Raw genomic sequence first — 57671 nt, 5'->3', positions numbered from 1 at the left:
CGATCGGCGCGTTGATGGCCTCCTCTTTCGGCAGTTGCGGCACCGACACCGGCGGCAGCGCGGCGAGCTTCTGCGGCGGCGGATCGGCCGGCCGCGCGGCGGCATCCTTCGCCATGCCGCTGAGAAAGACGTCGTCGACCATCTGGTCGAAATAGACCGGCACCTGCCTGTGCTTCACGGTATCGGCCATCTCGCTGACGGCGCGGCGGGTGCGCTGCGCCACCTGCACGAGGTTCTCGCCGGGCTCAAGCAGCTCCTTGGCGAAGGTGCGCGTGAACACCGAATTGGGATTGGTGTCGTCATTGGACAGACGATCGAGCGCGGTCTGGCGGGGACCTGCCGAGAACACCGAAAACACGCCTTCGGGCAGCTGCGTCATCGGCGCGAGCCCGCCGGCACCGGCGACCGCGCGGGTGCCCTTGCGCTCGAACGGATTGTTGCGGCAGGCGTCGAACACCAGGATCGAAGTTCGCGCCTTCTTGTTCTGCAGACGCTCGATAATGCGATCGGCGAGGATCGAGGCGTCGCGCACCAGCTCTTCCTGCCCTTCCGTCGCCGCCGGTACGTCGGTCGGCAGCAGATAGTTCTGGCCCGCGATCTCGAAGCCGTGGCCGGCGTAGAAGAAGAACGCGGTATCGCCGGGCTCGATCGCCTTGTCGAAGGCGAGCAGCGTCTCGGAGAATTGCTGCCGGTTCTGGTTCTCTGCGACCATCACCGAGAAGCCGAGCTGCTTCAGCGTGTCGCCCATGGTGCGGGCGTCGTTGACGGCCTTGAGCAGCTTTGGAACGTTCCTGTAGTCGTTGTTGCCGACGACGAGCGCAACGCGCTTCTCGGCATGGGCGGGAAGCGCAAAGCCGCCGAGGCTTGCTGCCAGGCCAAGGGCCGCCAGAGTTCTGAAAAGCCGACGCGTCATCGCAAGTTTCCCGTTGCAGAACGGCGGAGAGGCCGCTTCCTTCGAACGGCAGTTCGTTGGACCCCCTGCCGCTGTGTGATAGTCGGCCCAGACGTAACGACGGTTCAAGGGACCTGGGCCTCCGGATCCACGATCTGGCTATGGCAGATTCCCGCGGAATCTGCTCTTTCTAGGACAATTGCGCTGCACGCGGGGGCTGCCGTGTATCGCTGGTGTACTGATGAGGTCGAGCCGCATGAGCGGTTCGACTATTGGCGCGAGGTGCGCTCCAAGGGATTGTTCGGCGTCACTGCCGAGCTCGCGCGCGAACGGCGCGCGGACTTCTTCGGCGAATTCTCGCTACGCCAGTTGGGCGGCGCCGGCCTCGTCGAGCTGAAGGCCTCCCCCTACGCGGTCGAACGCAGCAGCTCCGACATCGCCTACGCGCCCGGGGACGCGATCTGCGTCTATCAGCAGCTCGGCAACGGCAGCTGGTTCGGCGGCCTGCGCGGAAGCGACTTTGCGATCGCCAACGGCAGCTTCGCGACCAGCCATACCGACCTGCCCTACCGCACCGCGCCGCTGGGCGCCGAGGGCTTCCACCTGCGGATCCTGAAGATCCCGCTCAGCACCATCCCGGCGCAGGACAGGCGCATGCGCGAGCTTGCGCCCCGGACGTTCGACGATCCCGCCTTGGCTCCGCTGCTCGGAGCCTGCTTTGCCGAACTCGGCGAAGCCTCCACGGATCAAGACGCCGACGATACGACCTCCCTGGTTCAGGCCTTGGCCCATCTGGCGCTGATCGAGCGCGGCATCGTCAGACCCGGCAGCCGGCGTGGACAGGCCGCGCTGCGGACCGCCCGCCTCTCGCAGGCCCGCCGCCTGATCACGCGCCACCTGCAAGATCCCAATCTCGCGCCGATCATGGTGGCTGACCTGCTCGGCGTGTCCGTGCGCCACCTGCACATGCTGTTCGAGACCGCGGCAAAGAGCTTCTCGCAGACCGTAACGGACGAACGGCTGAAACAGAGCCGCCGCCTGATGCGCGAGGCGCCCGAGCGGCTGATCGCCGATATCGCGGCTGCCTGCGGCTTCGAGAGCCTGGCGACCTATTACCGGGTCTTCAACGCCGCCTATGGCATGGCCCCCGGCGATTTCCGGGCCCAGGGCTCGCAGGCGTGCTAGCCGCCGTTTTGACGCCTTGGGCCGGAGTGCGGGACTGGGCGGAAAACCTCAGTCGCGCCCGTGATTTGGGCAAAAACCTCAGGTTTTTTAGGGCCTTCCCGCGCCCGCTCCATTGACTTTGGCCGATTCCCGCCTATGTTCCGGGGCGACGCGGCTCAGATCGAAGAGCGATTCCTGAGCCTTGCGCTTTGTTCGCGTGTGTCAGCACCCCCAGCTTCTTTGAGAGCGCGCCGTTTCGGGGTGGAACGCGACCAGCCTTAATTACCCTCGATTCCGAACGGCGGTTTCGACCAGAGGCTCAATGTCCTTTTCACATCTCGGACTGTCCGAAAAAGTCCTCGCCGCAGTGGCGGCCACCGGTTACACCACCCCCACCCCCATCCAGGAACAGGCGATCCCCCACGTCCTCGCACGCAAGGATGTGCTCGGCATCGCCCAGACCGGCACCGGCAAGACCGCGGCCTTCGTGCTGCCGATGCTCACCATCCTCGAAAAAGGGCGCGCCCGCGCACGCATGCCGCGCACGCTGATCCTCGAGCCGACCCGCGAGCTCGCGGCCCAGGTCAAGGAGAACTTCGACCGCTACGGCGCCGGCCAGAAACTCAACGTCGCCCTCCTGATCGGCGGCGTCTCCTTCGGCGACCAGGATGCCAAGCTGACGCGCGGCGTCGACGTGCTGATCGCAACCCCCGGCCGCCTGCTCGACCACACCGAGCGCGGCGGCCTCTTGCTCACCGGCGTCGAGCTGCTCGTCATCGACGAAGCCGACCGCATGCTGGACATGGGCTTCATTCCCGACATCGAGCGCGTCTGCAAGCTCGTCCCGTTCACACGCCAGACCCTGTTCTTCACCGCGACCATGCCGCCGGAGATCCGGCGCATCACCGAAGCCTTCCTGCACAATCCGCAGAAGGTGGAGGTCTCCAAGCCCGCCACCACCGCCGTCACCGTCACGCAGGTCCAGGTGCCTGCCGGGCGCGAGGCGCACGAGAAGCGCGAGCTGCTGCGCCGCCTGCTGCGCGAGGCCAAGGATCTCAAGAACGCGATCATCTTCTGCAATCGCAAACGCGAGGTCGCGGTCGTTCATAAATCGCTCCAGAAGCACGGCTTCAGCGTCGGCGCCCTGCACGGCGACATGGACCAGTCCGCCCGCACGGCCGCACTCGAGCAATTCCGCAAGGGCGAGCTACCGCTGCTCGTCGCCTCCGACGTCGCCGCGCGTGGCCTCGACATTCCCGAGGTCAGCCACGTCTTCAATTTCGACGTCCCCCATCACGCCGACGATTACGTCCACCGCATCGGCCGCACCGGCCGCGCCGGCCGCACCGGCACCGCGATCTCAATCGTGACGCCGCTCGACCAGAAGTCGATGGTGGCCATCGAAAAGCTGATCGGCCAGAGCATTCCGCGCGCCGAAGGCGATTACGAAATCCAGGCTGAATCCTCCGACGGGACCGAGCGTCCGCGCGAGGCGCGTGGCCGCGAACGTTCACGCGGCGGACGCGGCAAGCCGCAGCGCGGCCGTGAGCGAAGCCACGAGCCGCGCGAGGCGCGTGGCGAGGCAAGGCATACTTCGGAGCCAAGGCATGCTTCGGAAGCAAGGCATGGTTCGGAAGCAAGGCCCTCCTCGGAAACAAGACAGTTGTCCGAAGCAAGGCCTCGGTCCGACGACAAGCGCAGGGCAGAGCCGCGTCACGACGCGCGCCAGCAGGCCAATAATTCGCATGTGCCGTCGATCGGCCGCCCCGAGCCGCGCCGCCAACGCGAGATCGACGCCGAGCCGGGCGATCACTCGCATCTTCCGGCATTCCTGCTGCGGCCGGTCCGCTCTCCCGCCGGCGCCTGAAGCGCGAGGGCGCGCTCCAGGTTTCGGTTGCGGAAACAGGAAGTACACGTTTTTAGACGTTTCGTGAACGTATATTTACGGGGCGTTCACGATCGTCCGTTAGCCTACGAACATAATTTAAGCATTGCTGCGGTCGTCGGCGCTCCGACCGCTGTGGGGTATGTTCCGTGGTCAAGGTGCTCGACGAACACGAACGCACGATGGCGTTCGCCGAAGTGGCGCTCGGTCAGATCCGATCGCTTCGGCAGACGGCGATTCCCCGCAATTACGAGATCTGGTACGTCTACGCCACCGGCTACAACGCACCGCTGAATAAGATCATCAACGAGACGCTGGCGCGCAGCGGCAAGCTGACCGAAGCCGATCTCGAGCAGATCTACGAGACCTATCTCTCCCACATCAAGACCACCGACCGCATCGACAAGGTCGGCGCGCGAGTTATCGGCGAGATCGACGACGTCATGAGTGTCCTGAGCGACGCGCTCGGCATGACCGGCTCCTACGATACCACCCTGTCGAGCGCGACCGCGAAACTGGCGTCGGCCAAGAGCCGCGACCAGATCAAGGCAATCGTCGAAACGCTGCTGCGCTCGACCAGCGAGATGCGCGAGACCAACAAGGCGCTGGAAGACCGCCTGACGCTGTCGAAGAACGAAATCAGCAATCTCCAGCACAGCCTGGAGGCGATCCGTGCCGAGAGCCTGACCGATCCGCTCACGGGCCTCGGCAATCGCAAATATTTCGACCGCATGATCGACATGGCCGTGCAGAGCGCGCTCGCATCGGGCGAGTCGCTGTCGCTGCTGCTGTTCGATATCGATCACTTCAAGTCGTTCAACGATTCCTACGGCCATCTCACCGGCGACCAGGTGCTGCGGCTCGTCGGCCTTTCGCTGAAGCAGACCATCAAGGGCCAGGACATCACCGCGCGCTACGGCGGCGAGGAATTCGCGGTCGTGCTGCCCAACACCGCGCTGCGCCAGGCGCTCACGGTGGCCGACCACATCCGCCGCGCGGTGATGGCGAAGGAATTGAAGAAGAAGTCCACCGGCGAGATCCTCGGCCGCGTCACCATCTCCGTCGGCGTCTCCATGCTCAAGCCCGGCGACGACACCGACGCGCTGATCGAGCGCGCCGATGCCTGCCTCTACGCCGCCAAGCGCAACGGCCGCAACCGCGTGATCTGCGAAGCCGATCCGGAATACGCCGTCGAATCGCACAGCCGCGTGGCGTAATCACCGCCGCTCCTTGCAAACCTCGTTTCAAACTGAAACCTCCGGGCCGGGCTCAATGTCTCGGGCCTGCGTTTCTCGGCGAGGTCAGGTTTGGCTGATGAATTCCGCGATGAGACGATTGACGGCCTCGGGCGCATCCTCGAGGCAGTAGTGGCCGGCTCCCGGGAGACGATGGACGCTCGCAGTCGGGAAAACCGATGTGAAGAGCGGCAAGAAATGCGAAGCGTGGAGCGTACGATCCGCCTCGCCCCAGATCGCGAGCGCCGGCCTGTCCCGGATCATGCGGTCTGCGGCGGCATCGGGCATCTCGAACCGGTGCGCGCCGATCGCAAAACCCTTCGCCCAGCCGATCGCCCCGAGGCATTCGGCCGGATTGGCAAACGGCGCGCCATAGGCCGCAAGCCAGTCATCGGAGATGATTGCGTTGTTCTCGAAACCGTTCAGCTTCAGCGTGCTCAAGATGTTGAAGTTGAGCTGGCCGAGCACCGCTTCGAGATTTCCATCTGCCTCCGCTTGCCCGATCCAGCGAAACCACCGTGAAGCAGCTGCATTTGCGCTCACGCGCTCCAGCAGGTCGACCTGACCGAACGGTGTCGGGCCATTGGTCGAGATGAGCCGGCGGATGCGGTGCGGATGCCGGCTGCGATCCCCATGCCGACCGGACCGCCGAAATCATGCATTACGAGCGTGATGTCCGTCAGGTCGAGCGCGAGTACGAATTTTTCCAGGTTGTCGATGTGGTCCTGCAGCCAATAGCTGCGCGTGGCCGGCGTCTCGCTCCTTCCAAATCCCACGTGATCCGGGACGACGACGCGGTGTGTCGCGCTCAACACCGGGATCAGGTTCCGGAACAGATAGCCCCAGGTCGGCTCGCCATGCAGGCACAGGACGACCTCGCCATCGCGAGGTCCCTCGTCGACGAAGTGCATCTTGAAATGCGACGCGTCGTTGAAATGCGGTGCAAAGGCAAAGCTGCCACCGAACGTGGCCTCGGGTCTGATCATGGGTATTCCTTTCTGCACGGTTTCAATTTGAAACCGATATCGGCATACCGCTTGAGGTTTCAGTTTGCAACCGATATATGGAAGTTCGCTGCACTCGAACGACACGGCGGAGATGGACATCAGGAATGGGCAAGAGAATTAGCCACAAGGATTCGTTGTGCGGCGTGGCACGTCCGCTGGACGCGATCGGCGACTGGTGGTCGCTTTTGATCGTGCGCGACGCCTTCGATGGCTTGCGCCGGTTCGGTGAGTTTCAGAAGAGTCTCGGCCTCGCCAAGAACATCCTCTCGGCCCGGCTGCGCAATCTCGTGGCACACGGCATCGTGGACATTGTGCCCGCAGCAGAGGGCGGCCCATATCAGGAGTACGAGCTGACGGAGAAAGGACGCGGACTGTTTCTGGTTCTTGCAGCGCTCAGGCAGTGGGGCGAGGACTTCTTCTTCGCGCCCGACGAGGCCCACGTGCTGCTGGCCGACAAGAAGTCGGGGCTTCCCGTGCGCAGGCTCGAGCTACGAGCTCGGGACGGACGCGTTCTCGGTCCGGCCGACACCATCGTGCGGCGCCCGCCGAGCATGGCGAGGGTCGAGCTGGCGCGCCCACAAGTTCGGACAGCTTCGAACCGCCGAGATTTCAAGCCGCGCACCAGGAAGTAGCGATCGCCACCGCGTGATCTGCGAGGCGAATGCGGAATTCCCCGATCGGGATGCGCAAGCGGGTGGCGCGAGGCGACGCGACGCGCCGAAACACCGCCGCGCTTGACATTCCAACTTGCCGACCGACATCTTCCTCGCTGCCGCGACACCGACCGCGAGCATCGAGGACTGACCGCCGTGCCCAACCCTCACGATTTCCACACGCCGCAACCATCCTACACCAGGGACGAGCTGCTGAGATCGAGCGAAGGCGGCTATTTCGGCCCGGGCAATGCGCAATTGCCGGCACCGCCGATGCTGATGATGGATCGCATCACGGAGATCAGCACGAACGGTGGCGCGTTCGGCAAAGGCCATATCGTCGGCGAGCTCGATCTCGCGCCTCACCACTGGTTCTTCGATTGCCACTATCGCGGCGACGCGATGATGCCGCCAACTCTGGGCCTCGACGCCATGTGGCAGATGATCGGCTATTGGCTCGGCTGGTCCGGCTCACCGGGCAAGGGCCGCGCCATCGGCGTCGGCGAAGTGGAATGCACCGGCACCGTCACGCCCGACACAAAGAGCGTTCGCTACGAGGTCGCGATGCGCATGGTCCGGCGAGGCAAGCTGGTGCTCGGAATTGCCGACGGGCGCGTGCTCGCCGACGGCGTCTGTGTGTTCACAGCCAAGGACATGCGTGTCGGCCTGACCAAGGCCGTCGATTGATCTCTCGCAGGGTGGGCAAAGGCGCGCAAGCGCCGTGCCCACGATCTCTGCATAACTATTTCGAACGTTGGGCGCGCTTCCGCCTTCGCTCTGCGAGCTACGGCGGGCGAGTCGCTTTGCCCACCCTACGCACCGTCTTCTTGACTGCCTTCTTGGCCGCCCTCTTCTTGGCAGCAGGCTTCTTTGGCTCGGTCTTCTTCGTGACCGCCTTCTTCCCCTTCGGCCGCTTCTTCACCTTGGCGCGCTGGGCGGCGGCGAGGGCCGCCCTGGCCCATTGCGCCAATTCCTCGGAATCGTCGAACAGACGTGCCGGCAGCTCCCAGTAGGAATTCACCAGCACGGTCTTGGCGCGGGTCGAATATTGGAACGGCTTTGAGCCCTCGGCCTCGAAGTCCGGGATGGTCACTTCGTCGGCGCGGAAGAACAGGCCGGCGCGCAAGGCGAGCGCAAAGTTGACGCCGTCGACGGAGATGCCGTGGCCGGAGAACATCTTGCGGATGGTAACGGGGCCGAAATCGGCGAACAGGTCAGTCAGGAATTCGCGGTCCATGCTCACGCTCTCTCGTGCCCCGGACGCAGCGCGCCGTGAAACGGTGCGCTGCTGAGCCGGGGCCCAGGCCCTCTGCGACAGGAAGTATAGCGTGGGTCCCGGCTCTGCGCAGCAGCGCAAGAGCGCTGCAGCGCGTCCGGGACACGAGAGCGATGCGTTGGGCTGATTACCCGTCGATCTTCGCCGGCCGCAGCTCGACCGACTCGCCGCAGCCGCAGGCGGATATCTGGTTGGGGTTATTGAAGACGAACTGGGCCTGCATCTTGTCGGCCTTGTAGTCCATCTCGGTGCCAAGCAGGAACAGCACGGCCTTGGGGTCGACCAGGATCTTGACGCCCTTGTCCTCGACGACCTCGTCGGTCGGCCGGACATCGTGGGCGTATTCGACCGTGTAGGACTGGCCGGCGCAGCCGCCGTTCTTCACGCCGACGCGCAAACCGACGATCTCGGAATCGGCGCGCTGGGTCAGCTCGGTGATGCGCTGGGCGGCCGCATCCGTCAGCCGCATCACCTGCGGGCGCGGACGCCGCGGCTTCGGAGTGGATGCTGGGGTCGCCTGGGTCATCTTGTTTATCTGGTCCGTTGCGGAACGAATTCAATACCGGGTTTATGTCACCACATGTTGAGGACGAGGCGCGCCTCGTCGCTCATGCGCTCGGGCGACCACGGCGGCTCCCAAACGACCTTGACGTCGACCACGCCGACCCCGGGAACGCTGGCGACCGCGTTCTCGACCATGGTCGGCAGCTCGCCCGCGGCCGGGCAGTTCGGCGTCGTCAGCGTCATCTGGACGTCGACCGAGCGATCGTCCTTGATCTCGACCTTGTAGATCAGGCCGAGCTCGTAAATGTCGGCGGGAATTTCCGGATCGAACACTGTCTTGAGCCCGGCGATGATCTCGCGGGTCAGGCGCTCGGTCTCCTCCGGCGGCAGCGCCGAATGGGTCTCCATCGGATTGGCTTTGATTTCGGCCGTGTCACTCATGCGAACAAATCCCGCGCCTTCAAGAGCGCCTGTGCCAGATGATCGACTTCTTCCCGCGTATTATACATGCCGAACGAGGCCCGGCAGGTGGCCGTCACGTTGAACCGCTCTAAAAGCGGCATCACGCAATGGGTGCCGGCGCGCACCGCAATGCCCTGGCGGTCGATGACGGTGGCGACATCGTGGGCGTGCGCACCCCCAAGCTCGAACGAGATCACCGGGCCCTTGCCCCGCGCCGTGCCGATCAGCCGCAGCGAGTTGATCTCGCGCAGGCGATCCTGGGCATAGGTGGTGAGATCGTGCTCGTGAGCGGCGATGCGCTCCTTGCCGATCGAATTGACGTAGTCGATGGCGGCGCCAAGCCCAACCGCCTCGACGATCGCCGGCGTGCCCGCCTCGAACTTGTGCGGGGGATCGCCATAGGTGACGACCTCGCGCGAGACTTCGCGGATCATCTCGCCGCCGCCGTTGAAGGGACGCATTGCGACCAGGTGGTCGTATTTGGCCCAGAGCGCGCCGATGCCGGTTGGCCCGTACACCTTGTGGCCGGTGAAGACGTAAAAGTCGCAGCCGATGTCCTGGACGTCGACCGGCAGATGCACCGCGCCCTGGCTGCCGTCGACCAGCACCGGAATGCCGCGGGCATGCGCGATTCTGACGACCTCCTTGACCGGCACGATGGTGCCGAGCGCGTTCGACATCTGGGTGATCGCGACCAGCTTGGTCTTGGCCGTGAGCAGCTTCTCGAACTCGTCGATGAGGAAGTTGCCTTCATCGTCGACCGGCGCCCATTTGATGACGGCACCCTGGCGCTCCCGCAGGAAATGCCAGGGCACGATGTTGGAGTGGTGCTCCATGATCGAGATGACGATCTCGTCGCCTTCCCCGATGTTCGGCCCGCCCCACGAAGACGCGACCAGATTGATCGCCTCCGTCGCGTTGCGGGTGAAGATCACTTCCTCAGTGCGCGAAGCATTTATGAATTGCGCGACCTTGGCGCGGCCGCCCTCATAGGCTTCGGTCGCCGCGTTGGCGAGGTAATGCAGGCCGCGATGCACGTTGGCGTATTCGGACGTATAGGCCTGCGTCATGCGATCGAGTACGGCGCTCGGCTTCTGCGCCGAGGCGGCGTTGTCCAGATAGACCAGCTTCTTGCCGTAGACTTGCATGGCAAGCGCCGGAAAGTCCTGGCGGACGCGGCCGACGTCGTAAGTCCCGTTCTTGACGGCCGGATGCGTGCTCATTGGCGCCGCTCCAGCCAGCGCTCGGCGACGCCGATCACGTGCTCGCGCAAACCGTCATCGGCGATCTGCTCGATCGCCTCGCCGACGAAGGCCTGGATCAGCAGGGCCTGGGCCTGCTTCTCCGGCAGGCCGCGCGCCTTCAGATAGAACAGCAGGCTGTCGTCGAGCGCGCCGGCGGTGGCGCCGTGGCCGCAGGAGACGTCGTCGGCAAAAATCTCGAGCTCCGGCTTGTTGTCGGCTTCGGCCTCGTCCGAGAGCAGCAGCGCGCGCGTCATCATCTTGCCGTCGGTCTTCTGCGCGTCGGGACGGACGATGATGCGGCCCTGGAACACCGAGTGGCCACGGTCGTCGACCACGGCGCGGAAGATCTCGCGGCTGACGCAGTTCGGCACGGCGTGATCGACCACCAGCGTGGTGTCGCCATGCTCGGTCTTCTTCAACAGGTTGACGCCGTTGGCCGAGAGCTCGCTGCCCTCACCCGCCAGCGCAATGAAGCCCTGAAGACGACTCACCGCAGCGCCGGTGGTCATGTTGAAGAAATTGAACTTCACATTGGCGCCGATGGTGACGAACTGTGAGGTCACGTTCACCGCGTCAGGCGCATCGTCCATCAGACGGATGTGGGCGACGTCGGAATCGTCACCAACCGACACGAGGACGGCGTCGTTGACCTGGTAGGCCTTGGCACCCGCCGCGACAAAGGTCTCGACGATGGTGGCGCGAGCGCCCTTCCCGACCGCGACCTGCGAGCGGGTGAACGCCGACGCCGACGCGGCGGTCGCGATGTGAATGATCTGGATCGGCGCGGACAGCTTGGCGCCATCGGCGATCGACAACACGACGCCGTCGGTCGCCATCGCCGCGTTCAGCGCGATCATTGCATCGATGGACGCGGTCTTCAGCAGACCGGCGTCCTTGTCCAAGGTCTCCCGCAGGGTCTTGAAGCCCGCCTCGGCGACAAGCGCCTTCACGTCGGACAGATCGGCCGCGAACACGCCGTCGACCAGCACCAGCTTGCGGGCGCCGTCGATCGCATGCACCTTCACCGCGTCCGCGGCGCGCTTCAACGTGGCCGCATCGGGGCTGGCTGCCAGCGGCAGCACCTCGCCGACCAGTGCACGCAGGTCAGTGTATTTCCATTCCTCGAGCCGGCGGTGCGGCAGGCCGAGACGCTCATAGGTCTCGAACGCCTCGCGGCGCACCGCGGTGACCGCGGGCGAACCCGGCAGCCGGCCTTCGGCGCTGGTGAAGAGATCGCTCACCGCGCGGCCCTTTCCGGTCTTTGCCACAGCAACGTTCATCGCAAACAATCCTTACGCGGCATCCTCGAACTGGGCGTAGCCGGACGCTTCCAGTTCCAGCGCCAGCTCCTTGCCGCCGCTCTTCACGACACGGCCCTTCGACATCACGTGCACGACGTCGGGCACGATGTAGTTGAGGAGCCGCTGATAGTGGGTAATGACGACCATCGAACGCTTGGGCGAGCGCAGCGCGTTGACGCCGTCGGCCGCAATGCGCAGCGCGTCGATGTCGAGGCCCGAATCCATCTCGTCGAGGATGCACAGGCTCGGCTCGAACAGCGCCATCTGCAGCACCTCGTTGCGCTTCTTCTCGCCGCCGGAGAAGCCGACATTGACGCCGCGCTTGAGCATGTCCTGCGGGATGTTCAGCGACTTCGAGACCTCGCGGACCTTCTTGAGGAAGTCCGGGGTCGAGTATTCATCCTCGCCGCGTGCCTTGCGCTGGGCGTTCAACGCCGTGCGCAGAAAATTCATGGTGGCTACGCCGGGAATCTCGACCGGGTACTGGAACGCCAGGAACACGCCCTTGGCGGCGCGCTCGTTCGGCTCCATCTCCAGGAGGTCTTCACCCTTGAACAGAATCTGGCCGTCAGTAACCTCATAGCCGGGCTTGCCGGCGATGACGTGGGAGAGCGTCGATTTGCCGGAGCCGTTCGGCCCCATGATGGCGTGGATCTCGCCTTCGTTCACGGTCAGCGTCAGCCCGTGGAGGATCTCACGCTCCTCGACACGAACCTTCAGGTCTTTCACTTCAAGCAAAGCCATCTTGGTGTCCAGTTTGTTCAAATGATGCATGGAGCGCCGCAGCGCACCGCCAGGGTCGGCAATCAGCCGACCGACCCTTCGAGCGAGATCGAGATCAGCTTCTGCGCTTCCACCGCGAACTCCATCGGCAGCTGCTGCAGCACGTCCTTGACGAAGCCGTTGACGACGAGGCCGACCGCTTCTTCCTGGCTGAGCCCACGCTGGATGCAGTAGAACAGCACGTCCTCGGAGATCTTCGAGGTCGTCGCTTCGTGCTCGAACGTCGCCGAGGAGTTCTTGGCCTCGATGTAGGGCACGGTGTGAGCGCCGCATTTGTCGCCGATCAGCAGCGAATCGCAGGCGGTGAAGTTGCGGGCGCCGGTGGCTTTGCGATGCGCGGTGACGAGGCCGCGATAGGTGTTCTGCGACTTGCCGGCGGCAATGCCCTTGGAGATGATCCGGCTCGACGTGTTCTTGCCGAGGTGGATCATCTTGGTGCCCGAATCGACCTGCTGGAAGCCGTTCGAGATCGCGATCGAGTAGAACTCGCCACGGGAATTGTCGCCGCGGAGAATGCAGCTCGGATATTTCCAGGTGATCGCCGAACCGGTTTCGACCTGGGTCCAGGAGATCTTGGAATGGTTGCCGCGGCAGTCGCCACGCTTGGTGACGAAATTGTAGATGCCGCCCTTGCCTTCCGAATTGCCGGGATACCAGTTCTGCACCGTCGAATATTTGATCTCGGCATCGTCATGGGCGACGAGCTCGACCACGGCGGCGTGCAGCTGGTTCTCGTCGCGCTGCGGCGCGGTGCAGCCCTCGAGATAGGAGACGTAGGAGCCCTTGTCGGCGATGATCAGCGTGCGCTCGAACTGGCCGGTGTTGCGCTCGTTGATGCGGAAATAGGTCGACAGCTCCATCGGGCAACGCACGCCCGGCGGCACGTAGACGAACGAGCCGTCGGAGAACACCGCCGAATTCAGCGTCGCATAGAAATTGTCCGAGGTCGGCACCACCGATCCCAGATATTTCTGCACCAGCTCGGGATGCTCGCGGATCGCCTCCGAGATCGGCATGAAGATCACGCCGGCCTTCTTCAGCTCCGCCTTGAACGTGGTCGCAACCGAGACCGAATCGAACACCGCATCGACCGCGATCTTGCGCTTGGCCGGGTCTTCCTCACCCACCTTCGGCTCGACACCTTCGAGCATGGCCACTTCTCGCAAGGGGATGCCGAGCTTCTCGTAGGTCTTCAGGATCTCCGGATCGATCTCGTCGAGCGAGGTGACGGTCTTCTTCGGCTTCGGTGCCGCATAATAGTAGAGGTCCTGGAAGTCGATCTTGGGATAGTCGACGCGCGCCCAGGTCGGCTCGGTCATGGTCAGCCAGCGCCGATAGGCCTCCAGCCGCCACTGGAGCATCCAGTCGGGTTCGTTCTTCTTCTGCGAGATGAACTTGACGGTCTCTTCCGACAGCCCCTTGGGGGCCTTGTCGGACTCGATCAGGGTCTCAAACCCATAACGATACTGATCGACGTCGATGCGCTTCACGCGCTCGACCGTCTCTTGCACGGCTGGCATTCTATCCTCCGCTCGCGGTTTCAAGGACCGCGGTGGATCAAACTCGGACGAGTATTACGATGTTTCTGGGCGGAAAGCACGGCTTAGAACCGTTCAACCCGTGTTTCGTCGCTTAGTGCTTAAGTAGGCTATTACCGAGCTTTCGCCAAGCCTCTAACGCCCTGTTGATGTCCTCCGGTGCCGTGGACCAGCCCAGACTGAGACGCACCGCTCCCTGGGCCACGCTCGGGTCATAACCCATGGCCGAAAGGACGTGGGAGGGCTGGACCTTGCCCGAGGAACAGGCCGAGCCGGAGGAGACGGCGACGCCTTCGAGGTCGAAGCCAATCACCGCGGTCTCGGCCTTGAGACCCGGCGCCGTGAACAGGACGGTATTTGGCAACCGCTTCACGTCATCCGAGAAGATCGTTGCGTCCGCAATCGCTCGGATGCCATTTTCCAAGCAAGCTCTGAGGGTTGTCATGCGCTCCGCATCCTCCGGCAGAGCCTGAAGCGCAGCCTTCACAGCCGCGCCGAAGCCGGCGATCCCGGCGACATTCTCGGTTCCGGCGCGGCGGCTCTGCTCCTGTCCCCCGCCCCGCAGCACCGGCTCCAGTCCGGCGATCCCCTCGGCCACCACCAGTGCGCCAATCCCCTTTGGCCCGCCGATCTTGTGCGCAGAAAAGGTCGCAAGGTCGGCGCCTACAGCCTTGATGTCGAGGGGAGTTTTCCCCAGGGCCTGGATCGCGTCGACGTGCAGGAGGCCTCCGGCCTCGTGAACGATCCGTGCCGCCTCGGCGACCGGCTGGAGCGCGCCCGTCTCGTTATTTGCGGCCATGATCGAAACCAGCGCTGGCGGGCCGTCCGTAAGCCGTGCCTTCAGATGCTCAAGGTCGACCACGCCGGAGCGTGTCACGTGGATCAGATCGATAGCGGCACCCTGGAACCGGCCACCTGCCAGCACCGAAGCGTGCTCGACTGCCGAGACCAGCAGCCGCTCGACAGGGCCACTGGCCGGTCCCCGCAAACCCGGCGACAGGGCCAGCGCATTGGCCTCGGTTCCCGCCGAGGTGAAGACCACGTTCCGCGGCAACGCGCCGACTGCCGTCGCAAGCACGGCACGGGCCTCCTCGACCAATCGCCGCGCCTCCCGCCCCTCGGCATGAACCGACGACGGATTGCCGATCAGCTCAAAGGCCGCAACCATCGCCGCCCGGGCCTCGGGGCGCAGCGGCGTGGTCGCGTTCCAGTCGAGATAGACACGGGGCGGCATCTCGCTCTCTTAGCATCTTTTGCCATCCGGCCAATCGGACCGCGGCCCGCGTCAGGCGGGCTGCTGCTGCTGCTCCATTATGGCAGCCGGCCGCGGCGCCGCCCGCAATCCGAACAGCGGCCGCAGCCAAGCGATGCGCCGGACGACTTCATAGGTCGCCACACATGTGAGCGCGGTCCCGATGATGACAAGAGAGGCTTCGATCCCAACCGGGATATTGCTGTCGTGCAACGCATGCGCGATCACGATGACCGCGGTCTGATGCACGATGTAGTACGGGAAGATCGCGTCAGTCAGATAGCGCCGCACGGGACTGTCGGCCGTGAGGTGGCGCCGCGCAAAGCCCAGCACGGCGGCGATCGCGAGCCATTGGTAGCAACCGTAGGCCGAGGCGGCGGCCCATTTCAGCGCGGGCGACGGCGCAAACAGACCGGTGCGAACCAGGATGAAGGCCGAGAAGCAGGCGACTGCAGCCGCCAGAGCCGCCCAGCGCTGGCGCACGACATTGCGCCAAATCCCCTCCTGCTTCGCCAGCAGGAAGCCGGTCAGGAAGGCCGTCGCGTGGTCGGCGTGATTGAACCAGTCGCCGAACAGCGCATGCGTCGAGGGGAAAGCCGGGAACAACACCAGGCGCCAGGCAACAAACAGCAGGCAAGGGACGATCAACAGCCATGGCCCGTCGAGGATGGCAGCCAGCTTCCGGCCGAGCCGGTCAGCGCCAGCCGGCCACAGCACAAGCACGCCGATCAAGGCCATCGTGTAGACCCACAGATAGACCACGAACCAGAGATGATTCCAGGTCGGCAACACGATGCAGGGGTTCGGACAGAACTGCGCGCCGAAGGCAAAGTAGTGCCTGGCGTAGAAATCGAAGAAGCCCGCGGAATAGCCGAGGCTCTCGACGATCTGGAGATAGGATTGCGGCGGGACGATCGCGAGCATGCCGAAGCCCAGTGGGATCAAGAGCCGCGCCGAGCGCGCGCGGGCAAGCGCGGTAAAGGTCGACTTGTCGAGCATGAAGCGGGTCGCGACCCCGGACACCAGAAACAGCAGCGACAGCCGCCACGGGTTGAGGAACAGCATCACCGGTTCCAGCCAGGTCAGCCGGTGCGCACTCTTGATGTGAAAGCCCCAGGACACGTAGAGCATGCCGACGTGGTAGAAGATCAAGAGCGCGAAGGCTAAAATCCGCACCCAGTCCAGATCGATACGCCTTTGCGAGCTTTGCAATTGCTGTGGTGTTGTCATGGTTTTCTGTTCCTTGAGGGGACGACAAGCGCGGTTTTCGGGCCATGGCTGACACAGGAAATGCCTCGCCGACGGAGCGCGTCGAGCCGGTTTGGGATCAGAATCGGACGCGAGGGGATGAGCCGCCGGCGGCTGGGACGAATAGCGGGCCTTTTGGGATCAGTGGCGGCGACCGGATGATGTTCGCTGCGATCGCGGCGGTCACGCTTGCGATCGGAATCGTCAATGCGTTTTCGGGCGCTCAGGACGCCGCCTGGCGCGGCGACAGCTACGACATCGGCCGGCGGCTGTTCTGGGAGATGTCGAGCATCTCCGTCATCCTGCTGTTGCTGCCGATACTGGTGCTGGCGGTCCGCCGCATGCGCCGGGCATCCGGCCTCGCCGCCCGCGCAGGCCTCGGGGCGATCACCCTGCTCGGCTTCTCCGCCCTCCACATCACCGGCATGGCCTGGGTGCGGAAGCTCGCGCTCTGGCTCGCCGGCGGCGCCTACGACTTCCGTTTCTCGCTCGCGACGGTCCTGTACGAATTTCGCAAGGACGCCGTGGCCGTTGTCCTGATCGCCAGCACGGTCTGGTTGCTCGAAAGCCGGCGTGAGCTGAAGAGCGCCGCAGTCGCTCCACCGGCGCCACCGGCCCCGCTCCAGCCGTCACCGCCCGACGTGATCTGGCTGCGCGACGGCACGAGCCGCATTCGCGTGCTGCCGCGCGAGATCCTGTGGGTCGCGTCCGCCGGCAATTACATCGAATACAGCCTCGCCGACGGCACCCAGCACCTGATCCGGGGCACGCTGGCGGCGGCGGAAAGCGAGCTGGCGCGCTTTGCCATCGTTCGCGTTCATCGGACCAGGCTCGCCAATCTCGACCGGGTGCGCGGCGTGGACCTCAAGCCATCAGGAGATTTCGAGCTCGCCTTCGACAACGGCCAGTCGCTCGGCGGCAGCCGGCGTTACCGGCCGGCGGTCGCCGCGCTGGGGAGCCGAACCGCCCCGGCGGGAATCGCCAGGGCCGATCAACCGGTGATCCATAAACGGTCGTGATTCCAATTAGTTGAGCGCTGCCTCCGGCGAAGCGGACGGCTCCTGCCTCGGCCCGGTTGAATTCCGGCAGTCGCGGTCATGGGAAGCTGGCCGGAGATAACGCTGACATGACCGGCTAAGCTCTTGAGTCGATTGAGAGATGTCGAAGAAGCTTGCTTTTTGACCCTTGCCTCGTGTTAGAAGCGCGCGTCAGTTCACCCGCGCGCCACTCGCGCATCATCCGAGGGCGCGCTCTCCACCTTTCATCCGTGCTCTCGTCGGCGGCCACGCAGTGAGAGCCCCAATCGGACGATTGCGCAGGGATCACCTCCAAGGGACTCAATCAGAGACATCCATGCCTGAAGTCATTTTCACCGGCCCTGCCGGCCGCCTCGAAGGCCGCTATCACCCGGCCAAGCAGAAGAACGCGCCGATCGCGATGATCCTGCATCCGCATCCGCAGTTTCACGGCACGATGAACCATCAGATCGTGTATCAGTGCTACTACGCCTTCGCGCATCGCGGTTTCTCGGTGCTCCGTTTCAACTTCCGCGGCGTCGGCCGCAGCCAGGGCTCGTTCGACCACGGCACCGGCGAATTGTCGGATGCCGCCGCAGCGCTGGACTGGGCGCAGACCATCAATCCCGAAGCGCGCGCCTGCTGGGTCGCCGGCTTCTCGTTCGGCGCCTGGATCGGCATGCAGCTGTTGATGCGTCGCCCCGAGGTCGAGGGCTTCATCTCGATCGCGCCGCCGGCCAATCTCTACGACTTCTCGTTCCTTGCGCCCTGCCCGTCGTCGGGCCTGATCGTGCATGGCGAGAAGGACGCGGTGGTGCCGCCCAAGGACGTCAACACGCTGGTCGAGAAGCTGAAGACCCAGAAGGGAATCGTGATCGACCAGCAGATCATCCCCGGCGCCAACCACTTCTTCGACGCCAAGCTCGAGCCGCTGATGGAGACCATCACGGCGTATCTCGACATGCGTCTGGCGAACGTGCGCTGAGGCTTTTTGTCGCCCGGATCGAGCGAAGCGAAATCCGGGAGGGCCCATCCGCAGACGCAGGGCCCCGGATTGCGCTGCGCTCCATACGGGCTAGGTAAGCAACATGCTCAGCTCAGGCCGCAAGCTTGAGCAGATGCGCGTCGTGACGCACGAGGAAGGCGCGCAGCAATTGCGGATAGTCTTCACCAACAGCAGTGCGCACGCTCGGACGCTTCGCCAGCTCCGCTCGCCAGGCCCGCACCTTCGGCACGTCGCGGAAGATGCCGTGCTCGGTCAGTTCGTCGAACAGGTCGAAATAGCGGAAGACGGGCGCGAACACGGCGTCGACCAAACTGAACTGCGAGCCGGCGAAGAACGGGCCTGCGCCAAGCGCGACTTCAACACGCGCGAACTTCGACACCAGCGCCTGACGCTTGGTCTCGAACGTCGCCGGATCCGTCGTCGTCTCCAGGCCCCAGAGATCGCCGAGGATCGCCGAGCCGAACTCCATCCAGGCGCGGTGGCCGGCGCGCTTCAAAGCATCCGCCGGGTGCAGCCTCGCGCCGCCTTGGGTCTCCTCGATGTACTCGCAGATCACATTGCTCTCGAAGAGGACGACCTCACCCTGCTCCGTCGTCACCACCAGCACCGGCACCTTGCCGAGCGGCGACAGCTTCAAGAACCAGTCCGGCTTGTTGGCGAGATCGATATCGACCCGCTCGAACGGCACGCCCTTCTCCTTCAGCGCGATCACGGCGCGCTGCACGTAGGGGCAAAGCTTGTGGCTGATCAGTTTCAGTGACGCGGTCATGGCATTCCTCGCAATAGATGCAATTGCATGAACTTTTCATGCGATTGCATCTATGTCAAGGATTCCAGCAAGCGTCCCTGATGGCCGGACCGTCACTTCATCGGCGCCGTATCGCCGTCGATCAGATCGGCTACACTGTCGTGCAACGGCTTGTTGTCGATCACAAAAAACAAGCCGCCGCGACCGTTCTGGCTGCTATCGCAGCCCGGCGGGTTCAATGCTCCCTGCTGATTCAGATCGCCAAAGATAACGTAGCTGTGACCGCCCGCGCTCGAGACCCCGATCTTCGCGTGGTTGGACGGCGCATTCAGTTTGATCGGCTGGTCTTTCCATGCGCCCGTCAACGCGATGGCTACCGGCCCAGGTTTCTTGTCCAATTCGAACGGCTCCAGGCACTTCACCTTCGAATTCTTGTTGGTGGAAGGAATTTTGGGTTTGGTCCACCACGTCGCGCTTCGCTCTGCGGTGCCGCTGAGGATGGCCGATACGACCTCCCATGGAGGTGCGGTAAGACTCGCCGTCTTGGCAATCAGGATGACTTTGGTCGACAGATCCCGGCGCGTGAAGAAATCTCCCGTCGCGGTGCTCGGCTTTTTCTTCTTCGGAAGTTCACCGAGTTCGCCGACCAGTTCCTGAACATCATCAGGACCGCCGTTTCGAACGATCTGCTTTTTGGTCGGATCGGTTGCCACGCCCGCCGCCTTCAGGCCCTTGAGAACCTCGACCAAATCGTCCTTGGTCAGCTTGAGCGCAAAGAAATGCTGGCTGGCCAGCAGATTGTTGTTGCTGCTGATGCATCCAAGAGTGTTGCCGGCCTTCCGAACGATCCGGTTGCTGCCCGAGCCCGGCCATGACGGCGTCGAGACCTGCATGACAAAGCCCTCGCCTGCATCGTTCCAGGCGAGCAACCCCTTGGAATGGCCCCATGGTGAGTTGGCCGATTTGATCGGGTCGCCGTAGAACTGATCGTTCCAGATCAGGTAGAAGAAATTGCCGTTGTAGACCTGATCGAAGGTGGCGCCGACCGGATCGGTGGTCGTGGCGCCGACGCAGCCCTTGCCCTGGCTCAATTTGCTTGCGCTGCTGCTCGCAAACGCGAACTGCTGTCCGAAGCGATCCTTTGCCCGTACTTTGCCCCCGAAGATACAGGCACGCGGTCCCTCGACGGGACCACAACCAGCGAACGACTTCTGAGCATTGAATTTGAAGGTGAACCACCAATCAACTGGTTGACCACCTTTTTCGAGCAACGGACGCGGCACGTCCTCGACGCACCACGCCGAACCGCCGGCGACTGTGAGCGCAAGGCCCAGTAGAAGCTTGATCACCCGGAGCCGCAACGGCCGCCAAGCCCCCGCAGCACGCGCTTCAGCCGGCCTCATTTTTCTGCGTCCCGGCCGTCGCTCCGCCCATCCTCCCTGCAGTGGAATTCCAGCCCTTCCTGCTTCTCGGACGTCTGGGCTCGGCATGGGCTCAGTTTTCCTCTTCGGGCTTTTTATTCCCTTCGTCAGGCGACCCATCGCGGTCCTGATTCTTCGGGAGCGCGGCTTTTCTTCCAACTTGCTGCTTGGGGTTCAGATCGGAGTTGTCCCTTGGGAATATCGCGGCCACGATGCGCTCGATCGTGTTGAACAAGAAGTCGGTGCTGTAGCCTGCAACGAAACCGAGCGCCGCCGAGCTCAAATGCAGAGTATCGCCGCTATCACTGTCGACGAGATAGTCGACAAACAGGATGATCGCGCCGCCGGAGATGGCGCCCAACAGCACGCGATTGAAGTATTCCGGCTTGCGTCGCAAGTCGAAGCAACGCTGATAGATGAAATAATGCGCCGATCGCAGCAGATAGGCGCAGGAGCCGAGGGCGCCGTACCCCCAGGGCAGAAGTATCTGCGCCAGGTTCCGCTCCCAGGCATATCGCGTGGTGTCTGGATCAAGACCCCAGTAATAAACGAGGCATTCCCCGGTCAAGATCGCTACCGCGATGACAATCGTTACGAAGGAAAACCGCCGCGTAAAGCGCAGCGCCGGAGAATTGCCGATCAGGCGATTCCACCACGTCTCCGATTCGTCTGAGATCGAGGTGATGGCGCGCGTCGCATCAAGCGTCTCCGCCGTCACCGGACTCGCAAAAACCGCGAGCCGGTAGTAGGCGCGCTCCAAATCGTTCCAGTCGGCCGCCGAAATGCTGCGCCCGGGTTGCGACGCTGTTCCATCGCCTGAGGCCAATATCCCGAGCTTGACGGCGGTCCCCTGGATGACTTCAACCGCATCGAGCGGCACTGTCTCTCCGCTCGCAGATTGGAAACCAGTGCTCAGCACATATTCGGACAGCGCTAATGCACCGTCGATTTGGCCGCGCGTGTAGCTGCTTTCGAGCGTGACGACGCCTTGGGACTGAATAGCGCCCTGCGCCGGCGAATTCACTTCCGCCATGGGAAATCTCCGCCACCCAATAATGCACTTTTGAAATTCCTCAATCCTAAATTGAAAATTTCTACAAGTCTAGCGAGTATTCCTCTTTCCCGAGCCCATTAGGCCCGTTGCGCGGTCATCTGCAGAAATAGCCCGAGTGCGCCCGCTCGTTCAGGGCCTTGCGATCACCCCGCCGGTCATCGGCATCGGCACGCCCGTGGTAGCGGGATAGGACAACGGCAGGCCCTTCAGGCCGCGGACGGCGAGGAAGCCGAAGGCCTGGGCCTCGATGGCGTCGGAAGCCCATCCCAGGGTCTCGGCGGCCTCGACGGTCGCCGAGCCCACGCGCTCCCGCAGCATCCGCAGCATGGTGAGGTTGCGGGCGCCGCCGCCGCAGACGATCCAGCTCCGCGGCCGCCGCGGCAACAGTGGAATGACGCGGGCGATCGCCGCCGCGGTGAAGGCGGTCAGCGTCGCGGCGCCGTCGGCCGGCGCGACGTCGCCGAGCTTGAGCGCAGCGAAGTCGTTGCGGTCGAGCGATTTCGGCGGAGGCAACGCAAAGAACGGCAGCTCCAGCGCGCGTGCGATCCAGGCCTCGTCGACCTTCCCGAGCGCTGCGAACTTTCCTTCCGCATCGAACGCCTGGTTCATGGTGCGGTACATGAAATCGTCCAGCAGCGCGTTGCCGGGGCCGGTGTCGCAGGCGATCAGCGTGTCGCTGTCGACATAGGTGATGTTGGAGACGCCGCCGATATTGACCACAACGATCGGCCCCTCGCGGTCCAGCGACTGCGCCAGCGCGCGGTGGTAGACCGGTACGAAGGGCGCGCCCTGCCCGCCCGCCTCGACATCGGCGGCGCGGAAATCATGCATCACGGGAATATGGATCGCTTTTGCCAGCGCTGGCGCGTCGCCGATCTGCACCGTCAGCCGCTTTTCGGGCCGGTGCAGCACCGTCTGGCCGTGGAATCCGACGATGTCGATGTCCTCCGGCCTCATGCGGTTCTGGGCAAGGAAGGTGGCCACCGCCTCCGCATGGGCCCGCGTCACCACGCGCTCGGCCTCGGCCAGAACGCCCGGCCGCGCATCGCGTTGGGTCAAATGCACGGCTTCGCTCAGGGCCTGACGCAGCAGATTGCGCTCCGCAGCATGATAGGCCCGGTAGCCGGTCGGCCCGAATGCCTTCACTTGTTTTCCATCGGTTTCGATCAGCGCGACATCCGCCCCGTCCAGCGAGGTGCCGCTCATCAAACCGAGTGCCGTCAACATCATGGATCAGCGTCCTCAAGACCCGTTCCGGCATGCCGATCTTGTGCCAGAGGGACACATCTTATAATGCCACAGCGCCAAGTGGCGGGCAGCAATCGGGTTCCCACGCCAGACCCTTAAATTGCTCCCAAAACAGTAAACCAAGAATTGTTGGGCATGCCGACAGATGACTGCATTTAAATCGGATTTCCTCAATATCCTGCAGGAACGTGGCTTCATCCACCAGTGCTCCGATTTCGAGGGGCTGGACGCGCTCGCCGCCAAGGGCGAAGCGACCGCCTATGTCGGCTACGATTGCACCGCCCGCTCGCTGCACATCGGCAACTACCTGACCATGATGATGCTGCACTGGCTGCAAGAGTCCGGCAACAAGCCGATCACGCTGATGGGCGGAGGCACCACCATGGTGGGCGATCCCTCCGGCAAGGACGAGACGCGCGCGATGCGCACCGTCGCCGAGATCGAGGACAACAAGGCCTCGATCCGCGGCGTGTTCGCCAAGGTGCTGCGCTATGGCGAGGGCAAGAGCGACGCCATCATGCTGGACAATGCGGAGTGGCTGACCAAGCTGAACTGGATCGAGATGCTGCGCGACGTCGGCCGTCACTTCTCGGTCAACCGCATGCTGACCATGGACTCCGTGCGGTTGCGCCTCGAGCGCGAGCAGGAGATGAGCTTCATCGAGTTCAACTACATGGTCTGCCAGGCCTACGACTTCGTCGAGCTCGCCAAGCGCACCGGCTGCAAACTGCAGATGGGCGGCTCGGACCAATGGGGCAACATCATCATGGGCGTCGATCTCGGCCGCCGCATGGGCACGCACCAATTGTTCGCGCTAACGACGCCGCTTCTAACCACGGCCTCGGGCGCCAAGATGGGCAAGACCGCGCAAGGCGCGGTGTGGCTGAATGCCGACCAGTTCAGCCCCTATGATTTCTGGCAGTACTGGCGCAACACCGAGGACGCCGACGTCGGCAAATTCCTGAAGCTGTTCACGACGCTGCCGATCGCCGAGATCACGAAGCTCGAGGCGCTCGGCGGCTCGGAGATCAACGAAGCCAAGAAGGTGCTCGCAACCGAGGCGACCGCCCTGCTGCACGGGCGCGACGCAGCAAATGAAGCAGCGGAGACCGCGCGCCGCACCTTCGAGGAAGGCGCACTCGCCGAGAGCCTGCCGACGGTGGAAATTCCGCGCGGCGAGCTCGACGCCGGGCTCGGCGTGCTCACCGCCTTCGTCAAGGCCGGCCTCGTCGCCTCGAACGGCGAAGCGCGGCGGCAGATCAAGGGCGGCGGCCTGCGTGTGAACGACGCGTCCGTCACCGACGAGAAGATGGCGCTCTCGGCGGCCAATCTGACGCCGGAAGGCGTGATCAAGCTGTCCTTCGGCAAGAAGAAGCACATCCTGATCAAGCCTGCATAGGCGTATGAGCTTTTCGCTGCTTGTCAGGGCGCGAAGATGCGCGCTCCCTGACCGGCAATGGATCAGAACACGCCCAAGGAAACGTCGAAGGAAACGTCGAAGCAAGCGTCGAGGGAACACGCTCGCAGCACTGGGCGAGGCGCTGTGCGCACCGCGCTCGTCGTGCTCGCGCTGTGCTTCACGCTGGCGGTCCTGGGCCGGGGCTTAAGCGAGAGCTTCACCGTCTTCCTCAAGCCGATCTCCGAAAGCTTCGGCTGGGACCGCGCGCAGGTCGTCTCGATTTATTCGCTGACTTGGCTGATCAGCGGACTGACCGCGCCGCTGGTCGGACGGCTGTTCGACCACTCCGGACCCCGCGTTGTCTACGCGCTCGGACTGTTCCTGCTCGGCTCGGCCTTCCTGATCGCAAGCCAAGCGCACGCGCTCTGGCAATTCCAGCTTTCGATCGGCCTCTGTGTCGGCATTGGCGTTGCCTTCATCGGCAATGTGCCGAACTCGATCCTGCTCGGCCGCTGGTTCGGCCCCAAGCTGCCGACCGCCATGGCGGTGGTCTATTCGGCGATGGGCGGCGGCGTGCTGGCCCTGCTGCCGGCCTCTCAGCTTCTGATCGATCATCTTGGCTGGCGCGAGACCTACCAGGTCTATGGCCTCGCTGCGCTCGCGCTGCTGGTGCCGCTGCTGCTCCTGCCCTGGCGCATGTTCGCGGCCGGCTCGCCACACGTCACCAAGAAGAGCGATCCGGATTTCGTCGACAGCGGCTGGACGCTTGTGAGCGCGATGCGTCACCATGCCTTCTGGGCCCTGTTCTCGACCTTCTTCTTCACCGCCGTCGGCATGTATGCGATCGCTGCGCAGATCGTGGCCTACCTGATCGACGCCGGCTTCCCGCCGCTCCAGGCTGCGACGGCCTGGGGTTTTTCCGGCGTCGTGCTGGTGTTCGGCATGTTGGGAGTGTCTGCCCTCGACGGGATGATCGGGCGCCGGCCCTCGGTGCTGCTCAGCTACGCGATCTCGATTCTGGGCATCGTCCTGCTCTGGCTGCTTCAGTATTATCCTGATGTCATCCTGCTCACCGGATTCGTCGTCTGTTTCGGCAGCATGATGGGCTCGCGCGGCCCGCTGATCACGGCAACCGCAATGAAGATCTTCCGCGGCAAGCGCGTCGGCACCATCTATGGCACCATCTCGATCGGCAGCGGGCTGGGCTCGGCCTTCGGCTCCTGGAGCGGCGGCCTGATCCACGACGCCACCCACGGCTACAATGCGCTGCTGGTCTTCGCACTTGCGAGCGTCGTGCTCGGGATGATCCCGTTCCTGATCGTGCCCGCCTTGCGGCGCTAGGTTTCCCAGAGGTAACTAGAGTTCATTCGTGTCACCGGGGAACTACGGGCGGACGCGACGCGTATACGCTCAAGAATGCGGATGACACGAAAATGTCAGTATGGAATTGATCCCAAGTGTCTTGCGAGGCGGAACTGAATGAAGTCCAAGTCGCAGCATTGGATGGAGGCAAACCAATGAACTTTCCCTATCTCGCTCGCTATCAACCGGTTCTCTTGAGCCTGTTCCGCTTCATCACCGGCCTCTTGCTGTTCCAGTACGGCGTCGCCAAGCTTTTCAAGTTTCCGGTGCTGCCCTACTTCGCCGACATCCCGCCGCTGATCTACGCGGCCGGTGCGCTCGAGCTTGTGCTCGGCGCGACGCTGATGCTCGGCCTGTTCACCCGGTTCTCAGCATTTATACTGGCGGGCGAAATGGCCTTCGCGTACTTCATGGGCCACATGCTCAAGACCGGGACGCCGGTGTTCCTGCCGCTGCTCAATGGCGGCACCGCAGCGATCCTGTTCTGCTTCGCCTGCCTCTATCTCACCGCAGCCGGCGGTGGCTCGGTCAGCGTCGATGCGTTGACGGGCAAGGAGAGCGATGCGTCGGGCGGCGCCTATGCGCGGCGCTGACGCGCTTACAGGTTAACCTGCAAGTAGGACGGCACCGGCAAATTTGCCGGTGCCGATTCAGCGCGCCCCCAGCACGTTCCAGATGAGGACGAGGGCCGCCACGAGCAGCACGGACATGACGATGCGGTGAGCGAATCGGTTCACTGCCGGTCCAGCTGGGCTCGACCACCACCAAATTCCGACATCATTTATCTCCGCGATTTGACGCGCCACGCGCAAGCGAGGCACGTTCGGCCTGCATGTTTGCGCACGCGGCTGCGGATGCCGCACGCGGCGGCACGTCGCATGCGTCCATTCATGATTAGTAAGAACTTCATGCTACCGACGCGAGCAATGACAACCATTCCACCGAGGCTGCGATGAAGCTGCTGAGTCACCTCAAGATCCGCACCAAGCTTGCCAGCATGGTCTGTCTCGCCGCGCTCACGGTTGCAGCCATCATCGGGGTATCGTCCGTCCTCAGCAAGAGCCGCATGATGGAGGACCGCGTCCAGCAGATGCGGACCGCCGTTGAGCTGCTCTACAATTATGCGCAATCGCTGCAGGAAGAAGTTGCCGCCGGCAAGCTGACATTGGCCGACGCCAAGGCCCAGTTCCACCAGCGCGGCCGCCGCATGAACTTCAACGGCAACCAGGGCTACCCCGTCGTCTACAATCCCGACACGTCGATCCTGGTGAACGGCGCCAATCAGCAGCTCGAGGGTAAGATCACCGGGGCCAAGGACTCCAACGGCGTCCTGATCGCCGACGCCATCATCAAGGCCGGCAGCGAAACCGCGCAGGGTGGGGTGACCTCCTATCTCTACCCCCGCCCCGGTCAGACCGAACCTGTCCGCAAGACCGTCTTCGCGCGCAAGTTCGCGCCTTGGAATGCGACCATCAGCTACGGTCTCTATGTCGATGACATCGACGCCGACGTGCGCGCACTGACGCTGGAGCTCGCGGCGATCGGCATCGGCCTGATGCTGCTGATGGCGGCACTGTCCTGGCTGATCGCCCGCGACGTGCTCAGCGCGCTCGACCGCCAGAAGAACCGCATGCAGAAGATTTCCGAAGGAGCGATCGACAAGCCGGTCGAGGAAACCGACCGCGGCGACGAGATCGGCCGCATGGCCGAAACCCTCGAAGTGCTCAGGCAGACGGCGTTGACCGCGCGCGCGCTGGAAGCCGAACAGGCCGCCACCAAGACGCGGACCGAGCAGGAGAAGCGCGACGCCCTGATCGCGCTTGCCGACCGCTTCGATGCCTCCGTCGGCCAGCTCGTCGGCCTGATGGCCTCCGGCTCCGGCGAGCTCGAGCATACCGCCAAGTCGATGTCCTCGACCGCCGAAGGCACCAACCGCCGCGCCGCATTGGTCGGTTCGGCCGCCACCGAAGCCAGTCAGCGTGTTCAGACCGTCGCGGCGGCCGCCGAGGAGCTCTCATCCTCCATCACCGAGATCAGCCGCCAGGTCGCCCAGTCCGCAGAGGTCACGGGCCGCGCGGTCGATAGCGCGCGCCGCACCGACACGATCGTGCGTGCACTCTCGGACGGTGCCCAGCAGATCGAGCACGTCGCCGAGCTGATTTCCAACATCGCCGCCCAGACCAATCTGCTCGCGCTCAACGCCACCATCGAGGCCGCGCGCGCCGGCGAAGCCGGCCGCGGCTTTGCCGTCGTCGCCTCCGAGGTGAAGTCGCTCGCGAGCCAGACCGCGGAAGCGACGCGTGAAATCGGCGACAAGATCGCGCAGATCCAGGGCGCGACCAAGGAGGCCGTGGACGCCATTGGCGGCATCACCGCCACCATCGAGGAGGTCAGCCGCATCGCCACCTCCATCGGGGCCGCGATCGAGGAGCAAGGCGCCGCCACCGCCGAGATCGCCCGCAGCGTCTCGCAGACCGCGGAGGCGACCAAGGAAGTCACCACCAATATCGGCGGCGTCTCGACCGCCGCCAACGAGACCGGCAATGCCGCCGGCATGGTGCTCGCCGCGGCCAGCAACCTCTCCAAGCAGGCCGAACAGCTCTCCGGCGAAGTCGGGACGTTCCTGGCAGGCGTGCGCGCAGCGTAGGCGGCGCAACACATTCCCAGCGCTTGCCGTCATGCCCGGGCTTGTCCCGCACGCGGGACAAGCCCGGCATGACGCCGGAGACAGCCGCGCCCGCTTCTACCGCCGCGTAAGGCTGCAGCCGCTCGATAGCTGACGCGTCGATCCGGTCGAACCGTCATTCGACTGCGACGGAAATTCCTCGAACGGCGAGTTCTGCTTGCCGGTGTTGAACTCGAAGATCTTGCGGAACACGCCCGGCACCATGGCCGAGACCGGATTGACGCGCATCACGGGCGCGGCCGGCGTGCCGACAACCTCGTAGGTCACGCCGATCAGTCCCTCTTTATCGCCACCACCCAGGAACAGCCCGAGGACCGGAATCTGTCCGAACATGTTGTTCAACCCGTACATCGGCACGAAGGTGCCGCTCATGCAGACCTGGTTGCCGGGATAGTCGATCGAGCCCTCGATGGTGGCGCCGATCATGGGCCCCTTGACGACACCGTCGCGGATCGTCAGCGCGCCGTTCTGGCGGGTGAACTCGGCGCGCAGCGCGCTGAAGGAGACGCCGTTGCCGGTGCCGTTGGGCGCGCCGGCGGCAACGCGTTCGAGCTGCGCCTCGCCCTTCACCGTGAAGTCACGGACGTTGATGAGGCCCTCGCGCGAAGTGGTCGGCTCCGACGTCGGCGGCTCCATCGCCACCACCATCTGGCCGCCGACCGCCTTGGTGTAGGTGTCGGTGAAGCGCAGCAGCGCGCCGGCATCGTTGGTCTGGAGGTAGATCACCTCGCGGCTGCCCTGCGCACGCCCGCCACGCAGATCGGCCGCCACGGGCGTATCGCGACCGATCTTGCCGCTCAGGCTGAAGGCCTTGATGGCGCCGTTGCGCTTCGACATCTTGGCATCGACGCTGCGCATCGCCTCGCCGTTGAAACCCGCGACGGCACCGAGCTTCACGTCGATGTCGAAGTCGACGTTCTTCATCTTGTTCTTGGAATCGTCCTTCGAATTGCCTGAAATCGCCGACTTCAGGAAGCCGCGGCCATCGAACACGTCGCCGCGCATGGTGCCCCTGATGACGCCGTCCTGACCACGCTCAGCCCTCAATGAGGTCTTGTCGCCGTCAGACGGCGAATAGGTCGGAAAGTTCACGTTCATGAGGTCGCCATTCGCGTCGACCTCGAGCGAGCCCTTGATCGAGGCGCCGCCGCCTTCGATGACGATGTCCTCCAGGCGCGTCGTTTGCGCCGTCGGTACCACCTTGAAGCTGGCCTTGCCCGACTTGCCCGGAAGCTTGACCCAGCCAGGCAGGACGTTGTCGAGCCTCACCGCCGTCAGGTCGGCCTCGACGCCGAGCTTCGTCGTCTGGTCGGGACCGCCGGCGATCTTGCCCGAGAGCTTGATCGGCAATGATCCGCTGACGGCGTTGCCAAGATCGAATCCCAGTCGCGCCCGGCTCGCATCGTCCAGCGTCGCCTGCAGCCTGACGTCGGCATCGCCTTCGGTCGGCTTGCGATAGTCGAGCGAGGCCGCCTGCCCGTTGATCTTGACGTCGCCCTTGACCTGATAGCCCTGGTTATTGGCGACGATCTTGAGATTGTTGGCTTCCAGCTTCTGGTTCATCACCAGCTTGTCGGCGGCAAAGCCGTTGAGGTCGGCGGTGACGGCATAGAGGGTGTCAGCCTTGGTCAGCTCGCCCTTGACCGGCAGGCCGAGCTGGATGTTGGCGGTGAACGTCCCCTTGCTGGTGTTGGGATCGACGACGGTCGACGACAGATCGCTCAGGCGATCATTGGCCAGCATTTCAGCCGCCGCGGGCACTGGTCCCTCGACGCGAAACTTCGTGCGCGACGGCGACGGTTTGGGCGCCATATCCGGCACCTCGAAGGTGAAGTCGGAGATCGCGATCTTGCGACCGGCAGGCGTATCGGCGATGCCCTGGCCGATCGTCACGGTCGCGGTGCGGCCGGTCACGCGCGCCTTCAGATCGGCATCGTGCACGGCAGGCATGCCGTCCACGGGACGGACCACGACACCGCTCGCCACGATGTTGACCGACAGGCCGTCGTCGGGAATCGGCGGGCCCTTGCGCGGCAGGTTCTTCGTCGGTGAATTGATGCCGATCTCGATGCGCTGGAGCGTACCGCGCTCGATCCGCTCGATCACCCATTCGCGCAACTCGGGAACGACGAGCGTCGGCCACATCCGCTTCAGTGCGGAGGCCGACATCGGCGTTCCGGCAAAGCCCAGCGTCAGGCGCGGCTCGCCCGAATAGTCGATCGCACCGGTGCCGGCGACGCCGATCTCGCCATTGCTGATGTCGGCCTGCGTCAGCAGGAAGCGCTTGTGGTCGGTGTCGAAGCGGAAACCGATCGCGATGCGGTTGAAGACGAGCGGCGGCTCGTTGTCGATGCCGCCGAGCAGGATCGACCCGCCGCTGAAGCCGAGCTGCCAGTCGTTGACGGTGCCGTTGGGCGGCTCGAGATGGGCCAGAAGCGTCAGCCGGTTCGCTCCCGACAGGATCTTGAACGGCGCGACCAGCACCCGCCGGTTGGCGTCCCACTCGACATTGATCTCGGCCTGGTCGATCGCCATTGGATAGTCGGGCGTGTCCGTGTCGATGATATTACCCGCGCCGACCACGATCTTACCGCGGAAGAAGGTCGGCACGCCGTCGCGTCCGAGCTCGCCCGTGAGCTCGCCAGTCAGCGGCAAATCGGCGGTATAGGTGAGGTCCTTGACCCGCAGTGCCAACAGGATGTTGGAGGTCGAGACCTTGTCGGCCTTGATGTCGATCGAGCGCACGCCGTTCTCGGCCGGACCGATCGTGGCCCGTAGCATCCAGGGGTGCGCGCCCTCCTCGCCGAGGCTGAGTGTGACGCCGCCGCGACTCGGCCGGCGCAGGCTGAGCGTGATGTTCTCAAACGACCATTTGCTGCCGCGCTGCTGATCGTCGACGATCAGATTGCCGTTCTTCAGACCGATCTCGTTCAGGTTCTGGCCGTCCAGGCCGGTCATGCTCAGGCTGTCGAGCCAGTCGAGCCCCTGAAGAATGCCGCTCTGCGGGGGCGCCTGGGGCGCGGCCTGGGAGGTGGCTTGTGATGGATCCTGGCTCGCCGGCGCCGTGGCGAATGGCGGCGGCGAGACGCCGTTGCGCGGGAATGTCGGCGGCAAGCCCGCATCCTTCTTCGAGGCGACGCCGGTCGCAAGCGGCTTTGCGGTGTCGCCGGCGGACACGGTGACAGTGCCGTCGGGCGCGATGCGGATCGCGAGCTCGGCATCGACGAGATTGAGGCTTTCGGCGCGCAGGTGCCCCATCAGCAGGCCCGCCCCCGACAGCTTCACCTCAGCCTTCGGCGCGCTGGCGACGACGGCGTGATCGCGATCGCGGACGACGATGTCACGGATACGGACGGCGATGCGGATCCGCCCGGCCCGCTCGATCTGGGTGCCCCCGATCTCAACCGTGTTGCCGTGACCAATATTGTCCTCGATCGCGGCCGCCAGCCACGGCGTTGCGATGTCGAGATTGATGGGACCGGCGCCGAGTCGCCACCACAGCGCAGCGAAACAGCCGGCGAAGATGACGGCGAGGGTCCCGACGACAAGGACGAGACGCTTCAGCCAACGATCGGCGGCCAGCCAACGGCGCAGCGCGCCGAACCCGTCGCCAAAACGATGAAGGCCCGAGCTGGAACGCGACAACAGCCGGCGCGCGCGATGGCCCGCGGCCGCCTCCTGATCCGGATCCCAATCGGCGTCGTCCCATTCCTGCGGCTGTTGCTGACCGCCGCGCCGATCGAAGTTCCGATTGTAATCCTGGGGCGACTTATTCCTTGCCATTGCCTCTCGATACAAGCGCCCGTCATGAGATTGAGCGCCGCCGGGACCGCAGCCGTCCACGGGGAGCGGAGCTCCCTGCGTCGGCATTGCAGCCAAACCTCGAATATTCCTGCTGTTCGTCATTTCACCCCGGGAGCGCGTTCAACGAGCAGTCGGGTGGTGCGTGGAATTCCTTGTAACCATACTCCGGCGTCGTCAGACTTGCCCAGCCGAGGGCGCGATTCCGGGACGCCGGACGAGAGCTGCAATACCGTTTCGGTTGACCCGCCGAAAGCGTCGAAAGGAAGGCGTATGTCCAAGAAATCCCAAAAGAAATCGCCCAAATCGCCCTCCGGCAGTCCGACCGCTAAAAAGAAGACCCTGAAAACGCGGGCACCGACTCGAACAACGCCCGCAAAGACGCCGCGGGCGCCGGCGAGCAAATCAACCGGGACTCTAGCAAAAGCAGGATCACATAGGGCCGCATCGAAACAGTTAAATTCCTCCAAACCGGCGTCCTCGCCCACGGCGGCGAAGTCCGGCCTGGCCGAAGGCCGCAAGGCCCCCGCCTTTCGCCTGCCCCGTGACGGCGGCAAGGAGGTCACCTTGGCGGACTATGCCGGCCAAAAGCTCGTCCTGTTCTTTTACCCCCGCGCCGACACGCCCGGCTGCACCCGCGAGGCGATCGACTTCACCCGCCTCGCCAGCGCCTTCGCGGCCGCCGGCACCGCCGTGCTCGGGGTTTCCGCCGATCCGTTAAAGGCCCAGGAGAAGTTCCGCGACAAGCACGGCCTCGGTGTCCCCCTCATCTCGGACGAGCAGCACAAGATGCTGGAAGCCTATGGTGCCTGGGGCGAAAAGTCCATGTATGGCAAGACCTTCCTCGGAATTCTTCGCACCACGGTGCTGGTCGGGGCTGATGGCGAAGTGGCCAGGATCTGGCGCAATGTCCGGGTCGACGGTCATGCCGACGCGGTGCTGGAAGCGGCAAGAAGCCTTTAACCAGTCCTTTAAATTCGCCCGTTCCCGTTTCCGGAAAATTAACCATGACCGGCCCAGATTGCTGCGGCAATTAAGGCCGTACGGACTCATCCGACCGGCGCGGGAGTGCCGATGTCGAAAAGTTCTGCCCAATATTCGCAGTACCCCCAACATCATGCTCACGACCACGGCCGGGCCTTCCAACGCCGCCCCGCGGTTGCGGCAGCTGTAGCAATCCCCCTTCCCGCGACCGACGACGCCTACACCATCGTCCATGCCGGCAAGCAGGTCCGCTTCGGGCCCGTGGTGTTCTGGATCGTGGTCGGAACGGTGGTGTTGCTCGGTCTCTGGTCGGCGGCGACCGCCACCTATTTTGCTTTCCGTGACGATGTTCTGACCCGGCTGATCGCCCGCCAGGCCGAGATGCAATACGCCTATGAGGACCGCATCGCTGAGCTGCGCGCCAAGGTCGATCGCACCACCAGCCGGCAGTTGCTCGACCAGGAACAGTTCGACCAGAAGCTCGACCAGATCATGAAGCGCCAGACGGCGCTGGAGTCCCGGGCCACGGCGCTCGGGGCCATGCCTGACGTGACCGGCTCGATTCCCCGCGCGACTCCGCAGCGCGGCGATGCGAGCCAGATCACGCCAAAACCCTCGCCGATCAGCGATACCGTCATCTTCGTGGCGCCGCCGGACCGCGAGGCGCGGCTCGAATCGCGCGCGCCGGCCGTTGCGGCACCGCCGACCTACCAATTCGCGAAGCACCAGGGCTTCGACAATGTCCTGGTCCGACTCACCACCTCGCTCGATCAGGTCGAACGCCGTCAGATGGCGGCGCTCAGTGCGGTCGAGGAAAGCATGGATTCACGCATGCGCCGGATGCGCGGCGTGGTCAGCGATCTCGGTCTCAGTCTTGCCAATCTCGAAGCCGCCGTGCCGCGCAACGCAATGGGCGGGCCGTTCGTTCCCGTCAAGCTGACGGCCAATGCCGGGCCGTTCGAGAAGCAGCTCTTTCGCATCAACGTCACCCGCGCCGAGATGGACCGTCTCAACCGCACGCTAGCGCTGGTGCCCTACCGCAAGCCCGTCATCGGCGAGGTCGAGTTCACCTCCGGCTTTGGCGTCCGCAGCGATCCCTTCCTCGGCCGGCCCGCGATGCATACGGGGCTAGACTTCCGCGCCACCACCGGCGATCCGGTTCGCGTCACCGCCAATGGCAAGGTCGTTTCCGCCGGCTGGTCCGGCGGTTACGGCCGCATGGTCGAGGTCGATCACGGCAACGGGCTTTCGACCCGCTACGGCCATCTCTCCGAGATCAATGTCAGGGTCGGCGAGACCGTGAAGATCGGCCAGGTCGTCGGTCTGGTTGGGTCGACCGGTCGCTCCACTGGACCGCATCTGCATTACGAGACCCGGATCGAGGGCGAAGCCGTGGATCCGCAGAAATTCCTGCGCGCTGGCGTGCGCCTCAGCGCGGGCTAGGCCCGCATTCCTCAGGTTCGGCGCGCGCAGCTCTTAACGTCGCCCGCCACCCATTCCGCCTCCGGGCCCGCCGAATCCGCCACCACCCATTCCACCGCCCGGCCCCATCGGTCCGCCGGGTGATCCCATTCCGCCTGGGCCTGACGGACCACCAGGTCCCGTAGGCGCAGAACCTGGCGTTGCCCCGGATGGCGATCCCGGCGCGGGCGCGCCGGGCTGACCGCCCGGATTGGGCGTGGTGCGATTCGGATGCAGGATCGAGCCGCCGGGCGACCGGTTGGGATTGCCGCCGCCGGATGGAGCTGCGCCAGGTGCCTGACCGATGGCCTGCGCCGACTCCACCTGGAAGCCGCGAGAACGGTCGAACGCGCCGTTGACCACCATGCGCGCTTCGCCGGCGGTCGGCCCGAAACGCGAGCCGTCGCGGGCCACGAAGCCGGAGCCGAGCTGGAGGTTGGCGCCTGCGCGCTGCACATAGGCTTCGACCGACAGCCGGCTTGCGCCGACGAGATCCGAGAAATCATCGATCCGCGTGCGCGCCGCCTGCATCGCGCCCTGGCTCACGCTGCCTTCGATCTGGACGCGCTGGCCGACCAGCAGCGGATCGACATTGTTCAGTTTGAGCCCGCCAATTCGCAGGCCGTCGGGCCCGCGCTCGACCAGGCCGGTCACACGCTCGGTCGCCGCGCGTCGCGGCTCGACCAGGCTTGCGACGACCACGCCGTCGCTCCGGCGCAGACCATAGACGGCCACGTGCGTGCCCGGGCGAAGCTTGCTCTCCTTGTCGCCCGCGACGATTTTCTGACCGAGCACCATCAGTTCGTTGCCTTTCACCTGCTCGATCCGACCGGCAACCTCGCTCGCGATCGTGATATTGCGCGTGACAAGCGTGCCGTCGGCCTGACGGACCGCGACCACGCGCGCAAGCTGGCCGATGCGTAGCGCCTTGGCGCTCGCCGCCTCGCCGTCGATCCGCACCGGCACGTCGCTGGCATAAGCGATCCGCTCGCCGTTGACGTAGATGCTGCCGAAGCGCTGTATGACGCCGACGATGCCGGTACCGCCGATGCCATGATCATCGCCGCGCGTGATCCCGGTGCCGCCGATGCCCTGGTCGGTGCCGCGCTTGACCTGCGCCCGGGCCATCGCGGTGCCGGCGAGCCAAAATCCTGTCAGCAGCAAACGGCGGGAGATCAGCGGCGGCCGGCTCACGAAGCACCACCTTCTTTGCCGGCTTCTTTGGCCTCGCGCTCCTCGTCAGCGTCCTCGCTGTAGATGTAGATGCCGAAATTCCAGCGGGCGTCGCCGCCCTTGTCCTTGGCGAGCGCGCGATTGGCCTCGCGGTTGGCGGTCTTCAGCGCGTCCATGGCGAGCTCGCGCGAGCGCGCCTCGAGCTTCCGTGCGAGCTTCGCCGAGATGTTGTTGTAGTGTACCGCGCGTTCGAGGAAGCGCGGCCCATCGGAGACGTTCTGCGCGGCGGCCGCGATGTGGTCGTGCAGATTGCGGCCGAGATAGTGCCACTTGCTGTCGTCCTCGCCTGAGGGGACGAAGGCGGCCTCGACCAGCTCGATCTCGTCGGCTTCGTTGATGGTGACGAGCTTGCGGTCGATCCATTCGTCGAGCACCGCGCGCGGCCGCACGTCCTTGGTGACGGAGGCGACCAGCTGCTCGAACGACGGCCCATCGCCTTCCGCCGTACGCGGCAGCGCCAGCGGCTCGCCCTTGGCGTCGGTGAACTCGGGCGCGGCCAGCCAGCGCGCGATCACCGCGCTGGTCAGCGACACAGCCGCCGGCGCCTCGTGCACCGGCGCCCCCGCGCCGCGCAGCCGCGCCACCTCCTTGCGATGGATGCCGGTGAGCAGACTGACGCGACTGTCGGTCTGCTCTTTCCCCTCCAGCGCGAAATCGTGCTCGGCGACGTTGACGAAGAGCTCGCGAAGCAATTGCGCCAATGCCGGGAAGGTCATGCCGCTGCGGATGCAGAGCCGCACCAGCGGGCGCAGCAGCCGCGCCAGCGGCGCGTGCAGCTTTGCGGCGGCATTCGGCTGCGGAGCCGCTGCTTTGGACCCGGGTTTGGCATTCATGTCTGAATTGTACCATGCCTTATGTGGGACACAATCCCACATTTTTTCGCTCGATGATTGACGTGGTAAATTTTCCCACATATACGAGACGCCACTGAGGGCGCGACGTAAAGGGACACGACACCCATGGCTGACCGCTTGGTCCGCATTTCCAGTTCACCGCGTGCTGTGCCGGCTTCCGACTGGGAGCGCGGCGCGATCGAACCGATGCTGCCCGCGCTGTTGCGCGGCGTGATCTTCATCTCGGTGCTGGCTGCACCGTTCGTCGCAGCCCTTCTGGCAGGCTGACCGCCATCATGCATCACACCAGCGACAATCCGCGCCGCCCGTCGGTGCTGCACATCTTCAAGATCTATTATCCCGACCTGTTCGGCGGCACGCTCACGGTGATCCGTGACATCTGCGCGAGCCTGAAGGACGCCTTCGCCTCCGCCGTGCTGGTCTGCTCGCAATCGCCCGAAAAGCGCGAGATCGTCGTCGACGACGTGCCGGTCGAGCGCGTCCGCTCGTTCGGCAATCTGTTGTCGCTGCCCGCCGCCCCCACCTATCCCTGGCGTCTCTGGCGGAAGATCGCCGCGCACGATCTGCTCGCGCTCCACGCGCCCTTCCCGCTCGCCGATCTCGTCTTCGCGTTCGGTTTCGGCCGCAAGCGGCCGCTCGTGGTGCATTGGCACGCCGACATCGTCACCCATGCCGGCCTGCGCTGGTTCGTCGAACCCTTGATGCGGCGGACTTTGCAGCGCGCCAAGGCGATCGTCGTCTCGGACCACGTGCTGGTCGACAACACGCCGCTCCTGCGCGAATTCGAGGACAAATGCCACGTGGTGCCGTTTGGCATCGACACCTCGGGTTACGACTGGCCGAAGATCGAGCCGCACCACGTCAATGATCGCGGCCGGCTGGTGCTCGCCTGCGGCCGGCTCGTGCCCTACAAGGGGTTCGACGTGCTGGTCCGTGCCGCAGCCGCACACAATTTCGAAGTCTGGATCATCGGCGAGGGCACCGAGCGACCGCGCCTGGTGCAACTGATCGAGGAGCTCGGGCTCGCAGAGCGCGTCCGTCTGCTCGGCTCGGTCAATGATTGCGAGCGCATCAAGCTGATGTGCCTCGCCGACGTCTTCGTGATGCCATCCGTCACCAATGCCGAGACGTTCGGCCTTGTTCAGCTGGAGGCCATGGCCGCAGGCCGCCCGGTCGTGAACACGGCGCTCGACACGGCGGTGCCGCGGGTCGCCCGCCACGGCATGGAGGCAATCACCGTGCCGCCTGGCGACGCTGAAATGCTCGGCGAAGCCATCGACATGCTGATCCGCGATCCCGAACGCCGCCGCCGCATGGGACTTGCGGCGCGCAATCGCGCCCTCACCCGATATTCGGCCACGGCTTTCAAGCAAGGCATGGAGACCGTCTACCGCGACGCCGTTGCCGCGCCATGTGAGCAGCGTTCGGCGAGCGCCGAGCGGCCGCAGGCCCCCGGCTGGCTGGACAGCGTCCGGATCGCGGCGACGCTAGCTTGGTCGGACATGCGCCACCGCTACGTGCGCTCACTGCTCGGCCCGTTCTGGATGTCGCTCCAGATGGCGATCGTGGTCGCGGTGCTCGGCTCGGTGATCGGGCAGATGTCGAATGCCGACGTGCTGTCGCGTCTGCCCATGCTCGCGCTCTCGATGACGGCCTGGACCTTTCTCAACAGCGTGGTGCTCGATGCGACCACGGCGCTGCAGAACTCTGCGAGCCTGATCCGTGACCGTGCGCTGCCGCCGGTCATCTTCCTCCTGCAATGCACGTTCCGCCAGGGACTGTTCGCGCTTCATAACGCCTGCGTGCCGCTGGTGCTGTGGCTCATCCTGTCGCCCCACGACCTCTCTCACGCGCTGGCGGCACTCCCCGGCCTGCTGCTGTTCGTGGTTTGCACTTTCGCCCTGAGCCTTGTTCTCGGCGCGATGGCAACGCGCTATCGCGACCTCAAGCCGATCATCGAATCAACGCTGATGCTCGCCTTTCTCGCCTCGCCCGTGATCTGGTCGTCGGACATGATCAACCACCGCTCGACGGTGATGCGGCTCAATCCGCTGACACATCTGTTCGCGGTGTGGCGCGAGCCGCTGGTGGGCGGCCAGGTCGATCCCGTGAGTATTGTCTACGTTCTCGTCGCGCTGGTATTGCTGGTCATTGCGAGCATGCTGACGCTGGTCCACCTGCGCAAAGCCGCATTCTGGATCTGACGCATGGTCTCGATCAGCCTCCACAACGTCGGTCTCGATTATCCGCTCTACGGCGCCTACGATTATTCGCTGAAACGACGGCTGCTCGGCCATCTCATCCGCGACCCGGGCGAGATGCGGATCATCCGCGCCGTGGACAACGTCACCATCGAGGCCGAAACCGGTGCCCGCATCGGGCTTGCCGGACCGAACGGCTCCGGCAAATCGACGCTGTTGCGATTGATCGCTGGCGTCTATCCGCCGAGCAGCGGCAGCATCGCGGTCCGGGGCAATGTCGTGCCCCTGCTCGGCCTCAACGCCGGCGTCAACCTCGACTTCGTCGCGGAGGACAACATCGCCCTGCTGCTGCGGATCAGCGGCCGCAAGCCGACCCGGGCGATGATCGAGGAGATCTGGGCCTTCACCGAGCTCGAGGCGCGCATGCAGCGAGTGCCGCTGCGGATGTTCTCCTCGGGCATGCTGATGCGGGTGCTGTTTGCGACCGCCACGGCTTTTCCGGCCGACATCCTCCTGCTCGACGAATGGCTCAGCGTGGTCGACGAGAATTTTGCCGAAAAGGCCCAGGAGCGGCTCCTGAACCTCGTGTCGCAGGCGGCGATCGTGATCATCGCCTCGCACGACCAGCCACTGCTGCGCCGGACCTGCACCCGCATCATCAACCTCGATCATGGCCGCATTGCCTCGACCGTCACGGTCACCTCGCCGGCCGCACACGCCCTCGAGCTCCGCGAGAAACGCGCATGAAGCAGAACATCCTCGTCATATCCGAAGCGCTGGGCGAGCCCAACCACAAGCGTGGCATCTTCCATTTCACCCGCGAGCTGATGCGCTCGCTCGCCGCCGAGGGGCATGCGCTGACGCTGCTGGTGGAGACCACGCGGCGCTATCGGAAGCTGCAGCGGCGCGAGCGGCGGACCAAGCTGTTTCCAGCAGAGGCGCGCAACATCGAGCTGCTTGCCCTTTATCGCTTCCTCGACGAGGTCAACATGGCCGAGCCGGTCGTGCGTGGCGGCCTGCGCCGCACGCTCGACTGGATCCGCCACAAGGCCACCATGTCCGTGTCGTGGGACTACATCGTCTGCTTCCTGCGCGCGATCGGGCTGCGGGCCTTGCGCGCCCGGTTGATCGAGAACAGGACGGCTGCGCTCGAATACGTTCCGCCCGACCTGCGTCATCTCGAGTTGTTCCGCGATTTTCAGCTCGAATCCGGCTTCTACAGCTACCAGGACTCCTCGGCCTTCTTCCTGCTGCCGCCGCCGCGGGTCGATGCACGAGACTACGACGTCATCGTCGTGGACACCCCGACCCGGGTGGCGATCACGCGCAAGCCCGGCGCCAAGGTGATCTGCGTCGTGCACGATTTGTTGCCGCTCACCGACCTCAAGCTCAGCGACGTCGCAACGCGGCTGTTCCTGTCGCGCCTCTTGACGAGCCTGCGTCAGGCCGACGAGCTCGCCTTCGTTTCGAACTACAGCATGATGCGGTTCAGGGAATTGCTGCCGCAATTTTCGCACCTGCCGGCGCGGGTCGTGTATCCCCGCACCCGGTTCGATGCCCCGGATGTCCTGCACCTCCCAGCCCCGTCGGGGCGTCCGGGGCGGCCGAGCTTCGTCGTCATCGTCTCGAACGAGCCGCGCAAGAACGTCGCCACCGTCGTCCGCGCGTTCCGCAGCGTGTCCCAGGCCGATCTCGTCGTGATCGGCTATGCCGGCGAGATCAGCCGGATGCGCAATCTGCCGCCGAATGTCCGCTTCGCCGGCTATGTCGACGAGCACGAAAAGGCCGCCCTGATTGCGGAGGCGCACGGCCTGATCATGCCGAGTTTCGCCGAAGGTTTCGGCGTGCCGATCATCGAGGCCCTCGCTGCGAACACGCCGGTGCTGTGCTCCGACATCGCCGTGTTTCGCGAGGTCGCGGGCGAACTCGCCGACTATTTCGACCCGTTCTCGACCGACTCGGTCGCCGCCTCCATCACCCGCGTGCTGACCCGGCAGGAGGAGTGCCGCGGCAGGATCCGGGCGCGGCGGCACGAGCTCGCCGAGCGCTTCGGCTACGAGACCCAGGCCCGCGATTTCCTCGGGCATCATGCGCCCACGGAAAGCCTTGTCGGCGAGCAACTCGCTTCATACGGATGACCGCCGAATCCGCGTTGTGGCCCGGTCCTGCCGATCAGGAAGGCAGGAACGGCCGATGGAAGAGTTGGCGCAGCGCGGCCACGCTGGTCCGGGCCGCAGACGTCCTCGCCGTCCTGATCGCGGCCTCGCTGCCGTGGTCGACCACGGCGCCCTCGATCTTGGTCGGGCTCTTTCTGCTCGCGGTGACGCCGACCATCGACTGGCGCGACTATTCGGGCAGGCTCGCGCAGCCTGCCTACGCTCTGCCCTTCGCAATCCTGCTGCTCGCGCTCATGGGCATGCTGTGGTCGGACGGGGCTTGGGCGGATCGGCTGCACGCGATCAAGCCGGTGGCAAAGCTCGTGCTGATTCCGCCGCTGCTCTACCATTTCAGCCGGTTGGAGCGCGGTCTTTGGGTTGGCCTCGCTTCTCTCGCCTCCTGTGCCTTGCTTGCCGTCCTCTCCTGGATCGTGCTGCTCGACCCTGCCTGGAAGATCACAGCGACGGCGTCGGCTGGCGTGCCCGTCAAGAACTACATCGACCAGAGCCAGGAGTTCACCCTCTGTGCATTCGCGCTTGCGCTCCCCGCGCTGACCTTCTGGCGCAGCGGAAACGTGGTCGCGACGGCGGCCTGTCTGGCGCTGATCCTGCTGTTCGCCGCCAACATGGTGTTCGTCGCCTCCGCTCGCACGGCGCTGCTCTGCATTGCGGTCCTGCTGGCCTTGTTCGCCTGGAAGCATCTCAACCGGCGCGCAACGCTGGTCCTGCTCGCAGGCACGGTCGCCGTAACCGCGCTAGCCTGGACGACGTCGCCCTATCTGCGCCAGCGGATCACCGACATTGCCGTCGAATATCGCCACGGCCATGAGGACATCAGCCGTGCCTCGACCGCGCAGCGGCTGACCTATTGGCGCAAGGCGATCCATAGCTTTGCCGAGGCGCCCTTGATCGGCCACGGCACCGGCGCGATCAAGCGCCAGTTCGAGCGCGCAGCAACGGGTGAGAGCAGCCTCGATGCGGAGGTCGTCAACAATCCGCACAACCAGACCCTCAACGTCGCGGTGCAATGGGGCCTGCTCGGCGTCGTCCTGCTCTACGCTCTTTGGATCGTCCATCTCCGCCTATTCCTCAGCGAAGGCCTCGCCGCCTGGATCGGGCTCGTGGTCGTCGTCCAGAACATCGCGAGTTCGCTGTTGAACTCGCATCTGTTCGATTTCCACGAGGGCTGGATGTATGTGCTCGGTGTCGGGGTCGCCGGCGGCATGGTGCTGAAGACAAAAGCCGACAGCGTTGCCAGCCACCGGCTGTAACTACTGGCTGCGCTCGTGGCCGACCTCGCCGGTAATGACCTCGCCGAACAGCTCCCAGGCCTGCCCGTTGAAGCGCATCAGCTGCATCTGCTCGATCGGGAAATAATCGTCCGGGGAGGTGTTGACCATGATGCCCGGCAGCATCAGGTCGGTGTGGAAATCCTTCAGGTTGGCCGCCTGCTTCATGACGTTCTCGCGCGTGAGGTTGTCGCCGCACTGCTTCAGCACCTGCGCCATCGCCTCGGCCTGCACATAGCCGTAGATGTTGTTGGCGTTGGCCTTGTCGCCGTCAGGGTAATATTTGTCCATGAACTCCCGCCATTTCACCACGGCCGGATCCTTGTCCCAGGTCGGATCGGTCGGATCCTTCAGATACGCGGTCGAGATGACGTCCTTGGAATATTCGAGCCCGGCGGGCTTCAGCACCGAAGCGACCGAGGTCGCGGTGTTGGCTAGGAAGAACTTCGGCTTCCAGCCGAGCTCGCCCACTTTCCGGATCGCCTGCGCCGATCCCTTCGGCGCGGCCCATGAGAAGAAGATGTCGGCACCGGAATCGTGCAAGGCCACGATCTGCGAGTCGATCGAGGGATCGCTGACCTCATAGGACTTGTCGGCGATGATCATGCTGGCCTTGTCGCCGAGCCCGTCCTTCAACCCCTTGAACTGGTCCTTGCCTGCGTCGTCGTTCTGCCAGAACACGGCGATCTTGCTGTCGGGGAAATGATCGCGAATGTACTTTGCGTAGATCCGTCCCTCGCTCTGGTAGTTGGGCTGGAAACCCATGGTCCACGGGAAGTTCCTGGGGTCACCAAACTTGGTGCCGCCGGAGGCGACGAACAGCTGCGGCACCTTCTTGGTGTTCATGTATTTCATGATCGCGGAATTCGAGGGCGTGCCGAGCGACTGGAAGATCAAGAGCACCTCGTCGCTCTCCACCAGCTTGCGCGCCTGCTCGATCGCCTTCGGCGGCGAATAGGCGTCGTCATAGCTGATGAAATTGATCTTGCGCCCGTTGATGCCGCCCTGCTCGTTGATCATCTTGAAGAAGGCGCCCTCGGTCTTGCCGATCACCCCATAGGACGACGCCGGCCCGCTATAGGGCATGATGTTGCCGATCCTGATTTCGGTGTCGCTGGCGCCGGGGTCGTATTTCTTCTGCGCCAAAGCCGGTGCCGTGACGAGCACGCCGGCAACAAGCATGGCGAGGGCAGCAAGATTCTTGCGACGACCCGGCATTGGTCTCTCCCCTGTGTTTTGTAGTCTTGTTTTGCAGGGAGTGTCGCAAGGCGGACGGTGGCTGGCAAGCGCCGCGATTTTCCGCAAGATGAAACGGCAGATATGGAACTACACGCTGCGCCGCAGCAGGTGTAAAGCGCGCCCATCGATCGCCAGCAACGCGCTGCCGATCACGATGGCGCCCGCGATCTCGCGCGCGGAGATCGGCTCCCCCAGCATCAGCCAACCTAAAAGGATGGCGGTGACGGGAATGAGCAGCGTCACCAGCATGACGTTGCTCGCGCCCGATCGGCGCACGATCTGAAAGAAGACGATGTAGGCGAGCGCCGTCGACAGAGCGGCAAGGCCAAGCACCGCGGACCACGTCGCAACGCCTGGCATTGCGAGCCGCCATGGCTGCTCCACCACGCCGGCGACAATCGCCATCATCATCGTCGACACCATCAGCTGAAACGTCGCCGTGCCCAGCGGCGGTGAGTCCTTGAGCAATCGCCGCGCTGCCAGTGCGGCGAATCCATAGCTGAGGGCCCCGCCCAGGCAGAGCAGGATGCCGAGCCCCTGCCCCGATCTCGCCTCGATGCCCCACCCGCGCAGGATGACCACACCGATAAGGCCCAGCGCCACGCCGGCCACGCGGCGGATATGCAAGGTCTCCTCGCCTGCCGCCGCCATCACGACCACCGTGAACAGCGGCGTGGTCGCATTCAGGATCGATGCCAGCCCGCTCGGGATGAAAGTCTGGCCGATCACGATCAACGAGAACGGGATGGCATTGTTAAGCAGCCCGATCGCAACGAACGGCGTCCAACCCGTCATGCCCTTGGGCCAGCCGATCCCCTGCAGGCGCAGCAGCGGCAGCAGAATAGCCGCACCGAGCGCGACGCGCAGGAACACCAGCGTCAGCGGCGGCAATTCCCGCAAAGCCGCGCCGTTGAAGAAGAACGAGCCGCCCCAGAGGATTGAGAGCACGGCGAGCAGCGACCAGTCTCGCGCGTCGATCCTGTCGTCGTTCGGGGGCATTTGTTTCACCTCGGCGCAACTGCTCGCCTAGGCCGAGGCAGGGATTCTCGCCACCCGATTTCCGACAAGGCGCCGGCACTTCGCAACAAGACGGCTCACGCCTCCTGGCGTTTCCTTGCATCCCCGACGATATCGGCAATCACCGCTCCGATCACCAGCGCTCCTCCGATGAGCGCATGCACGGCCGGCACCTCGCGGAAAGCCACCCAGATCCAGAATGCCATCAGCGGCGTCTCCAGAGTGGCGATGAGGGAGGCCTGCCCCGAAGGCAGCAGGCGTGAGCCGAGCATGTAGAACGTCAGGCCGAGCGCGACCTGGAAACAGCCGAACATCGCCAGGATCGCAAGGCCGTTGCCGCCGACATGGGCGATATCGTGGGCAAACGGCAGGCTGACGAGGCTTCCCAGGAAGTTCGACAGCGCTGCCGCTGCAACCATCGAGGTCTCTCTATGGCGTCGAACGACGACCGTCATGGCCGAGATGGCGACCACCATCAGGCAGCTCAGCGCCACGCCGCGGACATCGGCGCCGGCTTCGACACCGCCAACGGTAATGGTCACGCCGGCAAACGCGACGAGACTTGCGATCACCGTGCGCCATGTCGCGGCCTCTCCGAGCCACAACCACGCCAGCGCAGCCGCGACGAACGGCTGCGTGGTGATGAGCACCGCGACATTCATCACCTCGGTCATCTGAAGCGCGGGAATGAACGAGACCATGCCGATCGTGGACAGGGATGCGACGAGCAGGCCGCCCCTCCCGGGCACAACCAATTGCCACAGAGCGGCCCGGCCCTGCATCACCATGAGAAACACGCTAATCAAGCAGCCGGCGAACAGGCCGCGCCAGAACAGAATGGTCCAGGGATCGAACGGCAACAACCGGGTGAAGAACGGCGCCGTGCTCCAGGCAATCGCGGCAGCGACGACGAGGGCAATGCCGAGACCGCGTTCCGATCGAGGCTGCCCCATATGGATGCGCCCGGCTTAAGACGGCTTCTTCGGCCGCGACACCAGCTCGATCATCTTGCCTTCGTCGTCATCCGGCATCGCGGCCTTGGCCTGCGCGTAGGCTTCGACCGCGGCGCGGGCGACCAGAGGCTTGCCGGCCAAGAGGCTCTCCGCCAGCTTCACGGCGTAGGCGGCATCCTTGTGCCGCAACGCCGCCGTGAAGGTCGCGCCGCTGAAGTCGCGGGCGACCATGCGCTTGGAATGGCGCGCGACCTGCGGGCTTGCCGCAACGCCCGCCTGGATCGACTCCAGCACCAGGTTCATGTCGAGCCCGGCCTGCTCGGCGATCGCAAGCCCCTCGGCGAGGCCGGCGATCTGGATCGCGCCCATCAGATTGTTGATGAGCTTGTAGACGGTGCCGGAGCCGACCGCGCCGAAATGGCGGATGGTCGCGCCGATCGGTTCGAGATAAGGCCGCGCACGTTCGAGATCGGCGGCATCTGCGCCGACCAGCAGCGTCAGTTTCCCGGCGGCCGCCGCGTCCGGCAATCCCGTGACGGGGCAATCGATGTAGATCAGCCCGCGCGCGTTCAGCTCGCGGCCCATCTCGCGGGCGTGGTCATAGGAGACGGTGGAGCATTCGATCGCGATCGTGCCGGCCTTGGCGGTCTTGGCGGCGCCCTTCGGCCCGAGCCAGACCGCGCGCGAGGCTTCGTCATCGGCGACCATGGTCACGACGGCATCGGCATCGATCGCCGCATCCTCCGGCGAGGTCGCCCAATGCGCGCCGCGCGCGATCAGGTCCTCCGCCTTGGCCTTGCTGCGATTCCACAGCGCCACCGTGAAGCCGGCATCGAGATAGCGGCCGGCCATGCCGTGGCCCATCCGCCCCAATCCGATGAAGGCGACGCGGGGCATGATCAATCCACGTCCTCGATGTCGGCACCAGTGGTGCCGAAGGCGCGCTGCGCCAGAGTCGCGGCCATGAAGTCGTCGAGCTCGCCGTTGAGCACGCCCGACGTGTCGGAGGTTTGCACGCCCGTGCGCAAATCCTTCACCATCTGGTAGGGCTGCAGCACATAGGAGCGGATCTGGTGGCCCCAGCCGATATCGGTCTTGGCGGCCTGGTCGGCGGCGGCCTTCTCCTCGCGCTTCTTCAGCTCGATCTCGTAGAGCCGCGCACGCAGCATGTCCCAGGCCTGGGCCCGGTTCTTGTGCTGGGAACGGCCGGCCTGGCAGACCACCGCGACACCGGTCGGGATATGCGTGAGGCGCACCGCGGATTCGGTCTTGTTGACGTGCTGGCCGCCGGCGCCACCCGACCGCATCGTATCGACGCGAACGTCGGATTCCTTGATGTCGATCTTGATGCTGTCGTCGATGACCGGAAAAACCTGCACGCTCGAAAACGAAGTGTGCCGCCGCGCGTTGGAATCGAACGGCGAGATGCGGACGAGGCGATGCACGCCGGCTTCGGTCTTCAGCCAGCCATAGGCGTTGTGGCCGGAGACCTGGATCGTCGCCGACTTGATGCCGGCCTCTTCGCCCTCGGACTCCTCGAGATACTCGACCTTGAAGCCGTGCGTCTCGGCCCAGCGCGTGTACATGCGCAGCAGCATCTGCGCCCAGTCCTGGCTCTCGGTGCCGCCGGCGCCGGCATGGACTTCGAGATAGGAATCGAAGCGATCGGCCTCGCCCGACAGCAGCGCTTCGAGCTCGCGCCGCGCCACTTCCTTCTTGAGGTTCTTCAGCGCAGCTTCGGCCTCGGCGACGACGCCGTCATCGCCCTCGGCTTCGCCGAGCTCGATCATGCCGATATCGTCTTCGAGCTCTTGCTCGACCTTGCCGATGCCCGAGAGCGAATCCTCAAGCGAGGTCCGCTCCTGCATCAGCTTCTGGGCCTTCTGGGGGTCGTTCCAGAGATTGGGATCTTCTGCGAGCTTGTTCAGCTCAGCGAGGCGCGCCGTCGATTTCTCGACGTCAAAGATGCCTCCTCAGCAGCCCGACCGACTGCTTGATCTCTTCTACCAACCGTTCGATTTCGGCGCGCATGTCGTTCTCTGATGTCGCGGAATGGGTCCGCGTTCGATTGCAACGGGATGTAACGGCGGCGGCTGCAAAGCGCAACCGCCGGAACCGCGATCGTCTGTGTTATCCGGCCTTAGTAGAGCCCGCCGGTGCCGGGCCGCATGAAGAAGCCGGAATCCGGCTGCTGTTGCTGCGAGGCCGGCATGCGACCGTCGGCGTCGGCCACGCCGATGACCGAATAATTGTCCGGCGGCGCCGTACCCGGCTTGAAGGCTTCGAGGATGGTGCCGCCGGTCTCGCCGGGACCTGCGCGCATGCCCGTCTTGGAGACGACGCGCACAAGCTTGATGCCGGCAGGCACCTTGAACGGAACCGCGGGCTTGTCGGCGAGCGCGAGCTTGAGGAAATCGCGCGCGATCGGAGCCGCCAGATGGCCGCCGGTTGCGGCATTGCCTTTACCGAGCGGACGCGGCTTGTCATAGCCCATATAGATGGCGACGGCGACGTCGGGCGAGAAGCCGACAAACCATGCATCCTTGGCCTCGTTGGTGGTACCGGTCTTGCCGGCGACCGGCTTGCCGACCTCCTTGACCACGGTCGCGGTACCAGCCTGGACCACGCCCTCCATCAGCTCGGTGATCTGGTAGGCGGTCATGGAGTCCAGCACCTGCTCGCGGCGGTCGATCAGCTGCGGTTCGGCCTGGTTCTTCCAGCCGCCCGGCGCGTCGCAGCCGCGGCATTCGCGCTGGTCGTGCTTGAAGATGGTGCGGCCGTAACGGTCCTGGATACGGTCGATGAGCGTCGGCTTCACCCGGCGGCCGCCATTGGCGAGCATCGAGTACGCCGTGACCATGCGCATCGCCGTCGTTTCGCCGGCGCCGAGCGCGTAGGACAGGTAATTCGGCAGCTCGTCATAGACACCGAAGCGGCGGGCATATTCGCCGATCAGCGGCATGCCGATGTCCTGCGCAAGCCGCACCGTGACCGTGTTGAGCGATTGCCGCAGCGCGTTGCGCAGCGTCACCGGTCCCTGGAATTTGCCCGAGGAGAAGTTTTCCGGCCGCCACACGCCGGCGCCCTGCCCCTGATCGATTTCGATGGGCGCGTCGAGCACGACGGTCGAGGGCGTATAGCCGTTGTCGAGCGCAGCCGAATACACGATCGGCTTGAACGACGATCCCGGCTGCCGATAGGCCTGCGTGGCGCGGTTGAACTGGCTCTGGTCGAACGAGAAGCCGCCGACCATTGCGAGCACGCGGCCGGTCCAGGGATCCATCACCACCATTGCGCCGGACACTTCGGGGATCTGGCGCAGCCGGTACTGGCCTTCGACCGGTTGTCCCTCCTTGCTGTAAAGCGGATCGGCATAGATCACGTCGCCTGGCTGCAGCACCTGCGCCACGGAGGTCGGCGTCTTGCCCTTGGTATTGCCCTGAGCCGCTCGTGCCCAGCGCACGCCATCGAGTGTGACGAGGCCGGTCTCGCGCTGCTTGCTGACGGCGCCGCCAAGCTCGCGGCTCGGCTGGAAGCCGATGCGCGCCGACTGGTCGCTGGTCTCCAGCACCACCGCCATGCGCCACGGCGAGATGTCGGACAGCGATTTGATCTCGGCGAGCTTCACGCCCCAGTCGCCCGACGTATCGAGCTTGCTCATGGCGCCGCGATAGCCCTGCTGCTCGTCATAGTTCACGAGGCCGGCGACCATGGTTTTCCGCGCCATGACCTGAATCTTCGGATCAAGCGTGGTGCGGACCGAGAGACCGCCCTCGTACAGCTTCTTCTCGCCATAGCGCTCGAAGATGTCGCGACGGACTTCCTCGGCAAAATATTCGCCGGCGAAGGTGTGAGCGCCGTTGGACCGGCTGGTGACGGCCAGCGGCTCCTTGCGCGCCTTCTCGGCGTCGGCCTGCTTGATCCAGCCGTTCTCCTGGAGGCGGTCGATCACGTAGTTGCGGCGTTCGACAGCGCGGTCGCGGTTACGGACGGGATGCAGTGTCGCCGGCATCTTCGGCAGCGCAGCCAGATAGGACGCTTCTGCGACGGTCAACTCGTTCACCGACTTGTCGAAATAGACCAGCGAAGCGGCTGCGATGCCGTAGGCGCCCAGACCGAGATAGATTTCGTTCAGATACAGCTCGAGGATCTTGTCCTTCGAATAGGTCTTCTCGATCCGCATCGCCAGCAAGGCTTCCTTGATCTTGCGCGCGAACGAGACCTCGTTGGTCAACAGGAAGTTCTTGGCGACCTGCTGGGTGATGGTGGAGGCGCCCTGCGGACGCCGGTTCGAGCCGTAGTTCTGGATGTAGACGAGACCCGCGCGCGCCATGCCGGTGTAGTCGATGCCGCCATGCTCGTAGAAGTTCTTGTCTTCGGCCGCCAGGAACGCATTGATCACGAGCTTGGGGACCGCCTGGATCGGCAGATAGAGCCGCCGCTCCTTGGCGTATTCGCCGAGCAGCGAGCCATCGACCGCGTGCACCCGGGTCATCACCGGCGGCTCGTAATCCTGAAGCTGAGAGTAGTCCGGCAAGTCCTTGGAGAAATGCCAGATCAAGCCTGCTACGGCCCCGACACCGACAAGGAACACCACCGTTCCCGCGGCGAACAGGAAGCCCATGAACCGCACCAGCAAGCGCATTATCTGTTTATCCGTTCAAAGTCTGGATCAGCCCAGTACCAGTATCAGCCCAGTATCGGTCCCTTGGCACCCCAAACTGGCGCCAACCTCACGTCGCGAATTCCGCCGGCCTACGCAATACCGTCAGTGCCGGACTTAAGACGCTTGCCGAACAGGATTCTCGCCGATTCCGGAACCCCCTGCGGCATTTTTATAAAGCGCCCGCTGTGGCCAAACTAGGGCCTTTGCGACGGGACGGAAAACCCTTTCAGTTCGAAGATCCCCGGCGTCGTCACTTGACGATCCCCCGGGTCGTCAATTCGACGATCCCCGGGGTCGTCAATTTGACGATCCCCGGGTCGTCAATTTGACGATCCCGCTGTGGCCATCCGTTTGGTCAAAAACCCGTCGATCGCCTGCGCCATCGAGCCTACGGCCTTGGACCGCCAGCCCTCGGAGACCAGATGCTCAAGGTCGCCCTTGTTGGAGACGTAACCGATCTCGACCAGCACCGACGGCACGTCGGGCGCCTTCAGGACCCGGAAGCCGGCCGACTTCAGCGGATGCTTGTGCATCCGCACCGTCGACTTCATTTCACCCATCAAGAGGTGGGCGAAACGGTTTGAAAAGGTGCGGGTTTCTCGCTGCGTGAGGTCGATCAGGATGTCGGCGACGTCGGTCGGCTCCTCCGCGAGGTTGAAACCGGCGATCGCATCTGCCCGGTTTTCCGCATCCGCCAGCCGCTGGGCCTCGGCGTCGGACGCCTTGTCGGACAGCGTATAGATGGTCGCGCCCTGCGCATCGCCCTCGGCACGCGGCAGCGCATCGGCGTGAATCGAGACGAACAAGGCCGCCTTGAGATTGCGGGCGATCTTGGTCCGGTCATTGAGCGGAATGAAGGTGTCGTCGTCCCGCGTCATGACCACACGGTACTTGCCAGCCTTCTCGAGCTTGTCGCGGAGCGCCAACCCAAAGGCCAGCACCAGGTTCTTCTCGCTTTCGCCGCTCGACTGCGTGCCATTGTCGATGCCGCCATGGCCGGGATCGATCACGACCACCGGTCGGCCATCGGCCTTCTGCTGCGCCGTGTCCGGGGCGGTGGACGCGGGAGCCGTTACAGGGGGCGCCTCGGCGATGGTGGGCTGCAGTTCGGGGCGGTTTTCGGGCGCAAGCGCCTGCACGAAGGCGGCACGGTCGACCTCCTCCAGCTCCAGCACGAGCCGGGCCGGCTGGCCGTTGGCCGCCTCGACCACGTAGGACTTGGCGATCTTGGCCGGTCCGGTCAGGTCGAACACGATTCGCGAGCCGCCGGGCATGACGAGCCCGTAGCGGAACGCCTTGACCAGTCCGCGCCCCCCGGCCCCCGTGCCTGCGGGCAGCTGAAAATTCACCTGCGGCACATCGACGACGACCCGGTACGGGTCGGCCAGCGTGAGGGCGCGGAAGGTGATGGCCTGGTCGATGTCGAGAATGAAGCGCGTCTGCTTGCCGTCGCCGGCCAGCCGGGCAGCCGAGGCGATCGGAAAATTCGCCGCCGCAACAGCGGGTTGCTGCTGGCTTTCCGCTGCCCTCAGGCGCGAGGAATCGGCACATGGCAACGCTGCGGCGCACAGCAGCGCGCATCCCAGCAAAACCCATTGATTTGTGCGGCTCGCCACCGATTCCGTGCCTCCGAGCGGCCCCTTTTAACGCAATAGAACCACAGGGTTAATCCATCCTTAATGACAGAAGCGCGAAACTCGCCGACTGTGACCGCCGTGCGACGCTCCCTTGCACGGATGGCTCATTCCTCGTATGTACGGAATGCTGACGGCCGATATTTCAGGTTGTGTCGCATTCAGCCTCCCGGTGCAGCGCCGGAACTCTCAAGGTTTGGGAATTCCAGCGTTTTCCGTTTCCCTCTAAGACCAGCGCGGTGCGCGGCAGCGAGTGGAACGGGTCAAGCGTCGGCGGCGGAACGGTCCCGGGTTACCACTCACGTTGCCGGGACGGTTCTGACAGCGACGTAACTCATTACCCGGTTCCTTGATCCCAAGGGAGCGGTTCGTGACCCCCAAGGCGAGCGCGCTCGCGCCATGCCTGGCCAGCAGCAACTGATTGAAGGGCGGCCTCGCCGCCCAATGCTTCATACGGGCCGACGCTTGATGCGCCAGACTGTGCCGACGAATTCTGAAGGATCATTCGCGACGCTGCGGAGTGAAAATCCCGCGCGCCGCAATGGTCCTGAAGCTTCCGGTCCGGCAAGGCGCGAGAGACGGCGTTTCGGCCTTCCCCTCACCCCCGAATCAGGTGGACCGTCGCGTCACCCGGCGGCGCGATACGCGCCCACGGTGAATCGCGCCCGCCGCCGCCAAGAGTTAAGACATGCCCAACAAGATGTTGATCGATGCCACCCACCCGGAAGAGACCCGGGTCGTCGTGGTCCGCGGCAATCGCGTCGAAGAGTTTGATTTTGAGACCGCGCAACGCAAGCAACTGCGCGGGAATATCTACCTCGCCAAGGTCACAAGGGTCGAACCCTCGCTCCAGGCCGCCTTCGTCGAATATGGCGGCAACCGCCACGGCTTCCTCGCCTTCAGCGAAATCCACCCCGACTATTACCAGATCCCGGTCGCCGACCGGCAGGCGCTGATCGAGGCCGAGGAACAGGCTCATCGCGAAGCCGAGGAAGAGAGCGAGAACCGCTCGCACGGCCGCCGCCGCTCGCGCCACCGCAACGCCCGCCGCCGTGGTCATGGCGAGCGCGTGCGCAGCGACATCGTCGAGGGTCTCGACGCCGGTGCCGATCCCACCGCCCAGCCGGTCGAGGGCGCGCCCCTGCCGGAGTACACCGAAGGCGCGCCGCTCGAAGGCGAGCATCTGCACACCGAGGCGGAGCAGCACGGCGAGCACGATCACCACGAGCACGATCACGACGACCACGGGCACGACGACCATCATCACGCCCATGACGATGATCACCATCACGATCATGATGACCATGGTCATGACGACGAACACGATCATCACGACCACGATCATGCCGACGAGGCGCCCGCGCCCGTCGCCGCGGTTGGCGCAGAACCCGTCGTGGCCAGCGAGCCCGTTGTCGAGCCGCAAGAGGCCGAAACCGTCGGAGCAGACGCCTCCGAAGCGCACGCCGAGGCTCTCGCCGAAGCCGTGACGTCAGCCGCCGAGCCGGCCGATGCCGTCTACGCCGCCGGCGAAAGCATTGAAGCGCCGCATGCCGATGCCGGCCAAGCCGGTGAAGAAGACGATGATGACGAGGACGGCGAGGAAGCCGAAGAGGAAGTCGTCGAATCCGTCGGCGGCGACGACGTGCTGGAGGAAGTGCCGGAGCGCACCTTCCGCCCGCGCCGCCAGTACAAGATCCAGGAAGTCATCAAGCGCCGCCAGGTGATGCTGGTGCAGGTCGTCAAGGAAGAGCGTGGCAACAAGGGCGCCGCACTGACGACCTATCTGTCGCTCGCCGGCCGCTATGCCGTGCTGATGCCGAACACCGCGCGCGGCGGCGGCATCAGCCGCAAGATCACCAGCGCCCAGGATCGTTCCCGCCTGAAGGAAGTGGTGCAGGATCTCGACGTGCCCGAGGGCATGGGCATCATCTTGCGCACAGCCGGCGCCGCCCGGACCAAGCCCGAGATCAAGCGCGACTTCGAATATCTGATCCGGATGTGGGAGACGGTGCGCGACCTGACGCTGAAGTCGCAGGCCCCGACCCTGGTCTACGAGGAAGGCTCGCTGATCAAGCGCTCGCTGCGCGACCTCTACAACAAGGAGATCGACGAGATTCAGGTCGCCGGCGAGTCCGGCTACCGTGAAGCGCGCGACTTCATGAAGATGCTGATGCCCGCCAATGTCAGCGCGGTGAAGCAATATCGTGACGGTCAGCCGTTGTTCTCGCGCATGGGCGTCGAGAGCCAGCTCGACGCGATGTTCTCGCCGACCGTGCAACTGCGCTCCGGCGGCTACATCGTGATCAATCAGACCGAGGCGCTGGTCTCGATCGACGTCAATTCCGGACGATCGACGCGCGAGCACCATATCGAGGACACCGCGCTCAAGACCAACCTGGAGGCGGCCGAAGAGGTCGCCCGCCAGCTCCGCTTGCGCGACCTCGCCGGCCTGATCGTCATCGACTTCATCGACATGGACGAGAAGCGCAACAACCGTGCGGTCGAGCGCAAGCTGTCCGACTGCCTCAGGCAGGATCGCGCGCGCATCCAGGTCGGACGCATCTCGCATTTCGGCCTGCTCGAAATGTCGCGCCAGCGCATCCGCGCCAGCGTGCTCGAGAGCTCGACCGATCCGTGCCCGCATTGCGGTGGCACCGGCCATGTCCGCTCGGTGTCCTCGGTGGCGCTCCAACTGCTGCGCGGCCTCGAAGAGATCCTGATGAAGGGCGCGACCCACAATCTGGTGGTCCGCACCCGCACCGACGTCGCGCTCTATGTGCTGAACCACAAGCGCGGCCATCTGCGCGATCTCGAGAACGGCTTCAAGGTCACGCTGTCGGTCATTGCCGATCAATCTGTCAGCGGCCCCCAGGCTTACGTGATCGACCGCGGTGAGCAGGTGCATACGCTGGAAGCCGCCAAGGCGCTGCTTGCGGCGCAGGCAGCTGCGAGCCCGCCGCCTCTGGCCGAAGAGGCCTACGACGATGAGGACGGCTTCGACATCGAGACCGAATCCGAGGTCGAGACCGAAGAGAGCGAAGGTCTCGCCGAGGAGCAGGCATCCGGCGAGGCCACGCCCGATCAGGACGGCCAGCGCCGCAAGCGCCGCCGCCGTCGGCGCGGCCGCGGTGGCCCGCGCGAGGGCGAGTTGCGCGAGGATAGCGCCCCCACCCTTCCCGAGGCGGCCGTAGCGGCCGGCGAAGGTGAGGACGATGCCGAGTCCGAGCAGGACGGCGAGGAAGGCGAGGAACAAGCAGTCCGTGGCGAGCAGCAGGGCAGCGGTGAGCGCCGGCGCCGGCGCGGTCGCCGCGGCGGACGCCGCCGTCGCGGTGGCGGCGAGGAAGGTCTTGCCGGCTCGATCGGCGACGAGCTCGGCACCAATCAGCCATCGGAAGCTGCCGACGCGGTTGCCGATTTCGACAGCTTCGGCAATGAGGCTGCGCCCCCGATTGCGCAGGCCGAGCACGGCGCTGAGCCGCAAGTCTCGCAGCCGGAGCCGCGCGCCGAGGTGCAGACCGAGGTGCCTACCCAGCCCGAACCCGTTGCCGCGGAGGAAGAGCCCACCGAGGACAAGGCCGCACGCCGCCGCTCCACGGTGCGCGAGAAGGTGAGCTTCCTGTCAAGCAGCCCGAGCGAGCCGGCAACGCCGGTTACGCAGGCGGCCGAGCCGGTCGCCCCGCCCGCACCGGCACCTGAACCCGCGCCCCAAGCGGCAACCGAAACGCCCGCCGCCCCGCGCCGCGCCGGCTGGTGGTCCCGCCGCTTCGGCGGCGGCGAATAAAGCGGAACATCCAGACGCAAAACGCCCGGCACCCGCCGGGCGTTTTTGTTTCGTCATTGTCCCGATGTGCTAAGCCGTTTTCGCAATCTGAAAGGGGACCGGCATTGTCAGAGCTTTGCGATTCCAGCGCCGTCGAGCTGCGCCGCCTGTTGGCCGCCCGGGCGATCTCACCTGTCGAGTTGCTCGACGCCTGTCTGTCCCGCATCGCCGCCATCAATCCCGCCGTCAACGCCGTCGTGACGCAGGACGAGCCGGGCGCACGTGCCGCGGCCAAAGCGGCGGAAGCTGCCATCCTCCGTGGCGAGGACCGCGGCGCCTTGCACGGGCTCCCCGTTCTGATCAAGGACACCCAGGACACCGCCGGGATGCGCTCCACCTATGGCAGCCCGCTGCTGAAGGATAACGTCCCGGCGGCCGATCAGGGCTCGGTCGCGCGCCTGCGCGCCGCCGGCGCCGTCATCTTCGGCAAGACCAACACGCCGGAATGGGCGGCGGGCGGCAACACCCGCAATCCCGTGTTCGGCGCGACCGGCAATCCCTTCGATCCCATGCGCTCGGCGGCCGGCTCCTCCGGCGGCTCGGCGGTGGCCCTTGCCTGCGGCATGGCCCCGCTCGCCTCGGGCTCCGACACCGGCGGCTCCTTGCGCAATCCGGCAGGCTTTTGCGGCATCGTCGGCATGCGCCCCTCCTACGGCCTCGTGGCCAGCGAAAAGCGTGCGTTCGGCTGGTCCAATTTGTCGACCGACGGGCCGATGGCGCGCAACGTCGCCGACACCGCGCTGATGCTGTCGGTGATGGCGAGCGATGATGCCCGCGATCCGCTTGCCTATACGCTGCCCGGTGAGGTGGTGCGCGCTCGCGCCGAACGCTGGGCCGCCCCGCGCCCCGCAGAGCTCGGCAAGCTGCGCCTCGCCTTCACCGAGGATTTTGGCTTCGCCCCGACCGAGCAGGCGATCCGGCGCGTGTTCCGCGCCCGCGTGAAAAAGCTCGCGCCGCTGTTCGCAGAATCCCGCGAAGCGGCCCCGGATTGCTCCGGCGCCGACGATGCCTTTGCCGTGCTGCGCGCAGGCATGTTCCTGGCGACCCACGGCAAGAACTACAAAGAACGTCCCGAGATGCTCGGCCCCAATGTCCGCGCCAATGTCGAGGAAGGGCTCGGCTACACGCTCGAAGACCACGCGCGGGCCTCGACGACGCAGACGCGGATCTATCGCGCCTATCAAAGCTTCTTCGAAACCTGCGACGTGCTGATCAGCCCGACCATCACGCTCAGCCCGCGGCCGTGGTCGGAGCCTCATCCTGCGGAGATCGACGGCGCGCCGACCAGATCCTACTTCCACTGGCTCGCGCTCGCCTACGCCGTCACGCTTGCAGGTCATCCCGCCATCAGCATTCCGCTCGGCATCGATGAAGCCGGACTGCCGTTCGGCCTCCAGATCGTCGGTCCGCGCGGCGGCGATGCCATCGTGCTCTCGGTTGCCGCGGGCATTGAGGCCGCGTTCGCGGGCGATGCGAAATTGTGCCGGCCGGTCCCCGACCTGGCGCGGCTTGCCGCAGCGCCCCCGCTGTCGGCCGCCGCCGGCTTCCTCACTTGGGAATAACGTTGGGAACGCCCCGGCCCGACAGGAGAAGTCTTCCGATGCAAAGCGCAATCGTTCTCGGCGGCGGCATGATCGGTGTCAGCGCCGCACTGCACCTCCGGCAGCGCGGCTGGGCCGTCACGCTCGTCGATCGCAGGGAACCGGGTCGCGAGACCAGTTACGGCAATGCCGGGATGATCCAGGCCGAAGCGGTCCGCCCCTATCCGATGCCGCGCGACCTCGCGACGCTCCTGAAGATCGCGACAGGCCGCACCAACGACGTGCGCTACAGCCTGTCGTCGCTTCATCGCCATATCGAGCCTCTGCTCCGCTACTGGTGGCACTCGGCGCCGAAACGGCATCGCGAGGCCATCGACGCGTGGGCGCGACTGATCGCCTATGCGACTTCGGAACACGACATCCTCATTCGCGAAGCTC

At 64.9% G+C, this 57671-nt stretch carries 47 protein-coding genes (2 of these 47 only partly in view); 21 read left to right on the top strand and 26 right to left on the bottom strand.

Going from position 1 to position 57671, the window contains the following annotated elements; translation table 11 throughout:
• A protein-coding gene (locus XH84_RS30430; protein WP_128921957.1) for a caspase family protein crosses the window boundary here: on the bottom strand, positions 1 to 913 show its 5' portion. The gene continues 596 nt to the left of window position 1, outside the view; the window shows 913 of its 1509 coding nt (coding positions 1-913); its start codon is at positions 911 to 913; the stop codon falls past the left edge of the window.
• A 201-nt stretch (positions 914 to 1114) separates the two neighbouring features.
• Here XH84_RS30430 and XH84_RS30425 point away from each other — a divergent pair, with 201 nt between their 5' ends.
• The 3 genes from XH84_RS30425 (at position 1115) to XH84_RS30415 (ending at position 5158) form a co-directional block, all read left to right on the top strand.
• Entirely contained in the window at positions 1115 to 2077 is a 963-nt protein-coding gene (locus XH84_RS30425) for a helix-turn-helix domain-containing protein (protein ID WP_128921958.1), read from the top strand.
• Between the two features lie 301 nt (positions 2078 to 2378).
• Positions 2379 to 3923 carry a DEAD/DEAH box helicase gene (locus tag XH84_RS30420; protein ID WP_128921959.1) on the top strand — a complete coding sequence of 515 codons (1545 nt, stop codon included), beginning with the start codon at positions 2379 to 2381 and terminating at the stop codon, positions 3921 to 3923.
• Between the two features lie 167 nt (positions 3924 to 4090).
• On the top strand, positions 4091 to 5158 hold the full coding sequence (locus XH84_RS30415; protein WP_128921960.1) for a GGDEF domain-containing protein: 1068 nt from the start codon (positions 4091 to 4093) through the stop codon (positions 5156 to 5158).
• Positions 5159 to 5242: 84 nt separating this feature from the next.
• Here the strand turns inward: XH84_RS30415 and XH84_RS41030 are convergent, their stop codons facing one another.
• Together XH84_RS41030 and XH84_RS41025 are read right to left on the bottom strand one after the other, a co-directional pair.
• Positions 5243 to 5644 carry an alpha/beta fold hydrolase gene (locus XH84_RS41030; protein ID WP_245471897.1) on the bottom strand — a complete coding sequence of 134 codons (402 nt, stop codon included), beginning with the start codon at positions 5642 to 5644 and terminating at the stop codon, positions 5243 to 5245.
• A gap of 71 nt (positions 5645 to 5715) precedes the next feature.
• On the bottom strand, positions 5716 to 6162 hold the full coding sequence (locus tag XH84_RS41025; RefSeq protein ID WP_245471896.1) for an alpha/beta fold hydrolase: 447 nt from the start codon (positions 6160 to 6162) through the stop codon (positions 5716 to 5718).
• A gap of 125 nt (positions 6163 to 6287) precedes the next feature.
• On the opposite strand from XH84_RS41025, the gene XH84_RS30405 reads away from it, so the two are divergent.
• Positions 6288 to 6815: a winged helix-turn-helix transcriptional regulator gene (locus XH84_RS30405; RefSeq protein WP_128921961.1), complete on the top strand. Its 528-nt coding sequence runs from the start codon at positions 6288 to 6290 to the stop codon at positions 6813 to 6815.
• 177 nt (positions 6816 to 6992) lie between these two features.
• Positions 6993 to 7523 carry a bifunctional 3-hydroxydecanoyl-ACP dehydratase/trans-2-decenoyl-ACP isomerase gene (fabA, locus tag XH84_RS30400; protein ID WP_128921962.1) on the top strand — a complete coding sequence of 177 codons (531 nt, stop codon included), beginning with the start codon at positions 6993 to 6995 and terminating at the stop codon, positions 7521 to 7523.
• Between the two features lie 97 nt (positions 7524 to 7620).
• Here the strand turns inward: fabA and XH84_RS30395 are convergent, their stop codons facing one another.
• The 9 genes from XH84_RS30395 to XH84_RS30355 form a co-directional block, all read right to left on the bottom strand.
• The gene (locus XH84_RS30395) at positions 7621 to 8073 is read right to left on the bottom strand and encodes a TfoX/Sxy family protein (protein ID WP_128921963.1); all 453 of its coding nucleotides are present in this window, start codon (positions 8071 to 8073) and stop codon (positions 7621 to 7623) included.
• Between the two features lie 166 nt (positions 8074 to 8239).
• A complete protein-coding gene (locus XH84_RS30390) occupies positions 8240 to 8638 on the bottom strand; it encodes a HesB/IscA family protein (protein WP_018323036.1) in 399 nt (132 codons plus the stop codon).
• 47 nt (positions 8639 to 8685) lie between these two features.
• Positions 8686 to 9057 carry an SUF system Fe-S cluster assembly protein gene (locus tag XH84_RS30385; protein ID WP_018641712.1) on the bottom strand — a complete coding sequence of 124 codons (372 nt, stop codon included), beginning with the start codon at positions 9055 to 9057 and terminating at the stop codon, positions 8686 to 8688.
• A complete protein-coding gene (locus tag XH84_RS30380) occupies positions 9054 to 10301 on the bottom strand; it encodes a cysteine desulfurase (RefSeq protein ID WP_128921964.1) in 1248 nt (415 codons plus the stop codon). The genes XH84_RS30385 and XH84_RS30380 overlap by 4 nt, the downstream gene beginning before the upstream one ends.
• On the bottom strand, positions 10298 to 11602 hold the full coding sequence (gene sufD, locus XH84_RS30375; protein ID WP_128921965.1) for a Fe-S cluster assembly protein SufD: 1305 nt from the start codon (positions 11600 to 11602) through the stop codon (positions 10298 to 10300). Before sufD ends, XH84_RS30380 begins: the two co-directional genes overlap by 4 nt.
• Before the next feature lie 12 nt (positions 11603 to 11614).
• On the bottom strand, positions 11615 to 12367 hold the full coding sequence (sufC, locus tag XH84_RS30370; RefSeq protein WP_164936581.1) for a Fe-S cluster assembly ATPase SufC: 753 nt from the start codon (positions 12365 to 12367) through the stop codon (positions 11615 to 11617).
• Positions 12368 to 12429: 62 nt separating this feature from the next.
• Positions 12430 to 13926 (bottom strand): Fe-S cluster assembly protein SufB, encoded by a 1497-nt coding sequence (gene sufB, locus XH84_RS30365; protein WP_128921967.1) that lies wholly within the window; start codon positions 13924 to 13926, stop codon positions 12430 to 12432.
• Positions 13927 to 14038: 112 nt separating this feature from the next.
• Entirely contained in the window at positions 14039 to 15178 is a 1140-nt protein-coding gene (locus XH84_RS30360; RefSeq protein WP_128921968.1) for a cysteine desulfurase family protein, read from the bottom strand.
• 51 nt (positions 15179 to 15229) lie between these two features.
• Positions 15230 to 16426 carry an acyltransferase family protein gene (locus tag XH84_RS30355; protein ID WP_128921969.1) on the bottom strand — a complete coding sequence of 399 codons (1197 nt, stop codon included), beginning with the start codon at positions 16424 to 16426 and terminating at the stop codon, positions 15230 to 15232.
• Between the two features lie 176 nt (positions 16427 to 16602).
• Here XH84_RS30355 and XH84_RS30350 point away from each other — a divergent pair, with 176 nt between their 5' ends.
• Both XH84_RS30350 and XH84_RS30345 read left to right on the top strand, forming a co-directional pair.
• A complete protein-coding gene (locus tag XH84_RS30350) occupies positions 16603 to 17463 on the top strand; it encodes a LytTR family DNA-binding domain-containing protein (protein ID WP_245471895.1) in 861 nt (286 codons plus the stop codon).
• Between the two features lie 334 nt (positions 17464 to 17797).
• The gene (locus XH84_RS30345) at positions 17798 to 18445 is read left to right on the top strand and encodes an alpha/beta hydrolase (protein WP_024337874.1); all 648 of its coding nucleotides are present in this window, start codon (positions 17798 to 17800) and stop codon (positions 18443 to 18445) included.
• A gap of 112 nt (positions 18446 to 18557) precedes the next feature.
• Here XH84_RS30345 and XH84_RS30340 read toward each other — a convergent pair whose 3' ends face one another.
• The 4 genes from XH84_RS30340 to XH84_RS30325 form a co-directional block, all read right to left on the bottom strand.
• The gene (locus XH84_RS30340) at positions 18558 to 19235 is read right to left on the bottom strand and encodes a glutathione S-transferase family protein (RefSeq protein WP_128921971.1); all 678 of its coding nucleotides are present in this window, start codon (positions 19233 to 19235) and stop codon (positions 18558 to 18560) included.
• A 92-nt stretch (positions 19236 to 19327) separates the two neighbouring features.
• The gene (locus tag XH84_RS30335; RefSeq protein WP_164936582.1) at positions 19328 to 20617 is read right to left on the bottom strand and encodes a deoxyribonuclease II family protein; all 1290 of its coding nucleotides are present in this window, start codon (positions 20615 to 20617) and stop codon (positions 19328 to 19330) included.
• 91 nt (positions 20618 to 20708) lie between these two features.
• Complete coding sequence (locus tag XH84_RS30330; RefSeq protein ID WP_128921973.1) at positions 20709 to 21668, bottom strand: hypothetical protein; 960 nt, start codon at positions 21666 to 21668, stop codon at positions 20709 to 20711.
• A gap of 150 nt (positions 21669 to 21818) precedes the next feature.
• Positions 21819 to 22919 (bottom strand): anhydro-N-acetylmuramic acid kinase, encoded by a 1101-nt coding sequence (locus XH84_RS30325; RefSeq protein ID WP_128921974.1) that lies wholly within the window; start codon positions 22917 to 22919, stop codon positions 21819 to 21821.
• 163 nt (positions 22920 to 23082) lie between these two features.
• Between XH84_RS30325 and tyrS the strand changes: the two genes are divergently transcribed.
• The 4 genes from tyrS (at position 23083) to XH84_RS30305 (ending at position 28345) form a co-directional block, all read left to right on the top strand.
• Positions 23083 to 24336 (top strand): tyrosine--tRNA ligase, encoded by a 1254-nt coding sequence (gene tyrS / locus XH84_RS30320; RefSeq protein WP_128921975.1) that lies wholly within the window; start codon positions 23083 to 23085, stop codon positions 24334 to 24336.
• Positions 24337 to 24393: 57 nt separating this feature from the next.
• Entirely contained in the window at positions 24394 to 25677 is a 1284-nt protein-coding gene (locus tag XH84_RS30315) for an MFS transporter (protein WP_128921976.1), read from the top strand.
• Between the two features lie 176 nt (positions 25678 to 25853).
• The gene (locus XH84_RS30310) at positions 25854 to 26291 is read left to right on the top strand and encodes a DoxX family protein (RefSeq protein WP_128921977.1); all 438 of its coding nucleotides are present in this window, start codon (positions 25854 to 25856) and stop codon (positions 26289 to 26291) included.
• 359 nt (positions 26292 to 26650) lie between these two features.
• A complete protein-coding gene (locus XH84_RS30305) occupies positions 26651 to 28345 on the top strand; it encodes a methyl-accepting chemotaxis protein (protein ID WP_128921978.1) in 1695 nt (564 codons plus the stop codon).
• Positions 28346 to 28441: 96 nt separating this feature from the next.
• Here the strand turns inward: XH84_RS30305 and XH84_RS30300 are convergent, their stop codons facing one another.
• Positions 28442 to 32254, bottom strand: a complete 3813-nt coding sequence (locus XH84_RS30300; RefSeq protein WP_164936583.1) for a DUF3971 domain-containing protein — start codon at positions 32252 to 32254, stop codon at positions 28442 to 28444.
• Positions 32255 to 32458: 204 nt separating this feature from the next.
• Between XH84_RS30300 and XH84_RS30295 the strand changes: the two genes are divergently transcribed.
• Positions 32459 to 33148, top strand: coding sequence for a peroxiredoxin (locus XH84_RS30295; RefSeq protein ID WP_128922027.1), 690 nt, complete (start codon positions 32459 to 32461; stop codon positions 33146 to 33148).
• 111 nt (positions 33149 to 33259) lie between these two features.
• Positions 33260 to 34612, top strand: a complete 1353-nt coding sequence (locus tag XH84_RS30290) for a M23 family metallopeptidase (protein WP_181769260.1) — start codon at positions 33260 to 33262, stop codon at positions 34610 to 34612.
• A gap of 33 nt (positions 34613 to 34645) precedes the next feature.
• On the opposite strand, the gene XH84_RS30285 is transcribed toward XH84_RS30290, so the two are convergent.
• Positions 34646 to 35824 carry a DUF5666 domain-containing protein gene (locus tag XH84_RS30285; protein WP_128921981.1) on the bottom strand — a complete coding sequence of 393 codons (1179 nt, stop codon included), beginning with the start codon at positions 35822 to 35824 and terminating at the stop codon, positions 34646 to 34648.
• Entirely contained in the window at positions 35821 to 36696 is an 876-nt protein-coding gene (locus XH84_RS30280) for a DUF6502 family protein (protein WP_128921982.1), read from the bottom strand. The genes XH84_RS30285 and XH84_RS30280 overlap by 4 nt, the downstream gene beginning before the upstream one ends.
• Positions 36697 to 36822: 126 nt before the next feature.
• On the opposite strand from XH84_RS30280, the gene XH84_RS40100 reads away from it, so the two are divergent.
• From XH84_RS40100 to XH84_RS30260, 5 genes are read left to right on the top strand one after another with little or no spacing between them, the layout of a single operon-like run.
• Positions 36823 to 36984, top strand: a complete 162-nt coding sequence (locus XH84_RS40100; protein ID WP_164936584.1) for a hypothetical protein — start codon at positions 36823 to 36825, stop codon at positions 36982 to 36984.
• Between the two features lie 8 nt (positions 36985 to 36992).
• On the top strand, positions 36993 to 38921 hold the full coding sequence (locus tag XH84_RS30275; protein ID WP_128921983.1) for a glycosyltransferase: 1929 nt from the start codon (positions 36993 to 36995) through the stop codon (positions 38919 to 38921).
• Positions 38922 to 38924: 3 nt separating this feature from the next.
• Positions 38925 to 39665 carry an ABC transporter ATP-binding protein gene (locus XH84_RS30270; protein ID WP_128921984.1) on the top strand — a complete coding sequence of 247 codons (741 nt, stop codon included), beginning with the start codon at positions 38925 to 38927 and terminating at the stop codon, positions 39663 to 39665.
• Positions 39662 to 41056: a glycosyltransferase family 4 protein gene (locus tag XH84_RS30265; RefSeq protein WP_164936585.1), complete on the top strand. Its 1395-nt coding sequence runs from the start codon at positions 39662 to 39664 to the stop codon at positions 41054 to 41056. The genes XH84_RS30270 and XH84_RS30265 overlap by 4 nt, the downstream gene beginning before the upstream one ends.
• Positions 41053 to 42345, top strand: coding sequence for an O-antigen ligase family protein (locus XH84_RS30260; protein WP_128921985.1), 1293 nt, complete (start codon positions 41053 to 41055; stop codon positions 42343 to 42345). Before XH84_RS30265 ends, XH84_RS30260 begins: the two co-directional genes overlap by 4 nt.
• Here the strand turns inward: XH84_RS30260 and XH84_RS30255 are convergent, their stop codons facing one another.
• The 7 genes from XH84_RS30255 to XH84_RS30225 form a co-directional block, all read right to left on the bottom strand.
• Positions 42346 to 43581, bottom strand: coding sequence for an ABC transporter substrate-binding protein (locus XH84_RS30255; RefSeq protein WP_128921986.1), 1236 nt, complete (start codon positions 43579 to 43581; stop codon positions 42346 to 42348).
• Positions 43582 to 43689: 108 nt separating this feature from the next.
• On the bottom strand, positions 43690 to 44601 hold the full coding sequence (locus XH84_RS30250) for a DMT family transporter (protein WP_128921987.1): 912 nt from the start codon (positions 44599 to 44601) through the stop codon (positions 43690 to 43692).
• Between the two features lie 95 nt (positions 44602 to 44696).
• Positions 44697 to 45572, bottom strand: coding sequence for a DMT family transporter (locus XH84_RS30245; RefSeq protein WP_128921988.1), 876 nt, complete (start codon positions 45570 to 45572; stop codon positions 44697 to 44699).
• Between the two features lie 15 nt (positions 45573 to 45587).
• Entirely contained in the window at positions 45588 to 46469 is an 882-nt protein-coding gene (locus XH84_RS30240) for an NAD(P)-dependent oxidoreductase (RefSeq protein ID WP_128921989.1), read from the bottom strand.
• A gap of 2 nt (positions 46470 to 46471) precedes the next feature.
• Positions 46472 to 47603, bottom strand: a protein-coding gene (gene prfB, locus XH84_RS30235; RefSeq protein WP_128921990.1) for a peptide chain release factor 2 whose coding sequence is annotated in 2 segments (ribosomal slippage) — positions 46472 to 47533 and positions 47535 to 47603 — 1131 coding nt in all. Because the reading frame shifts where the segments join, the coding sequence is not laid out codon by codon here.
• 109 nt (positions 47604 to 47712) lie between these two features.
• Positions 47713 to 50217, bottom strand: a complete 2505-nt coding sequence (locus XH84_RS30230) for a penicillin-binding protein 1A (RefSeq protein WP_128921991.1) — start codon at positions 50215 to 50217, stop codon at positions 47713 to 47715.
• Between the two features lie 341 nt (positions 50218 to 50558).
• Positions 50559 to 51854, bottom strand: a complete 1296-nt coding sequence (locus XH84_RS30225) for an N-acetylmuramoyl-L-alanine amidase (RefSeq protein ID WP_128921992.1) — start codon at positions 51852 to 51854, stop codon at positions 50559 to 50561.
• Between the two features lie 706 nt (positions 51855 to 52560).
• Between XH84_RS30225 and XH84_RS30220 the strand changes: the two genes are divergently transcribed.
• From XH84_RS30220 to XH84_RS30210, 3 genes are all read left to right on the top strand, one after another.
• On the top strand, positions 52561 to 55653 hold the full coding sequence (locus XH84_RS30220) for an Rne/Rng family ribonuclease (RefSeq protein WP_128921993.1): 3093 nt from the start codon (positions 52561 to 52563) through the stop codon (positions 55651 to 55653).
• A gap of 104 nt (positions 55654 to 55757) precedes the next feature.
• Positions 55758 to 57254: an amidase gene (locus tag XH84_RS30215; protein ID WP_128921994.1), complete on the top strand. Its 1497-nt coding sequence runs from the start codon at positions 55758 to 55760 to the stop codon at positions 57252 to 57254.
• A gap of 38 nt (positions 57255 to 57292) precedes the next feature.
• A protein-coding gene (locus XH84_RS30210; RefSeq protein ID WP_128921995.1) for an NAD(P)/FAD-dependent oxidoreductase crosses the window boundary here: on the top strand, positions 57293 to 57671 show its 5' end (the start). It continues 854 nt past the right edge of the window; only the first 379 of its 1233 coding nucleotides appear in the window; it begins with the start codon at positions 57293 to 57295; its stop codon lies beyond the right edge, outside the window.

The organism is Bradyrhizobium nanningense, from assembly GCF_004114535.1.
Taxonomy (GTDB): Bacteria; Pseudomonadota; Alphaproteobacteria; order Rhizobiales; family Xanthobacteraceae; genus Bradyrhizobium; species Bradyrhizobium nanningense.
Note: the sequence above shows the minus strand (reverse complement) of the source record. Positions and strands in the feature narration are given on the sequence as shown.

Coding starts and splice junctions, on each gene's coding strand:
- XH84_RS30325 (WP_128921974.1), bottom strand. CDS start 22,919: ATGATGTTGACGGCACTCGGTTTGATGAGCGGCACCTCGCTGGACGGG.
- XH84_RS30340 (WP_128921971.1), bottom strand. CDS start 19,235: ATGACCGCGTCACTGAAACTGATCAGCCACAAGCTTTGCCCCTACGTG.
- XH84_RS30350 (WP_245471895.1), top strand. CDS start 16,603: ATGATGTTCGCTGCGATCGCGGCGGTCACGCTTGCGATCGGAATCGTC.
- XH84_RS30265 (WP_164936585.1), top strand. CDS start 39,662: ATGAAGCAGAACATCCTCGTCATATCCGAAGCGCTGGGCGAGCCCAAC.
- sufC (WP_164936581.1), bottom strand. CDS start 12,367: ATGGCTTTGCTTGAAGTGAAAGACCTGAAGGTTCGTGTCGAGGAGCGT.
- XH84_RS30335 (WP_164936582.1), bottom strand. CDS start 20,617: ATGAGGCCGGCTGAAGCGCGTGCTGCGGGGGCTTGGCGGCCGTTGCGG.
- XH84_RS30380 (WP_128921964.1), bottom strand. CDS start 10,301: ATGAGCACGCATCCGGCCGTCAAGAACGGGACTTACGACGTCGGCCGC.
- XH84_RS30330 (WP_128921973.1), bottom strand. CDS start 21,668: ATGGCGGAAGTGAATTCGCCGGCGCAGGGCGCTATTCAGTCCCAAGGC.
- XH84_RS30360 (WP_128921968.1), bottom strand. CDS start 15,178: ATGCCGCCCCGTGTCTATCTCGACTGGAACGCGACCACGCCGCTGCGC.
- tyrS (WP_128921975.1), top strand. CDS start 23,083: ATGACTGCATTTAAATCGGATTTCCTCAATATCCTGCAGGAACGTGGC.
- XH84_RS30270 (WP_128921984.1), top strand. CDS start 38,925: ATGGTCTCGATCAGCCTCCACAACGTCGGTCTCGATTATCCGCTCTAC.
- sufD (WP_128921965.1), bottom strand. CDS start 11,602: ATGAACGTTGCTGTGGCAAAGACCGGAAAGGGCCGCGCGGTGAGCGAT.
- XH84_RS30295 (WP_128922027.1), top strand. CDS start 32,459: ATGTCCAAGAAATCCCAAAAGAAATCGCCCAAATCGCCCTCCGGCAGT.
- XH84_RS30260 (WP_128921985.1), top strand. CDS start 41,053: ATGACCGCCGAATCCGCGTTGTGGCCCGGTCCTGCCGATCAGGAAGGC.
- XH84_RS30245 (WP_128921988.1), bottom strand. CDS start 45,572: ATGGGGCAGCCTCGATCGGAACGCGGTCTCGGCATTGCCCTCGTCGTC.
- XH84_RS30290 (WP_181769260.1), top strand. CDS start 33,260: ATGTCGAAAAGTTCTGCCCAATATTCGCAGTACCCCCAACATCATGCT.
- XH84_RS30305 (WP_128921978.1), top strand. CDS start 26,651: ATGAAGCTGCTGAGTCACCTCAAGATCCGCACCAAGCTTGCCAGCATG.
- XH84_RS30420 (WP_128921959.1), top strand. CDS start 2,379: ATGTCCTTTTCACATCTCGGACTGTCCGAAAAAGTCCTCGCCGCAGTG.
- XH84_RS40100 (WP_164936584.1), top strand. CDS start 36,823: ATGGCTGACCGCTTGGTCCGCATTTCCAGTTCACCGCGTGCTGTGCCG.
- XH84_RS30395 (WP_128921963.1), bottom strand. CDS start 8,073: ATGGACCGCGAATTCCTGACTGACCTGTTCGCCGATTTCGGCCCCGTT.
- XH84_RS30300 (WP_164936583.1), bottom strand. CDS start 32,254: ATGCCGACGCAGGGAGCTCCGCTCCCCGTGGACGGCTGCGGTCCCGGC.
- XH84_RS30250 (WP_128921987.1), bottom strand. CDS start 44,601: ATGCCCCCGAACGACGACAGGATCGACGCGCGAGACTGGTCGCTGCTC.
- XH84_RS30345 (WP_024337874.1), top strand. CDS start 17,798: ATGCCTGAAGTCATTTTCACCGGCCCTGCCGGCCGCCTCGAAGGCCGC.
- XH84_RS30275 (WP_128921983.1), top strand. CDS start 36,993: ATGCATCACACCAGCGACAATCCGCGCCGCCCGTCGGTGCTGCACATC.
- XH84_RS30405 (WP_128921961.1), top strand. CDS start 6,288: ATGGGCAAGAGAATTAGCCACAAGGATTCGTTGTGCGGCGTGGCACGT.
- XH84_RS30390 (WP_018323036.1), bottom strand. CDS start 8,638: ATGACCCAGGCGACCCCAGCATCCACTCCGAAGCCGCGGCGTCCGCGC.
- XH84_RS30220 (WP_128921993.1), top strand. CDS start 52,561: ATGCCCAACAAGATGTTGATCGATGCCACCCACCCGGAAGAGACCCGG.
- XH84_RS30310 (WP_128921977.1), top strand. CDS start 25,854: ATGAACTTTCCCTATCTCGCTCGCTATCAACCGGTTCTCTTGAGCCTG.
- XH84_RS30240 (WP_128921989.1), bottom strand. CDS start 46,469: ATGCCCCGCGTCGCCTTCATCGGATTGGGGCGGATGGGCCACGGCATG.
- XH84_RS30355 (WP_128921969.1), bottom strand. CDS start 16,426: ATGACAACACCACAGCAATTGCAAAGCTCGCAAAGGCGTATCGATCTG.
- XH84_RS30385 (WP_018641712.1), bottom strand. CDS start 9,057: ATGAGTGACACGGCCGAAATCAAAGCCAATCCGATGGAGACCCATTCG.
- XH84_RS30280 (WP_128921982.1), bottom strand. CDS start 36,696: ATGAATGCCAAACCCGGGTCCAAAGCAGCGGCTCCGCAGCCGAATGCC.
- XH84_RS30315 (WP_128921976.1), top strand. CDS start 24,394: ATGGATCAGAACACGCCCAAGGAAACGTCGAAGGAAACGTCGAAGCAA.
- XH84_RS30255 (WP_128921986.1), bottom strand. CDS start 43,581: ATGCCGGGTCGTCGCAAGAATCTTGCTGCCCTCGCCATGCTTGTTGCC.
- sufB (WP_128921967.1), bottom strand. CDS start 13,926: ATGCCAGCCGTGCAAGAGACGGTCGAGCGCGTGAAGCGCATCGACGTC.
- XH84_RS30230 (WP_128921991.1), bottom strand. CDS start 50,217: ATGCGCTTGCTGGTGCGGTTCATGGGCTTCCTGTTCGCCGCGGGAACG.
- XH84_RS41025 (WP_245471896.1), bottom strand. CDS start 6,162: ATGATCAGACCCGAGGCCACGTTCGGTGGCAGCTTTGCCTTTGCACCG.